At 71.5% G+C, this 57671-nt stretch carries 51 protein-coding genes and 1 pseudogene (1 of these 52 cut by a window edge); 13 read left to right on the top strand and 39 right to left on the bottom strand.

Translation table 11 applies throughout. The features are described 5' to 3' along the window. Nucleotides 1-143: 143 nt before the first annotated feature. From nusB to ACPA54_RS27075, 4 genes are all read right to left on the bottom strand, one after another. Nucleotides 144-572, bottom strand: a complete 429-nt coding sequence (gene nusB, locus ACPA54_RS27060) for a transcription antitermination factor NusB (protein WP_423533999.1) — start codon at nucleotides 570-572, stop codon at nucleotides 144-146. Beyond that, nucleotides 572-1138 (bottom strand): elongation factor P, encoded by a 567-nt coding sequence (efp, locus tag ACPA54_RS27065; RefSeq protein WP_345677898.1) that lies wholly within the window; start codon nucleotides 1136-1138, stop codon nucleotides 572-574. The genes nusB and efp overlap by 1 nt, the downstream gene beginning before the upstream one ends. A 58-nt stretch (nucleotides 1139-1196) precedes the next feature. After that, nucleotides 1197-2312 (bottom strand): aminopeptidase P family protein, encoded by a 1116-nt coding sequence (locus ACPA54_RS27070; protein WP_423534000.1) that lies wholly within the window; start codon nucleotides 2310-2312, stop codon nucleotides 1197-1199. A gap of 162 nt (nucleotides 2313-2474) precedes the next feature. After that, complete coding sequence (locus tag ACPA54_RS27075) at nucleotides 2475-3554, bottom strand: alpha/beta hydrolase (RefSeq protein WP_423534001.1); 1080 nt, start codon at nucleotides 3552-3554, stop codon at nucleotides 2475-2477. Between the two features lie 513 nt (nucleotides 3555-4067). On the opposite strand from ACPA54_RS27075, the gene ACPA54_RS27080 reads away from it, so the two are divergent. Further along, a complete protein-coding gene (locus ACPA54_RS27080) occupies nucleotides 4068-6179 on the top strand; it encodes a trypsin-like peptidase domain-containing protein (protein ID WP_423534002.1) in 2112 nt (703 codons plus the stop codon). A gap of 73 nt (nucleotides 6180-6252) precedes the next feature. On the opposite strand, the gene ACPA54_RS27085 is transcribed toward ACPA54_RS27080, so the two are convergent. The 6 genes from ACPA54_RS27085 to aroC form a co-directional block, all read right to left on the bottom strand. Then, nucleotides 6253-7002: a CbtA family protein gene (locus tag ACPA54_RS27085; protein ID WP_423534003.1), complete on the bottom strand. Its 750-nt coding sequence runs from the start codon at nucleotides 7000-7002 to the stop codon at nucleotides 6253-6255. A 20-nt stretch (nucleotides 7003-7022) separates the two neighbouring features. Next, nucleotides 7023-7241, bottom strand: coding sequence for a CbtB domain-containing protein (locus tag ACPA54_RS27090; protein ID WP_345677893.1), 219 nt, complete (start codon nucleotides 7239-7241; stop codon nucleotides 7023-7025). A 261-nt stretch (nucleotides 7242-7502) separates the two neighbouring features. After that, nucleotides 7503-7952, bottom strand: coding sequence for a type II 3-dehydroquinate dehydratase (gene aroQ, locus ACPA54_RS27095; RefSeq protein ID WP_423534004.1), 450 nt, complete (start codon nucleotides 7950-7952; stop codon nucleotides 7503-7505). Then, nucleotides 7949-9055, bottom strand: coding sequence for a 3-dehydroquinate synthase (gene aroB / locus ACPA54_RS27100; protein WP_423534005.1), 1107 nt, complete (start codon nucleotides 9053-9055; stop codon nucleotides 7949-7951). Before aroB ends, aroQ begins: the two co-directional genes overlap by 4 nt. Next, entirely contained in the window at nucleotides 9052-9666 is a 615-nt protein-coding gene (locus tag ACPA54_RS27105) for a shikimate kinase (protein ID WP_423534006.1), read from the bottom strand. Before ACPA54_RS27105 ends, aroB begins: the two co-directional genes overlap by 4 nt. Nucleotides 9667-9736: 70 nt before the next feature. Next, nucleotides 9737-10921, bottom strand: coding sequence for a chorismate synthase (gene aroC, locus ACPA54_RS27110; protein WP_423534007.1), 1185 nt, complete (start codon nucleotides 10919-10921; stop codon nucleotides 9737-9739). 341 nt (nucleotides 10922-11262) lie between these two features. Here aroC and ACPA54_RS27115 point away from each other — a divergent pair, with 341 nt between their 5' ends. Next, entirely contained in the window at nucleotides 11263-11940 is a 678-nt protein-coding gene (locus tag ACPA54_RS27115) for a prepilin peptidase (RefSeq protein ID WP_423534008.1), read from the top strand. A gap of 43 nt (nucleotides 11941-11983) precedes the next feature. Here ACPA54_RS27115 and ACPA54_RS27120 read toward each other — a convergent pair whose 3' ends face one another. The 7 genes and pseudogenes from ACPA54_RS27120 to rpsD all read right to left on the bottom strand — a co-directional run bounded on the left by ACPA54_RS27120 (nucleotide 11984) and on the right by rpsD (nucleotide 19402). Next, the gene (locus ACPA54_RS27120; RefSeq protein ID WP_423534009.1) at nucleotides 11984-12820 is read right to left on the bottom strand and encodes a shikimate dehydrogenase; all 837 of its coding nucleotides are present in this window, start codon (nucleotides 12818-12820) and stop codon (nucleotides 11984-11986) included. A gap of 5 nt (nucleotides 12821-12825) precedes the next feature. Then, nucleotides 12826-13971 (bottom strand): endolytic transglycosylase MltG, encoded by a 1146-nt coding sequence (gene mltG, locus ACPA54_RS27125; protein WP_423534010.1) that lies wholly within the window; start codon nucleotides 13969-13971, stop codon nucleotides 12826-12828. Nucleotides 13972-14221: 250 nt separating this feature from the next. Then, a pseudogene (gene ruvX, locus ACPA54_RS27130) lies at nucleotides 14222-14671 on the bottom strand (Holliday junction resolvase RuvX); the annotation flags it as partial. 88 nt (nucleotides 14672-14759) lie between these two features. Continuing rightward, nucleotides 14760-17429 carry an alanine--tRNA ligase gene (alaS, locus tag ACPA54_RS27135; RefSeq protein WP_423534011.1) on the bottom strand — a complete coding sequence of 890 codons (2670 nt, stop codon included), beginning with the start codon at nucleotides 17427-17429 and terminating at the stop codon, nucleotides 14760-14762. Continuing rightward, nucleotides 17429-17956, bottom strand: coding sequence for a DUF6167 family protein (locus ACPA54_RS27140; protein ID WP_423534012.1), 528 nt, complete (start codon nucleotides 17954-17956; stop codon nucleotides 17429-17431). Before ACPA54_RS27140 ends, alaS begins: the two co-directional genes overlap by 1 nt. A gap of 1 nt (nucleotide 17957) precedes the next feature. Continuing rightward, on the bottom strand, nucleotides 17958-18386 hold the full coding sequence (locus ACPA54_RS27145; RefSeq protein ID WP_423534013.1) for a DUF948 domain-containing protein: 429 nt from the start codon (nucleotides 18384-18386) through the stop codon (nucleotides 17958-17960). A 407-nt stretch (nucleotides 18387-18793) separates the two neighbouring features. Next, nucleotides 18794-19402: a 30S ribosomal protein S4 gene (rpsD, locus tag ACPA54_RS27150; protein WP_423534014.1), complete on the bottom strand. Its 609-nt coding sequence runs from the start codon at nucleotides 19400-19402 to the stop codon at nucleotides 18794-18796. Nucleotides 19403-19564: 162 nt separating this feature from the next. Between rpsD and ACPA54_RS27155 the strand changes: the two genes are divergently transcribed. The 3 genes from ACPA54_RS27155 (at nucleotide 19565) to ACPA54_RS27165 (ending at nucleotide 23263) form a co-directional block, all read left to right on the top strand. Beyond that, a complete protein-coding gene (locus ACPA54_RS27155) occupies nucleotides 19565-20416 on the top strand; it encodes a DUF2470 domain-containing protein (protein ID WP_423534015.1) in 852 nt (283 codons plus the stop codon). Nucleotides 20417-20595: 179 nt separating this feature from the next. After that, the gene (locus ACPA54_RS27160) at nucleotides 20596-22140 is read left to right on the top strand and encodes a threonine/serine exporter family protein (protein WP_423534016.1); all 1545 of its coding nucleotides are present in this window, start codon (nucleotides 20596-20598) and stop codon (nucleotides 22138-22140) included. A 250-nt stretch (nucleotides 22141-22390) separates the two neighbouring features. Then, nucleotides 22391-23263: an MBL fold metallo-hydrolase gene (locus ACPA54_RS27165; protein ID WP_423534017.1), complete on the top strand. Its 873-nt coding sequence runs from the start codon at nucleotides 22391-22393 to the stop codon at nucleotides 23261-23263. A 49-nt stretch (nucleotides 23264-23312) separates the two neighbouring features. Here the strand turns inward: ACPA54_RS27165 and ACPA54_RS27170 are convergent, their stop codons facing one another. Continuing rightward, a complete protein-coding gene (locus tag ACPA54_RS27170; RefSeq protein WP_423534018.1) occupies nucleotides 23313-24677 on the bottom strand; it encodes a replication-associated recombination protein A in 1365 nt (454 codons plus the stop codon). Between the two features lie 222 nt (nucleotides 24678-24899). On the opposite strand from ACPA54_RS27170, the gene ACPA54_RS27175 reads away from it, so the two are divergent. Then, nucleotides 24900-26300, top strand: coding sequence for a hypothetical protein (locus tag ACPA54_RS27175; RefSeq protein WP_423534019.1), 1401 nt, complete (start codon nucleotides 24900-24902; stop codon nucleotides 26298-26300). 42 nt (nucleotides 26301-26342) lie between these two features. Here the strand turns inward: ACPA54_RS27175 and ACPA54_RS27180 are convergent, their stop codons facing one another. Further along, nucleotides 26343-27029 (bottom strand): VWA domain-containing protein, encoded by a 687-nt coding sequence (locus ACPA54_RS27180; RefSeq protein WP_423534020.1) that lies wholly within the window; start codon nucleotides 27027-27029, stop codon nucleotides 26343-26345. A 586-nt stretch (nucleotides 27030-27615) separates the two neighbouring features. Here ACPA54_RS27180 and ACPA54_RS27185 point away from each other — a divergent pair. Continuing rightward, nucleotides 27616-28203 (top strand): hypothetical protein, encoded by a 588-nt coding sequence (locus ACPA54_RS27185; protein ID WP_423534021.1) that lies wholly within the window; start codon nucleotides 27616-27618, stop codon nucleotides 28201-28203. Nucleotides 28204-28235: 32 nt separating this feature from the next. Here ACPA54_RS27185 and ACPA54_RS27190 read toward each other — a convergent pair whose 3' ends face one another. The 4 genes from ACPA54_RS27190 to ACPA54_RS27205 all read right to left on the bottom strand — a co-directional run bounded on the left by ACPA54_RS27190 (nucleotide 28236) and on the right by ACPA54_RS27205 (nucleotide 33155). Continuing rightward, on the bottom strand, nucleotides 28236-28979 hold the full coding sequence (locus tag ACPA54_RS27190; RefSeq protein ID WP_423534022.1) for a hypothetical protein: 744 nt from the start codon (nucleotides 28977-28979) through the stop codon (nucleotides 28236-28238). Nucleotides 28980-29336: 357 nt separating this feature from the next. Next, the gene (gene aspS / locus ACPA54_RS27195; RefSeq protein WP_423534023.1) at nucleotides 29337-31190 is read right to left on the bottom strand and encodes an aspartate--tRNA ligase; all 1854 of its coding nucleotides are present in this window, start codon (nucleotides 31188-31190) and stop codon (nucleotides 29337-29339) included. After that, nucleotides 31187-32446 carry a histidine--tRNA ligase gene (gene hisS, locus ACPA54_RS27200; protein ID WP_345677871.1) on the bottom strand — a complete coding sequence of 420 codons (1260 nt, stop codon included), beginning with the start codon at nucleotides 32444-32446 and terminating at the stop codon, nucleotides 31187-31189. Before hisS ends, aspS begins: the two co-directional genes overlap by 4 nt. A gap of 13 nt (nucleotides 32447-32459) precedes the next feature. Beyond that, on the bottom strand, nucleotides 32460-33155 hold the full coding sequence (locus ACPA54_RS27205; protein WP_423534024.1) for an MBL fold metallo-hydrolase: 696 nt from the start codon (nucleotides 33153-33155) through the stop codon (nucleotides 32460-32462). A gap of 325 nt (nucleotides 33156-33480) precedes the next feature. Between ACPA54_RS27205 and ACPA54_RS27210 the strand changes: the two genes are divergently transcribed. Together ACPA54_RS27210 and ACPA54_RS27215 are read left to right on the top strand one after the other, a co-directional pair. Next, complete coding sequence (locus ACPA54_RS27210; RefSeq protein ID WP_423534025.1) at nucleotides 33481-34308, top strand: peptidylprolyl isomerase; 828 nt, start codon at nucleotides 33481-33483, stop codon at nucleotides 34306-34308. Nucleotides 34309-34428: 120 nt separating this feature from the next. Continuing rightward, nucleotides 34429-35658: a DUF349 domain-containing protein gene (locus ACPA54_RS27215; RefSeq protein ID WP_345677868.1), complete on the top strand. Its 1230-nt coding sequence runs from the start codon at nucleotides 34429-34431 to the stop codon at nucleotides 35656-35658. 112 nt (nucleotides 35659-35770) lie between these two features. Here ACPA54_RS27215 and ACPA54_RS27220 read toward each other — a convergent pair whose 3' ends face one another. The 8 genes from ACPA54_RS27220 to ruvC form a co-directional block, all read right to left on the bottom strand. Then, nucleotides 35771-38386: a RelA/SpoT family protein gene (locus tag ACPA54_RS27220; protein WP_423534026.1), complete on the bottom strand. Its 2616-nt coding sequence runs from the start codon at nucleotides 38384-38386 to the stop codon at nucleotides 35771-35773. 404 nt (nucleotides 38387-38790) lie between these two features. Next, nucleotides 38791-39327, bottom strand: coding sequence for an adenine phosphoribosyltransferase (locus tag ACPA54_RS27225; protein ID WP_423534027.1), 537 nt, complete (start codon nucleotides 39325-39327; stop codon nucleotides 38791-38793). A gap of 137 nt (nucleotides 39328-39464) precedes the next feature. Beyond that, nucleotides 39465-40652 (bottom strand): protein translocase subunit SecF, encoded by a 1188-nt coding sequence (gene secF, locus ACPA54_RS27230; protein ID WP_423534028.1) that lies wholly within the window; start codon nucleotides 40650-40652, stop codon nucleotides 39465-39467. Next, nucleotides 40652-42550 carry a protein translocase subunit SecD gene (secD, locus tag ACPA54_RS27235; RefSeq protein WP_423534029.1) on the bottom strand — a complete coding sequence of 633 codons (1899 nt, stop codon included), beginning with the start codon at nucleotides 42548-42550 and terminating at the stop codon, nucleotides 40652-40654. Before secD ends, secF begins: the two co-directional genes overlap by 1 nt. A gap of 177 nt (nucleotides 42551-42727) precedes the next feature. Further along, the gene (gene yajC / locus ACPA54_RS27240; RefSeq protein ID WP_423534030.1) at nucleotides 42728-43165 is read right to left on the bottom strand and encodes a preprotein translocase subunit YajC; all 438 of its coding nucleotides are present in this window, start codon (nucleotides 43163-43165) and stop codon (nucleotides 42728-42730) included. Nucleotides 43166-43305: 140 nt separating this feature from the next. Next, a complete protein-coding gene (gene ruvB, locus ACPA54_RS27245; RefSeq protein WP_423534031.1) occupies nucleotides 43306-44409 on the bottom strand; it encodes a Holliday junction branch migration DNA helicase RuvB in 1104 nt (367 codons plus the stop codon). Nucleotides 44410-44610: 201 nt separating this feature from the next. Further along, nucleotides 44611-45210: a Holliday junction branch migration protein RuvA gene (ruvA, locus tag ACPA54_RS27250; protein WP_423534032.1), complete on the bottom strand. Its 600-nt coding sequence runs from the start codon at nucleotides 45208-45210 to the stop codon at nucleotides 44611-44613. A 4-nt stretch (nucleotides 45211-45214) separates the two neighbouring features. Beyond that, a complete protein-coding gene (ruvC, locus tag ACPA54_RS27255) occupies nucleotides 45215-45763 on the bottom strand; it encodes a crossover junction endodeoxyribonuclease RuvC (protein ID WP_345677862.1) in 549 nt (182 codons plus the stop codon). 179 nt (nucleotides 45764-45942) lie between these two features. On the opposite strand from ruvC, the gene ACPA54_RS27260 reads away from it, so the two are divergent. Beyond that, nucleotides 45943-46389, top strand: a complete 447-nt coding sequence (locus tag ACPA54_RS27260) for a group III truncated hemoglobin (RefSeq protein WP_423534033.1) — start codon at nucleotides 45943-45945, stop codon at nucleotides 46387-46389. Between the two features lie 168 nt (nucleotides 46390-46557). Next, entirely contained in the window at nucleotides 46558-47826 is a 1269-nt protein-coding gene (locus ACPA54_RS27265; protein WP_423534034.1) for a mannosyltransferase family protein, read from the top strand. A 39-nt stretch (nucleotides 47827-47865) separates the two neighbouring features. Here ACPA54_RS27265 and ACPA54_RS27270 read toward each other — a convergent pair whose 3' ends face one another. The 7 genes from ACPA54_RS27270 to pgsA all read right to left on the bottom strand — a co-directional run bounded on the left by ACPA54_RS27270 (nucleotide 47866) and on the right by pgsA (nucleotide 53739). Next, entirely contained in the window at nucleotides 47866-48618 is a 753-nt protein-coding gene (locus tag ACPA54_RS27270) for a YebC/PmpR family DNA-binding transcriptional regulator (RefSeq protein WP_345677859.1), read from the bottom strand. A gap of 78 nt (nucleotides 48619-48696) precedes the next feature. Then, nucleotides 48697-49302, bottom strand: a complete 606-nt coding sequence (gene pdxT, locus ACPA54_RS27275) for a pyridoxal 5'-phosphate synthase glutaminase subunit PdxT (protein ID WP_423534035.1) — start codon at nucleotides 49300-49302, stop codon at nucleotides 48697-48699. 110 nt (nucleotides 49303-49412) lie between these two features. Beyond that, nucleotides 49413-50336: a pyridoxal 5'-phosphate synthase lyase subunit PdxS gene (gene pdxS / locus ACPA54_RS27280; protein WP_345677857.1), complete on the bottom strand. Its 924-nt coding sequence runs from the start codon at nucleotides 50334-50336 to the stop codon at nucleotides 49413-49415. A gap of 111 nt (nucleotides 50337-50447) precedes the next feature. Then, nucleotides 50448-50993 carry a LemA family protein gene (locus tag ACPA54_RS27285; RefSeq protein ID WP_423534036.1) on the bottom strand — a complete coding sequence of 182 codons (546 nt, stop codon included), beginning with the start codon at nucleotides 50991-50993 and terminating at the stop codon, nucleotides 50448-50450. Between the two features lie 3 nt (nucleotides 50994-50996). Beyond that, nucleotides 50997-52169 carry a glycosyltransferase family 4 protein gene (locus ACPA54_RS27290; RefSeq protein WP_423534037.1) on the bottom strand — a complete coding sequence of 391 codons (1173 nt, stop codon included), beginning with the start codon at nucleotides 52167-52169 and terminating at the stop codon, nucleotides 50997-50999. Continuing rightward, nucleotides 52166-53089, bottom strand: a complete 924-nt coding sequence (locus tag ACPA54_RS27295) for a phosphatidylinositol mannoside acyltransferase (RefSeq protein WP_423534038.1) — start codon at nucleotides 53087-53089, stop codon at nucleotides 52166-52168. The genes ACPA54_RS27290 and ACPA54_RS27295 overlap by 4 nt, the downstream gene beginning before the upstream one ends. Next, entirely contained in the window at nucleotides 53086-53739 is a 654-nt protein-coding gene (pgsA, locus tag ACPA54_RS27300) for a phosphatidylinositol phosphate synthase (RefSeq protein WP_345677853.1), read from the bottom strand. Before pgsA ends, ACPA54_RS27295 begins: the two co-directional genes overlap by 4 nt. 404 nt (nucleotides 53740-54143) lie before the next feature. On the opposite strand from pgsA, the gene ACPA54_RS27305 reads away from it, so the two are divergent. After that, nucleotides 54144-56309 (top strand): elongation factor G-like protein EF-G2, encoded by a 2166-nt coding sequence (locus ACPA54_RS27305; protein WP_423534039.1) that lies wholly within the window; start codon nucleotides 54144-54146, stop codon nucleotides 56307-56309. 61 nt (nucleotides 56310-56370) lie between these two features. Here the strand turns inward: ACPA54_RS27305 and ACPA54_RS27310 are convergent, their stop codons facing one another. Next, complete coding sequence (locus tag ACPA54_RS27310) at nucleotides 56371-57261, bottom strand: polysaccharide deacetylase family protein (protein ID WP_423534040.1); 891 nt, start codon at nucleotides 57259-57261, stop codon at nucleotides 56371-56373. A gap of 179 nt (nucleotides 57262-57440) precedes the next feature. Between ACPA54_RS27310 and ACPA54_RS27315 the strand changes: the two genes are divergently transcribed. Continuing rightward, on the top strand, nucleotides 57441-57671 hold the 5' end (the start) of the coding sequence (locus ACPA54_RS27315) for a glycoside hydrolase family 15 protein (protein WP_423534041.1). It continues 1068 nt past the right edge of the window; only the first 231 of its 1299 coding nucleotides appear in the window; its start codon is at nucleotides 57441-57443; its stop codon lies off the right edge, out of view.

Below are 57671 nucleotides of genomic sequence, written 5' to 3' on the forward strand. Positions count from 1 at the left end.
CCCAAGGTTTTGCATCGGCACCCCTGCAACTGGGTTTTGCGGGGTTGCCGACCCCTAAAACACGGCGGCGCCCGCGGGGACCGACCCCCGGCGGGCGCCGGAAGCCGTCTCCGCCCCTCGCGGCGGTCCGGGTGACCCGGAGGTCAGCGGTGCAGGGTCGGCTTGAGGTCCTTCAGCCGCGCCAGCAGGCCGTTCACGAACTGCGGTGAATCGTCGGTCGAGAACTCCTTGGCGAGTTCGACGGCCTCGTCGATCGCGACCGCGTCCGGCACGTCGTCTTCCCACAGCAGCTCGTACACGCCGAGGCGCAGCACGTTGCGGTCCACCGTCGGCATGCGGTCCATCGTCCACCCGACCGCGTACGTCGCGATCAGGTCGTCGATCCGCGCCCGGTGCCCCTGCACGCCCTCGACGAGCTGCATCGTGTACTCGGCGACCGGCGGCATGTCCGGGTCGGTCCGCGAACGGCCCACCCAGTCGGCCAGAACCGTGACCGGGTCGCCCCCGCGCTGATCCGCCTCGAAGAGGATCTGCAGCGCCCGGCGGCGGGTCTTGGAACGGGCACCAGCCACTAGTTGTTCACGCGGCCCAGGTAGTCGCCGGAACGGGTGTCGACCTTGACCTTCTCACCCGTCGTGATGAACAGCGGGACGCCGATCTCGTAGCCGGTCTCCAGCTTCGCCGGCTTGGTGCCGCCGGTGGAGCGGTCGCCCTGCACGCCCGGCTCGGTGTACTCGATGACCAGCTCGACGGACGCGGGAAGCTCGACGTACAGCGCCGACCCCTCGTACATCGCGACGGTGGCCTCGAAGCCCTCGAGCAGGAAGCGCGCGGCGTCGCCGACGACGGCCGGGGTGACCGGCAGCTGCTCGTAGGTCTCCGTGTCCATGAACACGAAGTCCTCGCCGTCCTTGTACGAGAACTGCATGCCGCGCCGGTCCACGTTGGCCGTGTCGACCTTGATGCCCGCGTTGAAGGTCTTGTCCACGACCTTGCCGGAGAGCACGTTCTTGAGCTTGGTACGGACGAAGGCGGGGCCCTTGCCCGGCTTGACGTGCTGGAACTCCACGACGGACCAGAGCTGTCCACCGTCGAGCTTGAGCACCATGCCGTTCTTCAGGTCGTTGGTCGTGGCCACGGGTGCGGGATCTCCTGCGTTGCTTCGGACCGGCTCCCCACCCTGATCGCGCACAGCGCTACAGGACGAGCAGCTCCTTGGTCGTGATGGTGAGTAGCTCGGGCCCGCCGTCCTCGGGCGGACGGACCACGAGAGTGTCTTCGATGCGGACGCCGCCGCGCCCCGGGAGGTAGATCCCCGGCTCGACGGTGACCGGCATGCAAGCGTCCAGCTTACCGTCCGTCGTCGGCCCCATGCGCGGGTCCTCGTGGATCTCCAGCCCGACCCCGTGCCCTACGCCATGGGGGAAGTACTCTCCGTAACCGGATGCCTCGATGACGGCCTGCGCGGCCCGGTGCACCGCGGACGTCTCGACCCCCGGGGCAAGCGCTTCCCGCCCGGCTTTCTGCGCGGCGAAGACGATGTCGTAGATCTCCACCTGCCAGTCGGCGGGCTCGTTGCCGATCACGAAAGTGCGCGTCATGTCCGCGTGGTAGCCGCGGTAGCACGCCCCGAAGTCGATCTTCAGGAAGTCGCCGTCCTCGACCCGCCGGTCCCCCGGGCTGTGGTGCGGGATCGCGGAATGCGGGCCGGACGCGACGATCGTCGGGAACGCGGGAGAGTCGGCGCCGTGGTCGGCCATGCGGCGTTCCAGTTCGAGCGCGATGTGCCGCTCGGTGCGGCCGACCAGGATCGACTCGATCATCTCGGCGATCGCCTGGTCGCCGATCTCACACGCGATACGCAGCGTGGCGATCTCGTCGGCGTCCTTGACCCGGCGCAGCTCTTCGACGGCACGGCCCAGGGTGACGCGCTCGGCGCCTTCCGCGGCCTCGCCGAGCGTCCGGTACAGCTCGACGGTGACCGCGTGCTCTTCGAGTGCGAGCCGCCGGGCGCCGTCCCGCACCGCCCGCTTCGCGAGCTCGGGGGCGGTTTGGCGGTCGACGAGGACCTCGACGTCCGGGGCTTCCTCGGCCGCCTGCGTGGTGTAGCGGCCGTCCGTGCACAGGACCGTGCCCGGGCGGCCTTGGGCCCCGTCGGCGACGGGGGCGTGGACGAGGAGGGCGGCGTTGGAACCGGTGAAGCCGGTCAGGTACCGCACGTTGACGAGGTTCGTGATCAGTGCGGCGTCCGCCCCGGCGGCGGCCACACGGGCACGCAGCCGATCACGACGGACGGCGTGGGCCTCGGGCATGACGTCAGGGTAACCCCGGGCGCGGGGGGAGCAGGGGAGGCGACGGGTCGGGGGTGTCGGGCCGGACGCGCCCGGCCCCGGGCCGGGGAGGCCGGGGCCGGACGGTCTTGTCTGTGCTGCTGCCGAGCTACATGCCGCGCTGGTGCCGAGCTAAGTGCCGCGCTAGATGCCGAAGGACTGCTGGAGGCGCGGGATGTAGTCGGTGAAGTCGTGGTTCCAGCACTTCCGGCTGTGGCTGCCGCCGCAGTCGGCCCAGGGGGTGCCCGTTCCGTCGCCGTAGTTCACGTAGTGGTAGGGCACGCCCGCCGCGGCCAAGGCGTCCGTGAAGTGCCCGGCCGCGCCCGGCAGCCACCACTCGAAGAAGTTCGCGATGTCGGTGGGCGGCGGCGGGACCGCGCCGCCGCCGCCGTTGCCGACGTAGATCGACACACCGATGCCCTGCAAGGCGGCGGCGTGCGCGCCCGGGCTGGCGTCGTTCCACAGCACGTCGGAGTACGGCGGGTTGACGGAGAACGGGTAGGGGGTGCCCCACAAATCGTCACTGCCGACCGCGGGCGGGTAGGTGGTCAGCGACGCGACGACGGCGGTGCGCAGGTCCGCCGACATGCGGGACATGTCCAGGTCGCCGGAGAACGAGGCGACCTGCGAGAACAGGTCGGGGTGGCGCTCGGCGTAGCGGACGGCGCCGAAGCCGCCCATCGAGATCCCGGCGATCGCGCGGTGCTGCTTGTCGGCCATGGTGCGCAGGTTCGCGTCGATGAACGGGATGACCTGGTTGATGTGGAAGTTCTCCCACCGCTGGGCGCTGGCGGGGCTGTTCTGGTTGAGCCAGTTGGAGTACCAGCTGCGTGTGCCGCCGTCGGGGATGACGTAGATCATCCCGGCGTTGCTGTCGACTTTGTCGTAGCCGTTGAAGTACGTGGCGGCGTCGGCGTTCTGGTCGGAGCCGTTGAGCAGGTAGAGCACGGGGTAGCGCTTGGTCGGGTTGCTGTAGTAGTCCGACGGCAGCACGATCCGGATGTGGTGTCCGCCGTCGTTCATCGCGGTCCCGGCGACCTCGGAGGTCGACACGGTGAACACGAAGTCGAAGGGCGTGTTGGCGACTTCGCCAGGCCGGGCGGCGGTTCCCATCGGCCCGAGCCCGTAGCCGTAGACGAACGACGAGCGGACGTCCGGCGGGGGTTGGTCGTCGGCGACGGCGGGCGATCCGACAAGGGCGGTGGCGATAGCGCCCACAGCCATGGCTATTGCGGCGGCTGACGCGGCGAGACTGCGTTTCACAGGCGGATTCCTCGTGGTCGTCGGCCCGGGATTGGCGGGCCTCAAGGGATGTGCGCGTGCGGTGATTGGCGGGCCTCAAGGGATGTGCGCGTGCGGTGATGAATGACCGACCGGTCGGGCATAGGTTCTGGGGTGGGGGGTGAGAAGTCAAGCAACGGGCTCTGGAGGCAACTGACTTCGCCGAGTTTCAGCCACCCCTGTCGGGCCCTCCCTCTCCCGCCGCCTCGCGCCCGGAGCTTGCGGGTGCCCTCCCCCACCCCCGCCGCCGTCGGATCACTCCGACGCGGCGAGTCTTGCGACTCTCGACTCCCTTCGTCGAGGGCAAAAAGCCCGGTCTGTGGACAACCCGGCGCCTATCCACAGCCCCCGCACTCGTCCGGATGAAATCCCTGCTGACCGCGGGCATTTCGGGCACTCCCGGTTCTAAACTGCCCAGCGAAGCACCGACTCCGGACGACGGCGGGGGTGGTCGGCATGCATATCGACGACGACGCGGGCGCAGGCTGGTCCGAGCGCTTGGCACGGCAGACCGCCGCCGCCGGAGCGCGCTACCGGGCGGCATCGGGCCTGCTCGAACGCATCGAGCAGCGCCGCCGGGACGGCATGCGGTTTCCGGACGATCCAGACCGCCTCGCCCGCCGCGCCCGGCGGCTGGTCCAAGCGGGCGCGGTGCCCGACGAGCGCCTCTCGGCCATAGCGGCCGAACCGAATCCGACGGTCGCCGACGAGCGCATCATCGGCGCCTCCAACGACCTGCAGTCGTCGGCGTTCCTGCCGCGCGGTGTGCGGGCCGCCGCCACCGTGGGCCGGATCTGGTCCACCGCGGACGGGCGCACCCAAGCCTGCGCGACCGGGTTTCTGGTCGCCCCGCGGCTCCTCCTCACCAACCACCACGTCTTCCCGGACGCCGCCACGGCCGGCGAAGCGTTCGTCGAATTCGGTGCCGACACCGGCCTGGACGGCATGCCGCTGGCGGGCACTCGGTTCTCCTTCGCCGCCGACGTGTTCTTCACCGCGGACGAAAACCTCGACTACGCACTGGTCGCGGTCGCCCCCGGCCCGGACGGCCGCGCGGCAGGCGACGTGTTCGGCTGGAACCGGCTCGACGCCTCCGAAGGCAAACTCGTCGTCGGCGACCCGGTGAACATCATCGGCCACCCGTCCGGGCGGCTGAAGGAAATCGCCATCCGCGACAACCGGCTGCTGCTGCGCCTCGACGAGTTCCTGCACTACCAGACCGACACCGAGCCGGGGAACTCCGGATCCCCGGTGTTCAACGACCAGTGGGAGGTCGTCGCGCTGCACCACCGCGGCGTACCGAACAGTGACGACCAGGGCCGCACGCTCAACGTCGACGGCGGCGTCTGGACGGCGGAGCAGGGCGACGCCGCGGTGTCCTGGGTCGCCAACGAGGGCGCCCGTATCAGCGTCGTGGTCCGCCACCTGGCCGCCCGGGCATCCACCGACGCTGTCCGCGGCATCCTCGCCGAACTGGGCCCGGCCGCGGCCGCTCCCCCGGCGGCTCCAGCGGCTCCGGCGGCCGACCCCGGCACACCCCCCGAAGGCGTGCCCCCGGCCGCCCCGCCCGCACCGGGGGTCCCGCCGCCGCCCGCGCCACCCACGCTCCCTTCCCCCCGTGCCGCCGAAGCCGCCCCGGTCCTCTCCGGCATCTCCGGCCGCCCCGCCGCGTTCGGCCCCGACCGGCAGCTGGTGTTCCTGCACGGCCGCAGCCAGCAAGGGCACCGGCCGGAAGACCTGCGCCGCGAGTGGACCGCGGGCCTGAATGCCGGTCTGACCCGCCTCGGCTTCCCCACCGTCGACCCGGCCGACGTCTTCTTCCCCTTCTACGGCGACCTTCTGGCCGCCGCGCTGCGCACGCAGGAGTCGGCCCCGGCCGGTTTCGACCTGGTCGCCGACGACCCCGCGGCCGCGGCCGCCCCCGCGTCGCCGTCGGCGCGCGACCTCTACGAGCGCATGCTCGGCCAAGCCGCCGAGCAGGCGGGCATGCCCGCGCAGAGCGGCACCGCGGAAGACGAGGGCTTCGCGCTCGGCACGGTCGTCCGGGTGACCCGCAAGCCCCTGGACTGGCTGGCCCGTCATTCCGGCGTCGACCGCTTGCTGGTCGCGGCCGCATTCCGCGACGTCGCGATGTTCCTCGACGACGCCCGCACCCGCGACCAAGTCCTGGCCTGCGTACGCGACACCGTGCCCGCCTCCGGAGGCATCGTCCTGGTGGCGCACAGCCTGGGCACCGTGGTCGGCATGGATCTCCTCGCCGGGCTCGGCAACGGACCGACGGTGACCGGCCTGGTCACGGTGGGCGCCCCGCTGGGCCTGGACACCGTGTACGCGCGGCTGGCCACCGCGGGGCCGCACCTGCCGTCCCGTGTGCCGCGGTGGTTCAACGGCTGGGCGCCCGCCGACGGCGTCGCGATCGGCTGTCCGCTGCGCGGCACGTGGAGCGGGCTGAGCACGGAATGCTCGGTGGACAATCCCCGCGACCGGGCGCACGACATCGATGCCTACTTGTCGCAGCCCGAAGTCGCGGGCGCCATCGCCGCGTTGCTGGGGCTCACACCCCGCTGAGGGCCTACTGAGCGTTCACCGAACGCCCGAGGGGCGCCAGGCCGGCTGCCTGGCGCCCCTCGCACGACCGATGTCAGGCAGCCAAAGCCACCCGCGGCCGTTCGACGACCTTGCCCGCGAGAACGCCGAACAGGACGCCAAACGTGGTCCACAGCACCGCCTGGACGCCCAGGGCGGCCATGCGGAACCGCCACAGCACACTGGCGGAGAATCCCTCCGGGACGGCGTCCGCGGCGGGCAGGGCGAGAGCGATCAACGCCATGGCGACGACGTAGGCCGCGATCGCCGCGAGGACGGCGTTGGCCGTCCCCCACCGCGGTGCGAACTGCCGTGCCAGGTAAGCCGCGCCGACGGCGACGGCGATGCTGATCGCGATGATCCCGAAGTAGGAGACCGTGCGTTCCGTGAGCGTGTCGGGGTCGCCGACCGCGGGCGGTTGCGCGGGGTACTTCAGGAAGGGCACGAGGACGACGGCGACGAAGCCGACGGCGGCGATGGTCCCGGCGGTGGCGCGGGCGCCGTAGGGTCCGAGTCGGCCGTAGGCGAGCGCGAACACGAGGGCGAAGAGCCCGCCGATCGCGATCCCGTACACGGTGACCCCGGTGAGCAGGCCGGCGGTGCTTTGCACGGCGCGGCTGACCGGTTCGGATTCGTCGTGTCCGCCGGCATGCCCCTGGGCGGCGTGGTCGTGGGCGGACTGGTGCTCTTCGAAAGCGATGGCGTGGCGGACTTCGGGTTCTCCGAAGATCCACGCGAACACCCAGGCGAGGAGGCCGGCCGCGACACCAGTGAGCATGCCGCGGACCAGCAGGTTGCGCATCATCAGGCGGTTCCCCAGGGCCGTCAGTGGCAGGGGAACGCGAGCAGGTGCCGGCCGTCGTGCACGAACTCGTGCACGCCGTTTCCGGAGAAGATCGCCAGTGCGCCCTGCTCGGCGCCGACGAAGTAGATGAGGAAGAGCATCACCGCCCCCATGAAGGCTGCCCAGGGCAGCACTTCGCGCACCGGAATGCGCACGGGGACGGGTTCGGCATGGGGAGTGGGGATGGCAGCCGTGGCCATGGTTCCTCCTTCGGGGCACGCGCCCGCTGGTGGTGCGCGACGTGGAGGGTCTGACTGACGGCTGGCCACGGTGCCCGCGTTGCCGGGGCTCGTGCCGTACCGATCACAGTGGCGCGTCCGCGCCGGATTCTCACCGGCTTCCCCACAGCATCGCGATGTCGTTCGCACCGTAGGGGTTCGGGCTATATGTCGTCAATAACAGCGCGTGCTCGACGACGTGCGGCCCGACGCCCCCCTACCGGCGCGGCGACGGAAGTTGCCTCAGGATTGCGCGAGTTGGTCGGCGAGGGCACGCAACGCCAGTTGGTACGAGCCGATGCCGAAGCCGGCGATCGTGCCGGTGGCGACGGCGGCGACGACGCTGGTGTGCCGGAACTCCTCGCGGGCGTACGGGTTGGAGATGTGCACCTCGATGAGCGGCGCGGTGCGTTGCGCGATGGCGTCGCGCAGGCCGTACGAGTAGTGCGTGAAGGCGCCGGGGTTGATCACGACGGGGGTACGCGCGTCGGCGGCGTCGTGGATCCAGCGGATCATTTCGCCTTCGTCGTTGGTCTCCCGGACCTCGACGGCGAACCCGAGTTCGGCGCCGGTCTTCTCGCAGGCGGCGACGAGGCCGGCGTACGAGGTGGAGCCGTACACGTCGGGCTCGCGGCTGCCGAGGCGGCCGAGGTTGGGGCCGTTGAGGACGAGGACGCGGGTGGGGGCGGTCACGAGCGCGCCACCTCGCCGTACGCGGCGGCCAGCATGGCCGGGTCGGGCGCTTCGAGGATGGCGGGCTTGGCCAGGCCGTCGAGGACGACGAAGCGGAGCCGGTCGGCGCGCGACTTCTTGTCGATGCGCATGCTGTCGAGGAGCTTGGGCCAGGCGTCGCCGCGGTAGGTGAGCGGCAGGCCCAGGGCCTCCAGGACGGTCTTGTGCCGGTCGGCGGTGGCATCGTCGAGTCGGCCGGCGAGGCGGCCGAGTTCGGCGGCGTAGACCATGCCGACGCTGACGGCGGCGCCGTGCCGCCATTTGTAGCGCTCGGCCTTCTCGATGGCGTGGCCGAGGGTGTGGCCGTAGTTGAGGAACTCGCGGGTGCCGGATTCCTTGAGGTCGTTGGTGACGACGTCGGCCTTGACCCGGATGGCGCGTTCGATGAGTTCGGCGGTGTGGGGGCCCGCATGGGTGCGCGCGCCGGCCGGGTCGGACTCGATGAGGTCGAGGATCACCGGGTCGACGATGAAACCGGCCTTGACGACCTCGGCGAGCCCGCTGATGTAGTCGTTGGCGGGCAGCGTTTCCAGCGTGGCGAGGTCGGCGAGGACGCCGGCCGGGGGGTGGAACGCGCCGACGAGGTTCTTGCCTTCGGCAGTGTTGATGCCGGTCTTGCCGCCGACGGCGGCGTCGACCATGCCCAGGAGCGTGGTCGGGATGGCGATCCAGCGGACCCCGCGCAGCCAGGACGCGGCGACGAAGCCGGCCAGGTCGGTGGTGGCACCGCCGCCGATGCCGACGATCGCGTCGGAGCGGGTGAAGCCGGTCTGGCCGAGCACCGACCAGCAGTACGCGGCGACCTGGACGTCCTTGGCTTCTTCGGCGTTGGGGACCTGGATGGCGATGGCGTCGTAGCCCTGCGCGGCGAGGTCTTCGCGGACGGCTTCGCCGGCGACGCTGAGCGCTTCCGGGTGGATCACGGCGACGCGGCGAACGCGCGGGCCGAGCATCGCGGCGAGTTCGCCGAGGAGGCCGGTGCCGACGACGACTTCGTACCGCTCGCTGTCGGGTGCGGTTTCGGCTCCGACCGCGATGCGGACGGGTTCGCTGGTTGCGCTCATCGCTCCTGGTCCTTGTGGTCCGCGGGGGCTGCCCCGGGGCGGTCGTTCTGCTGCGGGGTGCCCGGCTCCGCGGAGGCGGCTTCGCCGAGGGCCGCGGCGACGGCGTCGGCGACCTGGGCGGGGGTGCGCCCGGCGGTGGGCACGATCACCGTGGCGACTTCTTCGTACAGCGGGCGGCGCTGGCCCATGAGTTCCCGCCAGCGGGCGCGCGGGTTGCCGATGAGCAGCGGGCGGGGCGCGTCGAGGCCGACGCGGCGTACCGCGTCGGCGAGTTCGACGTCGAGGAAGGCGACGGGGTGGTCGGCGAGGAGTTTCCGGGTCGCCGGGTCCATGACGGCGCCGCCGCCGAGGGCGAGGACGCCGGGGTGGCCGGCGAGGGCGTCGGCGACGGCCTGGTGCTCGAGGGCGCGGAAGTGCGGCTCGCCTTCGTCGACGAAGATGTCGGGGATGGGCTTGCCGGCGGTCTGCTCGATGTCCGCGTCGGTGTCCCGGAAGGCGACGCCGTAGTGCTCGGCGAGCAGTATCCCGACCGTGGTCTTGCCGGCGCCGGGCGGGCCGACGAGGACGACGACGGGCCCCGGGCCGGGGTGTGCGGCGGGGCGTGCGTCCATCGGAACTCCCCTGATTCTGCGATTCTGCGGTTCCGCGGCAGGCCCGGGCGGGTGCCCGGGCCCGGGGCGGCTACTTGATGGCGAGCGTGTCGAGGTACGCCGTGAGGTTGCGGCGGGTCTCGGGTACCGAGTCGCCGCCGAACTTCTCCGTGACGGCGTCGGCGAGCACGAGCGCGACCATGGCCTCGGCGACGATGCCGGCCGCGGGGACCGCGGCGACGTCGGAGCGCTGGTGGTGGGCCTGCGCGACCTCGCCGGTGCGGACGTCGAAGGTGGCCAGCGCGCGCGGCACCGTCGCGATCGGCTTCATCGCGGCGCGGACGCGCAGCACCTCGCCGGTCGACATGCCGCCCTCGGTGCCGCCGGAACGGCCCGAGGTGCGGCGGGCGCCGTCGGGGGTGTTGACGATCTCGTCGTGCGCCTGCGAGCCGCGGACCCGGGCCAGGTCGAAGCCGTCGCCGACCTCGACGCCCTTGATGGCCTGGATGCCCATGAGCGCGGCGGCGAGCCGCGCGTCGAGGCGCCGGTCCCAGTGGACGTGGCTGCCGAGACCCGGCGGGAGGCCGTACGCGAGGACCTCGACGACACCGCCGAGCGTGTCGCCGGCCTCGTGCGCGGCGTCGACCTCGGCGACCATCGCCGCGCTGGCCTCGGCGTCGAGGCAACGCACCGGGTCGGCGTCGAGGCGCTCGGTGTCGTCGGGCGTGGGGACGACGCCGCTCGGCGCCTTCGCGGCACCGAACTCGACGACGTGGCTCACGATGCGGATGCCGGCCGCGGCTTCCAGGAACGACGACGCGACCGCGCCGAGCGCGACGCGGGCCGCGGTCTCGCGGGCGCTCGCGCGCTCCAGGATCGGGCGGGCCTCGTCGAAGCCGTACTTCTGCATGCCCGCGAGGTCGGCGTGCCCGGGACGGGGCCGGGTCAGCGGCGCGTTGCGCGCGAGACCCGCGAGGATGTCCTCGTCGACCGGGTCGGCCGACATGACCTGCTCCCACTTCGGCCACTCGGTGTTGCCGACCATGATCGCGACCGGGCTGCCGAGCGACAGCCCGTGCCGCACGCCGCCGAGGAACGTCACCTCGTCCCGCTCGAACTTCATGCGCGCGCCGCGGCCATAACCGAGCCGCCGGCGCGCAAGCGCGTCCGCCACGGCCTCGGTGGTCACGGGGACCCCGGCGGGGAGGCCCTCCAGGGTTGCGACGAGGGCGGGACCGTGCGATTCGCCCGCGGTCAGCCAGCGCAAGTTGCCCAACGGTGTTCCTCCAGTGCGGCCCGGCGACTGCCGGGGAGCCCGCTCGGTGGCGGGGGTTCCTGGGGAGATCCTTTCATGCCGGGGGGTGGGGGTTGTGACGACGTCCGAGGGATGGACGAAGAACACGGGCGCGGTCTGCCGCACACGACAAAGGGCCCTCCCTCCTCCCACCATCTCCGGGAGTCGGTCTCGCGTCGAAAGCCCCTCCCCCGCCCCCGCCGCCGTCGGAGATTTCCGACACGGCCAGTCTTGCGGCGGCGGTTCGCAAGTGTCGAACACGAAACCCGACCCTGTGGATAACTCACCGCATCCTGCTGCTCATCCACCGTAATCTCTGACCCGTGCTTCACGGACCGTCTCTCCTGTGCGCCGTCTTAGGCTTCGCCGTCGGCTGCGCTCTCCGCTCCCCCGCCGACCGTCTCGCCTCCCCGGGCCCGTCGGCCCCAGCGGCGCGCAGCCACGCCCCCGCCGCCCTCACCCTCGGCGCGATCACCGCCGCGCTCTTCACCACCCTCGCCTGGCGCCTGGGCCCCGGCCTCGACCTCGTCGCCTTCTTCGCCCTCGCCGCAGGCGGCGTCGTCCTGGCCCTCGTCGACCTGCGCACGCTCCGCCTGCCCGACATCGTCACCGCTGCGATACTCCTCGCGGGCCTCAGCCTGCTCGGCATTGAAGCACTCGCCGTCGACGAAATCGGCTCGTACCTACGCGCCCTCGCAGGCGCCGTCGTGCTGGCCGCGTACCACTTCGCGCTGGCCGTCTTCCGTCGCGGCGCGCTGGGCTTCGGCGACGTCAAGCTCGCCGCCGTCCTCGGCCTGCACCTCTCCTGGCTCGGCTGGGGCGAGTTGATCGCCGGAGCCGCCCTGTCCTTCGTCGGAGCAGGCACGGCGGCGGCCTTCATGCTGGTCTCCGGCCGAGCACGGCTCGACACCCCGCTGGCCTTCGGGCCGTGGATGCTGCTCGGCGCCCTCGGCGGAATCCTCTTCGGCACCGAACTCACCGAGGCCTACCGGACATGGTGACGGCCGACGGCACAACGCCGTCGGCCGTCACCACAAGGAAAACTCAGCCCGCGGACCGCGCCCGCAAAGCCGCCTCCCCGGCCGCCCGCATCTCCGCGAGCGGCCCGGGCCGGCCGGTCATCAGCTCGACCTGCAGCACCGCCTGGTGCACCAGCAGATCCAGTCCGCCGACGACCTTCCCGCCGGCCGCGGACCACGCCGCCGCCAAAGGCGTCGGCCACGGGTCGTAGACCACGTCGAAAAGCACACCGGCCGAGCCGGGAACATCGCCGACCAAGTGATCGGTCGCCCCCTTGGGGGTCGTCGACACCACCAGCGGATAGTCGAACGCCTTCCGGGCGTCCTCCCACGGCCGGATCTGGATCTCGACACCGAGCCGTTCCCCGGCCTCGAACATCTCCTGCGCCCGCAGCGCGCCGCGCACGTAGGCCCGCACAGGGCCCGTGCACACCGACCGGAGCGCGGCCAGTGTCGAGGTCGCGGTCGCACCGGCACCGAAGACCGCCGCCGAGTCGACCTTCTCCACGCCGCGTTCGCGGAGCGCGGCGACCAGGCCGGGGACGTCGGTGTTGTCCCCGGTCCGCCGCCCGTCCGTACCGAACAGCACCGTGTTGACGGCTTCGACGTCCGTCGCGACCGCCGACACCTCGTCGAGCAGCGGGAGTATCGCGCGCTTGAGGGGCATGGTGAGGGACAAGCCCGCCCACGACCCGTCGAGGCCGGCGACGAAAGCCGGGAGCCCGGCTTCGTCGACCTCGTGCGCTTCGTACGTCCACCCGTCGAGCCCGAGCGCCCGGTACGCCGCCCGGTGCAGGACCGGGGACAGCGAGTGGGCGATCGGAGAGCCGAGCACTGCGGCCCGGTGGTGCTGGTCGGTCACGTGCGTCAGCCGCCGTTCTTCTGGCTCTTGAGGTAGTCCTGGAATTCCTTCTGGTTCTTCTCGTGCTGGGCGGCGGTCTCCGCGTACTTCGTCTCGCCGGTCTGAAGGTTGACGGTGACGAAGTACAGCCACTTGCCTTCCGTCGGCGCCAGCGCGGCGTCGATGGCCTGCTTGCCGGGGTTGTCGATGGGCGTCTGCGGCAGGCCGCCGTGCATGTAGGTGTTCCAGGGGGTGTCCTGCGACAGCTCCTTCTGGGTCACCACGATGTTGTTGCGGTCGAGGCCGTAGTTGACCGTCGAGTCGAAGCCCAGGTTCATCTTGGCCGACAGACGGTTGTAGACGACGCGCGAGATCTTGCCGAAGTCGTCGTCGTGCTTGGCCTCGGCCTGCACGAGGCTGGCGATCGTGATGATGTCGTACGGCGACTTGCCGAGGGCGGCGGCACGTTCCTCGAGCTTCCACGCGGTGAACTTGTTCTTCGCGTTGGTCACCATGTCGCGCAGCACGTCGACCGGGTTCATGCCGGGCGCGACGGGATACTGCGTCGGGAACAGGAAGCCTTCGATCTGGCCGTTCGCCCACGCGGGAAGGCCGATCGACGGGTCGGCGGCGGCCTTCTCGATGTCCGCGGGCTGCAGCTGCATCTGCTTGGCGAGGATCTCGTAGACCCGCTTCTTGCGCGTGCCTTCGGGGATCGTCACCTTGGACTGGTTCTTGCGGTCGACCATGAACTCGAAGGCGGACTTCGCGGACATGTGCTTCTTCATCACATAGGCCGCGGCTTCGATGTTCCGCTGCTGCTTGTCGCCGGTGTAAGCCTTGGTGAACGCGTCGACGCTCTTGACGACGCCCGCGCGCTTCAGCTCGTTGCCGATGTTGGAGGCGACCCAGCCGGGCTTGACGACGACGACGATCGTGCTGCCGCTGTCCCCGGCGCCGCTGTAGTCCGGCGGCGGGCCGAAACGGTCCTTCACGAATCCGTAGGCGTACCACCCGCCCATGCCGAGCAAGCTGATGACGACGGCGAACGCGATGAACACCGCGCAACCGCTGCGGCCGCGCTTGTCCTTCTTGCGGCCGCGGGACCGGCCGTTCTTGGCCCGGCGCCGACTGCGCGGCTCCGTGTCCATCGTCAGTCCGAGGTCACTCATCTGGGGTGGTCTCCGCCTGGGTCGGGGCTGGGGCCGGGGACGGGGCATGCGGGTGGTGCGCGGCGTCCTCGCGGGGCGCTTCCGGGGCGGAGGCGTCGCTCGGGGCCTTCTTGCGGCGGGGCTTCTTCGCAGGTCGGCCGGGTGGCGCGGCTTGCGGGTCGGCGTCCGGGTGGCGCTGTCCTGCGGGTGGCGCCTCCGAGTGCGGAGTCGCTCCGCCGGCGGTTCCGGTTCCCGTTGCTGCCACGCCGGGAACCTCGACCGCCAGGCCGGGCGGCCGGCCGGAGGACCGTTCGGTCTCCAGCGCGGAGTTGAGGATGACCACGGCCGCGGCCTGATCGACCACCGTGCGGGCCTTGCGGCCCCGTACGCCCGAGGCGCGCAGGTCGCGGGTCGCGGTGACCGTGGTCAGCCGTTCGTCGACCAGGCGTACGCCGACCGGGGCAATCGCCGAGGCGAGCCGGGCGGCGAAGTCGCGGGCTTTGCCGGCCGCGGCGCCTTCGTGTCCGGACAGGCTGCGGGGCAGCCCGACGACGACCTCGACGGCGTCGCGTTCGGCGACCAGGTCGGCGATGCGCCGGACGGCGCCGCGCCCGGCGGGCACGGTTTCGACCGGTGTGGCGACCAAGCCGTCGGGGTCGCAGGCAGCGACGCCCACGCGGACGTCGCCGACGTCGACCGCGACGCGGACTCCTCTCCTCATCGGTACCTCCCCACAGGTACCGGTGTCCCACCCCGACCCAAAGGGCGGCGGCGCGCTATCCGCGTGCCCTGCGCCGGTGTTCGCAAAGTTAGGCCGTCCGCTCGGCGACCAGGCGGGCGACGGCGGCGAGGGCCTCTTCGACGGCGCCGGGGTTGGCGCCGCCGCCCTGCGCGACGTCGTCCTTGCCGCCGCCTCCGCCGCCGAGGGTCTGGGCGGCGGTGCGGACGAGTTCGCCGGCCTTGATGCCGCGTTCGCGGGCGGCTTCGTTGGTGGCGACGACGACCATGGGCTTGTTGTTGACGACCGAGACGACCGCGACGGTGGCGGCGCGCGCGTTGAGGCGCTGCCGGACGTCGAGGGCGAGCTTGCGGAGGTCGTCGGTGGTGGTGCCGTCGGCGACCCGGTGGGCGACGAGGGCGGTGCCGTTGACGTCGGCGGCGTCGGCGGCGAGCTGTCCGGAGGCCTGGAGGACCTGGGCGGCGCGCATCCGGTCGATTTCCTTCTCCGCTTCGCGGAGCTTGGCGACGATGCCGGCGACGCGCTCGGGGAGTTCCTCGGGGCGGCCCTTCACCACGTCGGTGAGCTGGTTGACGATGGTGTGCTCGCGGGCGAGGAAGCGGTAGGCGTCCTGGCCGACGAGGGCTTCGACGCGGCGGACGCCGGCGCCGATGGAGGACTCGCCGAGGAGCTTGACGAGGCCGAGCTGGGCGGTGTTGTGGACGTGCGTGCCGCCGCACAGCTCCTTGCTGTAGTCGCCGATGGTGACGACGCGGACCCGGTCGCCGTACTTCTCGCCGAACATCGCGGTGGCACCCTGCTTGCGGGCTTCGTCCATGCTCATGACCTGGGCTTGCACGTCGAGGTCGCGGGCGAGGACTTCGTTGATCTTCTGTTCGACGTCGGTGAGGACGGTGCCGGGGACGGCGGACGGCGCGCCGAAGTCGAACCGGAAACGGCCGGGCGCGTTCTCCGAGCCGGCCTGGGCGGCGGTGGGGCCGAGGGCGTCGCGGAGCGCCTGGTGGGTGAGGTGGGTGGCGCTGTGCGCGCGGGCGATGGCGCGGCGCCGGTCGGTGTCGATGACGGCGTACGCGGGTGCGCCGACGGTGACTTCGCCGACCTGGACGGTGCCGCGGTGGACGCTGACGCCGGGGACGGGCTGCTGGACGTCGCGGATCTCGACGACGGCGCCGCCTTCGACGCGGATGCGGCCGGTGTCGGCGAGCTGGCCGCCGCCTTCGGCGTAGAAGGGGGTGCGGTCGAGGACGATCTCGACGTCGTCGCCTTCGTGGGCGGCGGGTGCGGGCACGCCGTCGACGAGGATGCCGACGATCGTGGCCTCGCCTTCGTCGGCGGTGTAGCCGGTGAACTCGGTGGCGCCGGAGGTGTCGGCGACCTCGCGGTAGGCGGAGACGTCGGCGTGGCCGTGCTTCTTGGCGCGGGCGTCTTCCTTGGCGCGCTGCTTCTGCTCGGCCATGAGGCGGCGGAAGCCGTCCTCGTCGACGGCGAGGCCTTGTTCGGCGGCCATCTCGAGGGTGAGGTCGATCGGGAAGCCGTGCGTGTCGTGCAGGGTGAACGCGGCGGCGCCGGGGAGGACGTCGCTGCCGGCGGCCTTGGTCTTGCCGATCTCGGTGTCGAGGATCGAGGTGCCGGTGACGATCTTGTCGAGGAAGCGGGCTTCCTCGGCGACGGCGATCGTGTCGATGCGCTTGGCGTCGGTGACGAGTTCGGGGTACTGCGGGCCCATCGCGTCGATGGTGGTTTCGACGAGTTCGCGGATGGTGGGGCCCTGGGCGCCGAGGAGGCGCATGTTGCGGATGGCGCGGCGCATCATGCGGCGCAGCACGTAGCCGCGGCCTTCGTTGCCGGGGACGACGCCGTCGCCGATGAGCATGACGGCGGTGCGGACGTGGTCGGCGACGACGCGCAGGGAGACGTCGGACTTGAGGTCGGCGCCGTAGCGGTGGCCGGTGAGTTCGGCGGCGCGGTCGAGGATCATCCGCGACGTGTCGATCTCGTAGAGGTTGTCGACGCCCTGCAGGATGGTGGCGAGGCGTTCGAGGCCGAGGCCGGTGTCGACGCTCTTCGCGGGGAGGTCGCCGAGGATCTCGAAGTCGTCCTTGCCGATGCCCGCGCCGCGGACGAACTGCATGAAGACGAGGTTCCAGATCTCCAGGTAGCGCTCGCCGTTGACGGCGGGGCCGCCTTCTTCGCCGTAGGCGGGGCCGCGGTCGTAGTTGATCTCCGAGCACGGGCCGCAGGGGCCGGGGACGCCCATGGACCAGAAGTTGTCCTTCTTGCCGAGGCGTTGGATGCGCTCGGCGGGGACGCCGATCTTGTCGCGCCAGATCGTCTCGGCCTCGTCGTCGTCGAGGTAGACGGTGATCCAGAGCCGTTCGGGGTCGAGGCCGTAGCCGCCGTCGCCGACCGGGGAGGTGAGGAGTTCCCAGGCGAGGGTGATGGCGCGTTCTTTGAAGTAGTCGCCGAAGGAGAAGTTGCCGCACATCTGGAAGAACGACCCGTGGCGGGTGGTCTTGCCGACCTCGTCGATGTCGAGGGTGCGGACGCACTTCTGGACGCTGGTGGCGCGCGGGAACGGCGGCTTCACTTCGCCGAGGAAGTACGGCTTGAAGGGCACCATGCCGGCGTTGACGAGGAGCAGCGTCGGGTCGTCGGCGACGAGGGACGCCGAGGGGACGACGGTGTGTCCGCGCTCCTCGAAGAAGCGCAGCCAGCGGCTACGGATCTCTGCGGAATCCATCAGCGTCGGTCCTTCCGGTCGTACCTGCCGCCTCGCCGGCGGACATGCTGCGTGGGTGCGGGGGGTGTTGCGGCCCCGGGGATGCCGAGGCGGAAGCCTTGCTGGTTGTCGTACCGGTCGTACTCGCGCGCCTGGTCGGCTGTGGTGGGGGCCGGGTGTGCTGCGTAGCCGTCGTACCGGTCGTACGGGTCGGCATCGTACGGGTCGCCGTAGGGGTGGGCCGCGTGCCGGTCCGGTCCACGGTACGGGGTGCGGGCGCCGGGGAGGGCGCGGACGCCGGGTCCGCCGGGGAGTGCGGGCGGGGCCGCGGCGGCGGTGACGTCGGCGCCGATGGCCCGGTACAGCTCGGCTTCGCGTTCGGCCATGCCGGCGCGGACTTCGTCGGCGAAGTAGCGGATGGCGTCGCCGATGCCGGTGACGTTGTCGGCGACGCCTTCGGGCGTGTACTTGTGTGCCTTGTCCTTGACCTTGCGGGCGGCCCACATGCCGGCGCCGGCGCCGACGGCCATCCAGAAGATGCGGGCCATGTCAGCTCCTTCCGCGGGCGGCGCGCTGGCGGGCGACGCGTTCGGCGCGGGCGGTGGAGCGGACGCGCTTGGCGAGTTCGGCGCGCTGCTGCGCGGAGAGGGCGCGGCGGACGCCGTAGGAGAACGCGGCGGTCTTCACCAGCGGGCCGCCGAGGGTGGCGGCGACGGTGGAGGACAGCGCGGTCGCGTTGGTCGACATGGTCTGGACGTTGCCGGCGATCTGGTCGACGCGGGCCAGCTGGGCGTTCGTGGCCCGGACGGCATCGGTCATCTCGTCCAGCAGGGGCGGGGTGCGGTCGGCGATGTCGGAGACCAGGCGGGTGGCCTCCTTGAGCACCTTCACGAGCTTGACCAGCACCAGCGCGAGGAAGGCGACGAGAATCGCCCAGAACGTCGCGATGATCATCAGCGCGACTTCGCCACCCGACACCTTGTTGCGCTCCTTCGACGGCCGAAAAGCAACGGCGGACTGCCTGTTTGAGAGGGCGTCACCGGGACCATGCGGGGCACTGCCGCACCGGCGGGCCCGGGAACCCGACCCTACCGCGACACGGCGGCAGGGTCGCCTGACACTACCGGCCGGGCGGGGTGCGGCGCACTTGCCGCGCGCGGCCCCGGGGGCGGGGAATCGCTGCATATGGCGAGGGTTGTCCGTGCCGTGCGGGGAGACGGCGCGGGGCCCGCTCCGGGTGCGGAGCGGGCCCCGCGGGTGCGTCGCCATGCGGCGCGGGCGGCCTGCCGGGCGGTGTTTCGGGCCGCCTCCCGGGCCTTCTTCGGCCGCTGTTCGGGCTGCTGTTCGGGCTCCTGTTCGGGCTGTCGTCGGGGCAGCCGTTCGGGTCAGCGCGAGTAGTACTCGACGACGAGTTGTTCGTCGCAGATCACCGGGATTTCGCGGCGCTGCGGGAGCCGGTCGAGGCGGGCTGCGAGCGCGGGCAGGTTGGCCTGGACGTACTTGGGGGTGTTCTCGGCGGCGAATCCGCCGGCCCGGACGGCCTGGAAGAGCGGCTTGTCGCGGCTGCGTTCGCGGACGGAGACGACGTCCTCGGGGCGGAGCCGGTAGCTGGGCCGGTCGACTTTGCCGCCGTTGACCTCGAAGTGGCCGTGGCCGACCATCTGCCGGGCCTGGTAGATGGTGCGGGCGAAGCCCGCGCGGAGCACGAACGCGTCGAGGCGGCGTTCGAGCGAGACGACCATTTCCTCGCCGGTCTTGCCCTGGTGCTTGTGGGCGGCGTCGAACGCGGCGCGCATCTGGGTCTCGTTGATGTCGTACTGGGCGCGCAGCTTCTGCTTCTCCAGGAGCCGGACCTTGTAGTCGGAGGACTGCTTGCGGCCGCGGCCGTGTTCGCCGGGCGGGTAGGGCCGGTTCTCGAGGTACTTCTGCGCCTTGGGGGTGAGCGCAATGCCGAGCGCACGGCTGCGCTTGACCTTGGGGCGGGCCTGGTTCAACGGGTCCTCCGGTTCGGTGGGTACTTGCCAGCCGCGGCCTTCTTAGGTAAGCCTAACCTTAATGCCACGGCGTCTCGGGGGGAAGCCCGCCCGGATCCCCGGATCCCGGCACCGACCCGCCGGACGCGCCGCCCCTCGCCAGGAGCCCCCAGGAGCCGCCGTATGAGCCCGTCCACGCCGCCGTCCCGCACCGCCGACACGACCGCCGCCGCCACCGCCGGCTGCCCCGACGACGACACCGCCTCCGTCCGGCCCGGCGCCGCCGCGCGCTGCCGCACGCTCGCCGCGCACGCCGCGTCCGCGATCCTCGACCTCCCCGGCAGCATCGGCGAAGAGCAGGTTGTTCCCGCCGCCCGCCTGGTCGAGCCCGACGGGTCGGTGCTGCTGCTCCTGCCGCCGGAGATCGGCGCCGCCGTGCTGACCGCGCGGGACGACATCGCCGCGGTGCTGCACCTGGTGGACGTGGCGCCGGTCGCCGTGCCGCACCGGGTGCGCGCGCACTGCTGGATCGCGGGCTGGCTGAGCGTCCCGGTCGGCGCGGACCTCGGGCAGGCCGCCGCACGGCTCGCCGCGGTCGTGCCCGACCCGGCGATGCTGGCGTTCGGCGCGGGGCGCAGCGGCGCGGTCGTCCGCCTGGAACCGGGCGAGGTCCTCGTCGACGACCTGTGGGGCGCCGAACACGTCGAACCGGACGAGTACGCCGCCGCGGCGCCCGACCCGCTCGCCGCACACGAGTCCGAACTCCTCCAGCACCTGGCCGGCGCGCACGCCGACGAACTGCTGCGGCTGTGCGTGCGGGTCGGCGCGTGCGGGCCCGACGCGCAGGCCGTGCCGGTGGCCCTCGACCGGGACGGCATCCGCCTGCGGTGCAGCACCGCGGACGCCACCCGCGACGTCCGCTTCGAGTTCCGCGCCCCGGTCGCCGAACCCGCGGCGCTGGGCGAGGCGTTGCGCGCCCTGGTCCGCGGTCCGGAAGGCCCGGGCGGCTGCGCTCGGGCGGCCGGGGAGCACTAGACACGGCCCAGGCCGCCCACCGGTCTTCCGCAGGGACGGCACAGCCATGCCGCGCCGGTGCCGTGGCGCGTTTTGGATTCGGCCTGTCGTCGTGTTCCGATTGATCGGAAGCTGTCTCCGCAGATCATCCGCGGTGCGGCGCAACTCCCGGCAACGATCGATGCGGAAGGACGGAAGCGGTGTTCGAGCGCCCGCGGCGGCCCGGCACCGCCGACGGCACGGACGACCCTCGCGGGCGGACCCGGCCCTCGGCGGGCACGGCACCCTCGGCGAACCGGCGCGGCACGGACGACCGGGAGGACCAGTCCGTCCGGACCGGCGAAATCCCGGTGCGGATGCCGTGGCATCCGACGCCCATGTCGACGCTGCCGTGGCAGGACCGGCTGCGTGCCCGGCTGCGCGCCGGGTCGCCCGCACTCGCCCCGGAGAAGGCCGAGCCGGGCGTGTCGGTGCCGCGCGTGCTCGACTTGGCGCTGCGCACCGGGGAACTGCTGCTGGCGTCGGGCGAGGGCGGCGAGGACGTCGAGGCGGCGATGCTCGGCATCACCGACGCCTACGGGCTCGAGCGGTGCACGCCGAACGTGACGTTCACCAACCTCACGCTCTCCTACCAGCCGTCGCTGGTCGACCCGCCGATGACCAGCGAGCGCGTGGTGCGGCGGCGGGCGACGGACTTCAACCGGCTCGCGGAGGCGCACCGGCTGGTCGAGGACATCACGACCGGCGAGCTGACGCTGGAGGACGCGTACCACCGGCTGGCGGAGATCCGCCGCAACCGGCACCCCTATCCGGTGTGGCTGGTGCTGGTCGCGACGGGCGGGATCGCGGCGACGGCGAGCGTGCTGGTCGGCGGTGGCCCGATCGTGGCGTGTGCGGCGTTCTTCGCGGCGATGCTCGGCGAGAAGCTGGCGCAGGGGCTGGCCAGGCGCGGGGTGCCGGAGTTCTACCAGTTCGTGCTGGCCGCGATGCCCGCGGCGGCGACGGCGGTGGGGCTGATCAAGGCCGATATCGGGGTGCAGCCCTATGCGGTGGTCACCGGTGGCCTGTTCGCGCTGCTGCCGGGACGTGCCCTCGTCGCGGCGGTGCAGGACGGCCTGACGGGCTTTTACATCACCGCGTCCGCCCGGCTCCTGGAAGTCTTCTACCTGATCATCGGCATCATCTGCGGCGTCTCGATCATGCTGTACGCCGGCAACCAGCTCGGCGTGAACCTGACCATCGAGGGCTCGTTCTACCCGACGTCGCGCCCGCTCGTGCAGCTGCTGGCCGCGGCGGGGGTGTCGCTCACGTTCGCGGTCCTGGTGCAGGTGCGGCCGCGGGCGCTCGTGATCGCGCTGATCGGCGGGGCGTGCAGCTGGTCGATTTTCGAGGTGCTGCGGATCGCGGGCGCTTCGCCGATCCTCGCCACCGTCACCGCCACCGGCGTCGTCGGCCTGCTCGGGCAGCTGCTGGCACGGGCCGGGCGGACGTCCGCGCTGCCGTACATCATCCCGTCGATCGGGCCGCTGCTGCCCGGTAGCGCCATATACCAAGGCCTGCTCGGCCTCGCGCTCGGCCACACCGATCGCGGCTGGATCGGCCTGACCAACGCGGCGGGCCTGGCCCTGGCCCTCGCGGTCGGGGTGAACCTGGGAAGCGAAGTGGCCCGCTTCGTCCTGCCCGCCCCGCAGCGCGGCGTCGGCAGCACCAAGCGCGCGGCGGCCAAGCGGACCCGCGGGTTCTGACGGCCCGGCCCACGCATGGCCCGCGCATGGCACGCGCGCGGGCGGCAAGGCGGGCGCCGTCCGCCTCCGGCCGTCCCCGGATGTGCACCCGTGAGCGGATGCGGACAGCGCCCGGTTCTTGTGTTGTACCGCGCGCCTACCCTGCGTTTCAACCCATGTTCAAACAGTTGCTTGAGTGAGAAGGTGTGCGCGTGACGCCGCCGGGGCGAGGTCGCGGCGGCCGGTTCCGAACCCTCGGAGGATTTCGGTCATGGCAACGTGGCGCATCGGCTCGACAGTGCTCCGCAAAGTCGTCGAAGCGGAGTTCCCGCTTCCCGTGACGGGCGCGCTGCGGACCGCCGACAGCGGGCTGCTCGACGCCTACCCCTGGCTGGCGCCGCACTTCGCCGGACCGGACGGCGTCTTCACGATGTCCTTCCACTCCGTGCTCGTGGACACCGGGACCCGCCGCATACTCGTCGACACCTGCATCGGCAACGACCGCACCACCATCCCGCAGCTGCCGCCGCTGCACACCGGATGGCTCGACACCCTCAGGGAACTCGGCCATCCGCCTGAGTCGATCGACACCGTGGTGTGCACCCACCTGCATTTCGACCACGTCGGCTGGAACACCCGCCTGGTCGACGGCGCGTGGGTGCCGACGTTCCCGAACGCCCGCTACCTGGTCCCGCGCGCCGAGTGGGAGTTCTGGCGCACCGCGCCCGCCTCGGTCGGCAGCACGGAACTGTCCGACACCCTGGTGCCGCTGATCGACGCCGACCTCGTCGACTTCGTCGAACCGGGACACGAAGTGGCGTTCGGCGTGCGCCTGGAGGGCGCGCCGGGGCACACGCCCGGGCAGGTCGCCGTGGTCGTCGAATCCGAAGGGGAACGCGCGGTCGTCACCGGCGACCTCGTCCACCACCCCGTGCAGTTCGCGGCACCCGAGATCGCGAGCGCCGCGGACGAGGACCCGGCTCTGGCCACCGAGACCCGGAAGGCGTTCGTCGAGCGCTATGCGGACACGGGGACGCTGGTGATCGGCACCCACTTCCCGGCACCGACGGCGGGGTGGCTGACGCGGAAGAGCGAGGACGGGTCCGAAGCCGGGGCGCTGCGGTTCGTGGTGGACCGGGGGTAGGGCCGAGCTCTCCCGGCCGACTTCCCCCCGTCGGCCGTCGCCGGGCGGCTCAGCTGTCCGGGGTGGTGTCCGGGTGGCCGAGTTTGCCGCGGACGCGGTCGAGGACGTCGGCGTAGCGGGCCTCGTTGCCGTAGCGCGTGGGGCGGTAGTACCGCTTGCCGTGGACGGTGTCGGGGGCGTACTGCTGCTCGGCGACACCGCCCGGCACGTCGTGCGGATAGATGTAGCCCTGCGCGTGCCCGAGCTTCGCGGCGCCCTTGTAGTGGCCGTCGCGCAGATGCGGCGGCACCGGGCCGGCGAGTCCGGCCCGGACGTCGGCCAGCGCGGCCTCGATCGCCAGCGTCGCCGCATTCGACTTCGGCGCGAGCGCCAGCGCGATCGCCGCATGCGCGAGAGTGAGCTTCGCCTCCGGGAAACCGATCAGCGCGACCGCCTGCGCGGCGGCGACGGCGGTCTGCAGCGCGGTCGGATCGGCGAGGCCGATGTCCTCCGACGCGGAGATCATCAGCCGCCGGGCGATGAACCGCGGGTCCTCCCCCGCGTCGATCATGCGCGCCAGGTAATGGAGCGTGGCATCGACGTCCGACCCGCGGATCGACTTGATGAGCGCGCTCGCGACGTCGTAGTGCTGGTCGCCGTCCCGGTCGTACCGCACCGCGGCCCGGTCGACGGCGGCCTCCAGCGTGGCCAAGGTGATCGTCTTCTCGCCCCGGTCCATCGCCGAACCGGCCCCGGCCTCCAACGCGGTCAGGACCCGGCGGGCATCGCCCCCGGCGATCCGGACCAGATGGTCCTCGGCGTCCGCGTCCAGCCCCACCGCACCGCCGAGCCCGCGCTCCTCGGCGAGGGCCCGGTGCAGCAGCGCACGGATGTCGTCCTCGGTCAGCGACTCCAGAGTGAGCAGGAGCGACCGGGACAGCAGCGGACTGATGATCGAGAAATACGGGTTCTCCGTCGTCGCCGCGATCAGCGTCACCCAGCGGTTCTCCACAGCCGGGAGCAGCGAGTCCTGCTGCGCCTTCGAGAACCGGTGGATCTCGTCCAGGAACAACACCGTCTCGCGCCCGTGCGCACCGGCCTCCCGCCGGGCCGCCTCGATCACGGTGCGGACTTCCTTGACGCCCGCCGTGATCGCCGACAGCTCGACGAACCGGCGCTTGGTCGCGTGGCTGACGACATACGCCAACGTCGTCTTCCCGGTCCCCGGAGGCCCGAAGAGGATCACCGACGACGGCGCCGTCACCCCGTCCCCGACCCGCACCAGCCGCCGCAGCGGCGAACCGTCGCCCAGCAGATGCGCCTGCCCGACCACCTCGTCGAGGTCACGCGGGCGCATCCGCACCGCCAACGGCGCCAGTGCGGGGTTCTTGGCCTGCCGCTCCTCGGCGGCGGCCAGAAAAAGATCGGGTTCCACAAGGAACGACCCTAACGCGGTGGGGGGACATGGTCGGGGTGGCGGGGGCGGGGGGCCGGGAGCGAGACCCGCGGCTCCCCGGCAAGCGCAGCACTTCGCCGCTCGACGGACCGCCCGACTGGCAGGTTGGCCAGAACGCGCGACAGCACCCGCACCCTCTGGCGGCCGCTCTCCGGGACCGCGATCATGGCTGCCCCATCCCTTGTGTCGGAGGTGCCGAACGTGGCCCGCGAACCGGACTCCTTCGACGTCGACGTGCCCCGGCTGCTGGGGAGCGGGACGAGCAACCAGACCTGGACGATTCCCGGCAGCGACACGGTCCAGCGCCGGCCCTTCGGAGTGCCGAACGCCCTGGACCTGCGGGTGATCAACGACACCGACGCACGACGCGCGTTGCGGGAGGCCTACCCGCAGATCTACACGTCCGCGCCGACGCCGGACGGCGAGCCGCTCGGCCTCCTGGCCGGACTTCCGCGGCTGGACCCGCACGAGGGGAACCCGGCCGCGAGCGAGGCGGACTTCGACTGGCACATCGGGTATCTCGTCGAGGAGCTGGGCGTCCTCAGCCGGAACAGCGAACGCGCCGCCGTCGCGGTTGCCCCGAAGGCACGGGAGACCGTGCGGATCCTGACGTCGCTGCCGGAATCGGAGGTGCCGCTGCGCTGCTCCCCCGACGCGGGCGACAGCGCGGTGCTGCGGGCCTTCACGGTCCGGGTGGCGGAGGTCGTCACGCGGATCGTCGGCGAACCGCTCGTGCGCGAGTTCGGGCTGCCCAGCCCGGCGCGGTTCGCGCGCGGCCTGCCTCCGGCGCCGGACGACCGGAGCGGTCCGGTGCTGGCCCACGGGGACCCGACCGTGGACAACTTCATGTGGTCGTTCGGCGAAGCGGTCCTGACCGACTGGGAACTCGCCCGTCCCACGGGACGCGTGTCTGCGGCGGCCCACACCCTCGCGGCCTTGGTCACGCGGGCCCCCTACCCGGTGCGGCCCGCCAGGATCGAGCAGTTCGTCGACCGGGTCGACGGCGCACGCGAAGCGATGTCCTCGGGTGTGCACGCGACGTACTACGCTTACGAGTGCGCCCGGGCGCCCTGGGTCGACATGCTGCGCGGCCTGCGCAACGAAGTAGACCCGGACTTGGTCCACCGCAACGTGCGGCGCTTCCTCGGCGACGACGCGCCGTCCCGAAGACGGGTGAACGCGTTGATCGCCACACACGCCGACGCGTTCGCCCTCCCCGCTCTGCCGCGCCCTGCCGCGCTGCACATCGCCGAGCCGCCACCCCGCGGACCGCACCCCGAGGAACAACGAGGCGCGGTTGTCGCGCTGTACGACGAAGTCCTAGGTACGGCGGCGCAGGTGCTGCCGCCGCATCTGTACGAGCGCTATCGCAGGGCGTTCGACGCCATCGCCCAAACGCTTCCGCCCGCGTCCGACTCCGTCGTCGAAGTGGGTAGACGCCTGCGCGAGGCCGGTATGACGCACGTGTCCCACCAAGCGCATCCCGACCGGGATACGTACCGCTTCGGCAAGCAACCAGCAGCCGGTCGCACAGGGCGCCGGGGCTCCGGCCGAGACAGCCCGTCCCTGTCCACGGACGAACACCACGCCCACGGCAAGTGACCCGCGGGCAATGCCGCCCGGCCCCGGAGGTCGTCGGGCGGGTCAGCCCAGGACACCCGCACGGCGGGCCGACTGCAGCCACTCGGGGAATTCGATCATCAGCTGGTCGTACAGCTTCTCGTCGCTCATCCGGCTCGGGTTGGCGCCCGCTTCGAAGAAGCCGGCGTTGTCGACGACGCGGTAGCGGGGCGCGGGCAGTTCGTCGAGACGGTGGAGGAACTTGAACTGGTCCTTGCCGAAGCCGACGAACTGCCAGAAGATCGGCAGCTCGGCCGCCTTGCACAGGGTCTGCTCGGCGCGCTTCTCGTTGTCCGGCGAACCGTCGGTCTGGAAGATGACGTACGCCGGGTCCGTCGCACCACAGGACTGGTAGTGGCGGATGACGGCTTCCATTGCGGACACGTAGTTCGTCGTGCCCATCGAGCCGAGCTTCTTGTGCAGCTTGTCGACGCGGCCGCGGTAGTCCGCCAGCGAAATCTCCTCGACGTTGTACGCCTTGCTGTCGAAGAACACCACGGGCACGACACCGTCGTCGTCGAAGTGCGCCGCCGCGGCCAGCACGCGCTCGGCGAGCGCCTGGACGCTGCCGTCGCGGTAGAAGCCGGACATGCTGCCGGACCGGTCGAGCACCAGATAGACGGCGGCCCGGACACCGGCCAGCCGGTGCTTGTCGAGACTGACCCCGGCGGCCTTGTAGAGGCTCACCAGCCCCGGCGCGGTCTGCTCCATTTTGTCGAGGCTCACCGCCGACCCCGACCCGGTCCGCACCGAAGCCCGCGGTCCTGAAGCAGGCGGCGCCCACGAACCACCCGCCGTGTTCTGCGCACTCGGCTGACCACCACGACGACGGAACCACGGGAAGGGCATAGGGGCCTCCTTGGGGAGGGGGGAACGGGGCTGTGCTGCGGTGGGGTTGTCGCGTCTACCGTGGCAGATCTGCGGGGAGGGCGGCAGGGGGTTCTCCCTCAGGGCTGCCGAGGGGCGGGGGGTCGGCGCCGCAACAGACATGACTCGCCACTTTGCTGGGGCCCTCCCCCCACCCCCTCCACCAGCCTGCAGCTCGTGACGTCGGCAGCGCGGCAGCGCGGCAGCTCGTGACGTCGGCAGCGCGGCAGTACAGCTGTCGGCGTCCGACCGTCGACACCCCGACACGTCCCCACCCGACGCCCCGTCAGCGCGTGTCAGTGCCATGTCGGATCATGGTTCGGGGATTTCTCGGGACGGAGGACGGCATGGGCGAGTATCGCGCCGACGGTGCTACGGCGCGCACCAACGCGGCATCGGCCGGGTGCGGTGCGGCGGACGGGGCCGCGTCGTGAGCCCCGCCGACCCCCGTACCGTGCACGTGAACTCGCTGCGCTGGTTTGCCTCCGCCGCGGGCGGCACCGAGTTCGTGCGGGCGCACGACGACGGGCTCGACGACGCGACGGTCGCCCTCGCGTTGACCACCCCCTATCCCGGCGCGCAGCACGTGCTGCGCGCCCTCGAAGCCGCCGGTGTCGCGGCGGACTGCTGGTTCGTCGTCGACGGCTCTCCCGACGCGGTACCCGCCGACGGCGCATCCGGCGGAACGGCGAACGGGTCGCTCACCCGCGCCCTGCCCCCGGTGTCGGACGACGCGCCCCTCGGCGGACTGACGTTGGTGGTCGGCGACGACGCCGACCGTGACGGCGGCTCGGACCGCAGCCGCGTCGCACCCGACGCCGCCATCGCCGGCCTGATCTGCGACGCCCCCGCCCCCGACGCGATACCCCGCACGGCACAGGCACTCGCGGACGCGTTCGGGCCGCAGGTCGTGTGGGCCGACGACCTCACCGAAGTCATGCTCGTCCGACCGGGCATGACGGTGGATCAGGTCCGTGCGCGGTGGACACGCGGCCGAGCCGACGACGGCTCCGCCTGACACTCGCCCGACACCGGGGCCTCCTCACCCGATCATTCGTCCCCCGTTCGCAACCGCGCCCGCAGCGACGCTCGGCGGGCCGCCGACTCGGCGCGCCAGACCTGCCACGCCGGAGTGGATTCGGCGGCGAGCGCGCGGTCGAGGGCGTACAGCCGCATCGCCGGAGCGGTGCGCACCACCGGGTTCGGCGCGAGCGCGTCCGGGCCGTCGAGGAACTGCCTGATCCCGGACTCCGTCCAACCGCGCTGCCGCAGCACGCCCTTGGGCACCAGCATCGGCGGACGGTCGTACGGCGGCGGATACACCGGCGGCACGGGAATCGGCACGCGCACGGACCCGGGCAAGGACCCGGGCAGCGGCCCGGGCACAACCTCGGGCGCCGGCACGGAACCCGGCAACACCCCCGCCGGCTCACCCCGACGCGGCCACCACGCCGCCGCCAGGTAGTCCGCGAACGACGTCGGCGGCGACGACCGCGGCGGCGGATCGGATGCGTACCCGGGACCCGGCCTCACCTCCGAACCACGCGCCACGCTCCGGGAGTCCACAGCGACCGGCTCCCGCGCCGACGGTCGCGGCAACACCGCCGAGTCCTCCCCCGCCCCGGGCCCGGTTGCCGCCACCCTGCCGGGCCGCCGCGTTCTCCCCAGGCGCTCCACCTCGGCCGCCTTCGCCGCCCGAACCGCCTTCTTCCCGTCCTTCCCGACCTTCTCGTTCTTCTCGTTCTTCGCGACCTTCTCGTTCTTCTCGTTCTTCGCGACCTTCTCGTTCTTCATCCTCACTCCACCCCAATCGGTTTGTCGTCCACCGTCTTTCGCCTGGTCTGCCAGGCACGGGAAGGACGCTACGAGGTCCCGCAAGCACGCACCGCGCCCCCGCCCCAAACCAGTGGAAAAACGATTCACCACCAACCTCCGAACCAGAGCTTTTCCACAAGTCCGACCACGACCGCCGACACCCACCCCGCAAAAACCGAAGGCCCGGGCTCCGAAGAGCCCGGGCCTTCACCCTCACCCGCTGTCTCAACAGCGGGCAAAGGCCAAACCACACGATCAGGAAAACCCAGCCGACCGCGACGTCACCCGACCATCACAGCCGATCACGGCCGACCGACGCCCGACCACCAACCGACCTCACGCCACCTCGACACCCTCACCCGACGAATCAGCCGCAGACGAATCAGCCGCGGACGATCCGTCACCCGCCGAAGCGGACTGACCGGCCCCAGCCCCCTTCGCCACCGGCACCGCGTCGATCCCCGCTTCCTTACGCTGCGCCGCCGTGATCGGCGCCGGCGCGCCGGTCAGCGGGTCGCCGCCGGTGGCGGTCTTCGGGAAGGCCATGACATCGCGGATCGAGTCGGCGCCCGCGAGCATCGCCACCAGGCGGTCGAGGCCGAGGGCGATGCCGCCGTGCGGCGGCGGGCCGTACTGGAAGGCGTCCAGCAGAAAGCCGAACTGCGACTGCGCTTCCTCGTCCGACAGGCCGATCGCCTCGAAGGCGCGCTTCTGCACGTCGGCCTGGTGGATACGGATCGAGCCGCCGCCGATCTCCATGCCGTTCAGCACCAGGTCGTAGGCGTTCGACAGCGCCGCGCCCGGGTCCTTGTCGAACGAGTCGAGCGACTCGGCCGTCGGGGCCGTGAACGGGTGGTGGATCGCGTGCCAGCCCAGGAAGTTGCCCTTGTCGTCCTCGATCGGCTCGAACATCGGGAAGTCGACGACCCAGAGCAGGTTCCACGCCGACTCGTCGATCAGGCCGCAGCGGCGGCCGATCTCCAGGCGGGCCGCGCCGAGGAGTTCCAGCGACCCGGTGCGGCGGCCCGCGGCGAAGAACACCGCGTCGCCGGGCTTCGCGCCGACCGCGGCGGGCAGGCCCGCGAGGTGCTCGGCGGACAGGTTCTTGGCGACCGGGCCGCGCAGCTCGCCGCTGTCGGCATCGACGAGGACGTAGGCGAGGCCGCGGGCGCCGCGCGCCTTGGCCCAGTCCTGCCAGCCGTCGAGTTCCTTCCGGGTCTGCGACGCGCCGCCGGGCATGACGACGGCGCCGACGAACTCGGCCTGGAAGACGCGGAAGTCGGTGCCCGCGAAGTACTCGGTCAGGTCGGTGAGTTCCTGGCCGAACCGGAGGTCGGGCTTGTCCGAGCCGTACTTCGCCATCGCCTCGGCGTAGGGCAGGCGCGGCAGCGGCAGGGTGACCTCGATGCCGTGGACCTCGCGCCAGACGCGGGCGATGAGAGCCTCGGTGAGGCCGATGATGTCGTCCTGGTCGGCGAACGACATCTCGACGTCGAGCTGGGTGAACTCGGGCTGCCGGTCGGCGCGGAAGTCCTCGTCGCGGAAGCAGCGGGCGATCTGGTAGTAGCGCTCCATGCCGGCGACCATGAGCAGCTGCTTGAACAGCTGGGGCGACTGCGGGAGGGCGTACCAGGTGCCGGGCTGGAGGCGGACCGGGACGACGAAGTCGCGGGCGCCTTCCGGGGTGGAGCGGGTCAGGTACGGCGTCTCGATGTCGAGGAAGCGGTGCTCTTCCATGACGTCGCGGATGATCCGCGTGACCTGGGAGCGGAGCCGCAGGTTGCGGGCCATCTGGGAGCGGCGCAGGTCGAGGTAGCGGTGCTTGAGGCGGACTTCCTCGTTGACCGTGCCGGGGGTGTATTCCTCGATGGGGAACGGCAGCGGGGCGGCTTCGGAGAGGACCTCGAAGTCGGTGACGAGGATCTCGACGGCGCCGGTGGGGATCTCGGTGTTCTCGTTGCCGTCGGGGCGGATCCGCACGTCGCCGGTGACCTTGACGCAGTATTCGCTGCGGAGTCCGTGGACGGCCTCGAGGTCGCGGAAGACGACCTGGACGGTCCCGGAGGCGTCCCGGATGTCCACGAACGCCACGCCGCCGTGATCGCGGCGCCGGGCGACCCAGCCGGCGAGCGTCACGGTCGTCCCGGCGTGCTCGGCGCGGAGCGTTCCGGCGTCATGGGTGCGGATCACTGGAGCTTCTCCTTCAGAGTGTCGACCACGGCGTCGAGGGCGACGGGGGTCTGTTCGCCGGTGGCGAGGTCTTTGAGTTGGGCGACGCCTTCGGCGAGGTCGCGTTCGCCGAGCACGATGGCGTAGCGGGCGCCGGATTGTGCGGCGGCCTTCATGGCGCCCTTGAGTTTCTTGTGGTCGAAGGCCATGTCGGCGGGGATGTCCGCGAGGCGGAGCGCGGTGACGAATTTGAAGATCTCGCGGCGCGCGGATTCGCCGAGGGCGACGCCGTAGACGTCGCAGTCGGCGGGCATCTCGATGTCGAGGCCTTCGGCTTCCATGGCGAGCATGGTGCGGCCGATGCCGACGGCCCAGCCGACGGACGGGAGTTCGGGGCCGCCGAGGTCCTGGGCGAGGCCGTCGTAGCGGCCGCCGCCGCCGATGGCGGACTGGGCGCCGAGGCCGTCGTGGACGAATTCGAAGATGGTGCGGACGTAGTAGTCGAGGCCGCGGACGAGCTTGGGCGCGGGCTCGTAGGCGATCTTGAGTTCGTCGAGCATGCCGGTGACGAAGGCGTGGTGTTCGGCGCACGCTTCGCACAGGTTGTCGGTGATGAGGGGCGCGTCGTCGAGTTGGGCCTGGACTTCGGGGCGCTTGTCGTCGAGGACGCGCAGGGGGTTGATCTCGACGCGGCGGCGGGTTTCCTCGTCGAGGTCGAGGCCGCGCAGGAACTCCTGGAGTTTGGCGCGGTAGACCGGGCGGCATTCCTTGCAGCCGAGCGAGTTGAGGAGGAGCCGGAAGTCGCTGACGCCGAGCTTCTGGAAGCCTTCGACGGCGAGGGCGATCATCTCGACGTCGACGAGGGGGTCGGCGCTGCCGATGGCCTCGGCGCCGATCTGGTGGAACTGGCGGGTGCGGCCGGCTTGGACGGCTTCGTAGCGGAAGTACGGGCCGAAGTACCAGAGCTTGACGGGGTGCCGCTGGGCCTGGAGGTTGTGCTGGAGGACGGCGCGGACGACGGCTGCGGTGCCTTCGGGGCGCAGCGTCAGGGAGCGGCCGGACCGGTCCTGGAAGGTGTACATCTCCTTGCTGACGACGTCGGTGGATTCGCCGACGCCGCGCACGAAGAGGCCGGTGTCCTCGAAGGCGGGCGTTTCGATGTACTGGTAGCCGGCGTCCCGCAGTTCGAGGCCGAACTGGATTCGGATGCGGTTGAACGTCTCCGAATAGGGCGGGAGCATGTCGAAGGTGCCCCGGGGGGCGGAGAAAGTACTCACGTCGTGCGTTCCGTCACATTCCTCGGCGAGGTCCCGACCGCGGCGCCAGCTCCTGGAGGTAGGGGTTGGTGGCGCGCTCGCGGCCGATGGTGGTTTGGGGGCCGTGTCCGGACAGGACGACGGTCTCGTCCGGCAGCGGCAGGACCACCCGGGTCAGCGATTCGAGCATTTGGCCGTGGTCGCCGCCGGGGAGGTCGGTGCGTCCGATGGAGCCGGCGAACAGCAGGTCGCCCGAGTAGAGGATCGGCGGGATGTCCGCGTCCTGCCCGGTGCCGAAGGTCACCGACCCCTTGGTATGGCCGGGGGCGTGGCGGACGGCGAATTCGAGTCCGGCCAGGTCGAGGACGGCGCCGTCGGTGAGTTCGCGGACCTCGTCGGGTTCGGTGAACGTCATGTCGCCGAAGATCTGCTGTCCGAGCGCGCGGGAGATGCCCTTGCCGGGGTCGGCGAGCAGGTCGCGGTCGTCGGGGTGGATCCAGGCGGGCACCTTGTGCTCGTCGCAGACCGGGACGACGGACCACATGTGGTCGAGGTGGCCGTGGGTCAGGAGGACCGCGACGGGGCGGAGGTTGTGTTCGCGGACGATGTCCTGGACACCGTCGAACGCGTCCTGCCCGGGGTCGACGATCACGCATTCCTCGCCGGCGGCGGGCGCCACTACGTAGCAGTTGGTACCCCATGCCCCGGCGGGGAACCCGGCGATGATCACGTTGGTCCTCGACTGTTCTCGTTGGCGGCGCGCTGCGGATCGAGCGGTGGTGCGGGTCGTCGATCGACACGCCCGGGTCTTCCCGGGCGGGCGATCAGACGGCAGTATGCGGCGGACGTTGGGAATCCTCGTCCGAGGGTACCGGCGCACGGGGGCGGTTTGCGAACCGGTTCGCGGGTGGCGCGCCTACACTGTGCGCCAGTCGCCCCGGTCCGTGCGCGGGTGCATTGCCGCAGGTGGTGCCGTGCGTACCGGCTGGGCTGCGGGCGGTGTCCCGGCGTGGTCCAGGCCGGCTGTCAGCGAACCGAATCCAGGAGAACACGCGGTGGTCACCAAGGAGCAGCGCCAGCGTGCGCTTGCGCGCGCGAAGCTCGAGCGTCAGGAGAAGCGTCGGGCTGAGGCCTCGGCGCGGCGGCGGCAGCGCAACCAGCTCATCGGCGCGGTTGTGGCGGTGCTGGTGGTCGCGGGCGGCGGGACGTGGATCGCCACGGCGTTGAACGACGACGACGGCAAGGACTCGGCGAAGCCGGCGGCGGCGGATTCGCCGACCCCGGCGCCGACGCCGTCGGTGAACAACAAGCCGAAGACGTGTGCGGCGCCGGCGCCGGGTGATCCGACAAAGCAGACGTGGCCGAACGAGCCGGCGATGTCGATCGACACCAAGGCGCCGTACGAGATGGTGCTGAAGTCGACGTGCGGCGACATCACGGTGGCGTTGGATGCGGCGAAGGCCCCGCACACCGTGAACTCGTTCAACTTCCTGGCGTCGCAGAAGTACTTCGATCACACGAAGTGCCACCGGTTGACCACGGAGGGCATGAACGTGCTGCAGTGCGGTGACCCGACGGGCACCGGATCGGGGGGTCCGGGCTACAAGCTGCCGGACGAGAACCTGACGGGTGCGACGTACCCGGCGGGCACGATCGCGATGGCGAACGGCGGCCCGAACACCGGCGGCAGCCAGTTCTTCCTGTGTATCAACGACACCCAGCTGGGGCCGAACTACACGCCGTTCGGCAAGGTGACGGTGGGTATGGACGTGTTGAAGAAGATCCTCGACGGGGGGATCGACCAGGAGTTGATGGGCCCTGGTGACGGGACACCGCACGAGAATGTGGTGTTCAACTCGGTGACGGTGACCAAGAAGGCGTGACGCGGGCGGCGGGGCGGCGGACGCTGTCCGGCCGAATCGCGGGGATTCGGGGCGGCGGGCCGCCCGCCGCCGCCGGGTCCTGTGTAAAGTGCGCCGCATTCAGCATCGAAGGAGGCCGCTGTGAGCAGCGACCCGTGGGGCCGCGTCGACGAGCAGGGAAACGTCTTTGTCAAGACCGCGGACGGTGAGCGTTCCGTCGGTTCGTGGCAGGCGGGTTCCCCGGACGAGGCCCTCGCCTACTTCCGGCGCAAGTACGAGGGGCTCGTCGTCGAGGTCGAGCTTCTCGAACGGCGTGTGCGGACCACCGATCTTGCGCCGAAGGACGCGGCGACGGCGATCGAGCACTTGCGTGCGCACATCGTCGACGCGCACGCGGTCGGCGATCTGGACGCGCTGGTGAAGCGCTTGGACGCGCTCGGCGGCGTGGTGGATTCGCGCCGCGAGGAGCGCAAGCAGGCGCGTGCGAAGGCCCAGGAGGAGGCGCACGCCGCGAAGGAGCGGATCGTCACCGAGGCCGAGCAGCTCGCGGAGAGCACGGATTGGCGGCAGGCGGGCGAGCGGCTTCGGGCGCTGGTGGATTCGTGGAAGGCCGTGCCGCGGCTGGACCGGAAGACCGACGACGAGCTGTGGCACCGCTTCTCGCAGGCGCGGTCGCATTTCGCGAAGCGCCGCAAGGCGCATTTCGCGGAGCTGGACCAGCAGCGCGAGGGTGTGCGGCGGACGAAGGAGCGGCTGGTCGCGGAGGCCGAGGCGCTGTCGTCGTCGACGGACTGGAACGACACGTCGGCGCGCTACCGCGACCTGATGCGTGACTGGAAGGCCGCGGGCCGGGCGCAGCGGGACGTCGAGGAGCAACTGTGGCAGCGGTTCCGGGCCGCGCAGGACGTGTTCTTCGCGGCGCGCGGCGAGGTGTATGCGGAGCGTGACTCCGAGCAGCGGGAGAACCAGCAGCTCAAGGAGCAGCTGTTGGTCGAGGCCGAGGCGATTCTGCCGGTCGGGGACGTGAAGGCGGCCCGGTCGGCGCTGCGTTCGGTGAACGAGCGCTGGGAGGGCATCGGGCACGTGCCGCGGGATGCGCGTCCGAAGATGGAGGCGCGGCTGCACGCGGTGGAGCGGGCGATCCGGGACGCCGAGGAAGAGCTGTGGCGGCGGACGAACCCGGAGGCGCGGGCTCGGGCGCAGGCGACGGTCGACCAGTTGCAGGCGTCGATCGACAAGCTGCGGACGCAGGGCGAGAAGGCGAAGGCGGCCGGGAACGAGCGCAAGGTCCGCGAGGCCGAAGAGGCGATCGCGGCGCGTGAGGAGTGGCTGGCCGAGGCGCGCAAGGCGCTGGAGGAGTTCAGCGGCTGACCGCCGTCGAGGAGTGACACGAAGGGCGGGTCCGAGGCGCGCACAGCGCCTGGGGCCCGCCCTTCGTGTGTGTCTCTGTGTCGGAGCCGGGGAGCGGCCCCTGGACGCCCGGTCAGCCGTGCTGGCGTCCGCTGGTGACCCGGTAGGCGTCGAAGACGCCTTCGACGCTGCGGACCGCCTTGAGGACGTGTCCCAGGTGCTTGGGGTCGCCCATTTCGAAGGTGAAGCGGCTGAGCGCGACCCGGTCCCGGCTGGTGGTGACGGATGCGGACAGGATGTTGACGTGCTGGTCGGACAGTACGCGCGTGATGTCGGACAGCAGCCGTGACCGGTCGAGGGCTTGGACCTCTATGGCGACGAGGAACACCGACGACGCGGTGGGCGCCCATTCGACCTCGACGATGCGCTCCGGCTGCTGGGAGAGCGATTCGACGTTGCCGCAGTCCTTGCGGTGCACGGACACGCCGCTGCCGCGGGTGACGAACCCGATGATGGGGTCGCCGGGCACGGGTGTGCAGCAGCGGGACAGCTTGACCCAGATGTCCTCGACGCCCTTGACGATGACGCCGGGGTCGCCGCCGGAGCGGCGGGCCCGCCGGGTGGCGCTGGGCGTGGTGACTTCGGCGAGGTCTTCGGTGGCGCCTTCTTCGCCGCCGAGGGAGGCGACGAGCCGCTGCACGATGTGCTGTGCGGAGACCTGCTGTTCGCCGATGGCGGCGTACAGCGAGGAGATGTCCGGGTAGCGGAGTTCGTGGGCGAGGGTCACCAGGGCGTCGCCGCTGGTCATGAGTCGTTGGAGTGGGAGGCCTTGCTTGCGCATGGCGCGCGTGAGGGCTTCCTTGCCGTGCTCGATGGCCTCTTCGCGGCGCTCCTTGGAGAACCACTGCCGGATCTTGTTGCGGGCGCGCGGTGACTTGACGAAGCCGAGCCAGTCGCGGCTGGGTGCGGCCGATTCCGCCTTGGAGGTGAAGACTTCGACCAAGTCGCCGTTGTCGAGCCGGGATTCGAGCGGCACGAGGCGGCCGTTGACGCGGGCGCCGATGGTGCGGTGGCCGACGTCGGTGTGGACGGCGTAGGCGAAGTCGACGGGCGTGGAGCCGGCGGGCAGCGCGATGACGTCGCCCTTGGGCGTGAACACGAAGACTTCCTGCGACGACAGGTCGAACCGCAGCGACTCGAGGAACTCCCCCGGGTCGTCGGTTTCGCGCTGCCAGTCGAGGAGTTGCCGCAGCCACGCCATGTCGCCGACCTGGGCGTTGTCCTTCTTGGACGCCTTCCCGTCGGTGACGGCGCGGTTCCCGCCGACCGCTTCGGCCTTGTACTTCCAGTGCGCGGCGATGCCATACTCGGCGCGGCGGTGCATGTCGAAGGTGCGGATCTGGAGTTCGACCGGCTTGCCTTCGGGGCCGATGACCGTCGTGTGGAGCGACTGGTACATGTTGAACTTCGGCATCGCGACGTAGTCCTTGAACCGTCCCGGCACCGGGTTCCAGCGCGCGTGGATGGTGCCGAGGGCGGCGTAGCAGTCGCGGACCGAGTCGACGAGGACGCGGATGCCGACCAGGTCGTAGATCTCGGCGAAGTCCCGGCCGCGGACGATCATCTTCTGGTAGACGGAGTAGTAGTGCTTGGGTCGGCCGGTGACGGTCGCCTTGAGGCGGGCGCCGCGCAGGTCCTGCTGGACCTGGTCGATGACGACGGCGAGGTACTCGTCGCGCTTGGGGGCGCGTTCGGCGACCAGGCGCACGATCTCGTCGTACATCTTCGGGTAGAGGATCGCGAAGGCGAGGTCTTCCAGCTCCCACTTGATGGTGTTCATGCCCAGGCGGTGGGCGAGCGGGGCGTAGATCTCGAGCGTTTCGCGGGCCTTGCGCTCCTGCTTTTCGCGCTTGAGGTAGCGCATGGTGCGCATGTTGTGCAGGCGGTCGGCGAGCTTGATGACCAGGACGCGCGGGTCCTTGGCCATGGCGATGACCATCTTGCGGACGGTCTCGGCCTGTGCGGCCTCGCCGAACTTGACCTTGTCGAGCTTGGTGACGCCGTCGACGAGCATGGCGACGGTGTCGCCGAAGTCGCGGCGGAGGGTCTCCAGGCCGTAGTCGGTGTCCTCGACGGTGTCGTGCAGGAGCCCGGCCATGAGGGTCGGCGGGTCCATGCCGAGTTCGGCGAGGATCGTGGCGACGGCGAGCGGGTGCGTGATGTACGGGTCGCCGCTCTTGCGGCGCTGCCCGCGGTGCCAGCGTTCCGCGGTCGTGTATGCGCGTTCGATCTCGCGGAGGTCGGCCTTGGGGTCGTTGGCGCGGACGATCCGCAGCAGCGGTTCCAGGACCGGGTTGTAGACGCTGGAGCGCTGCACGCCGAGCCGGGCGAGGCGCGCGCGGACGCGGCCGCCGGTGTCGCCGCGGAGGCTGCGCACGCGGTCGCCGGACGTCGTGCCGCGGCGGACGACCGCGGGGCGGCTGTTCGCGACGCGGGATTCGGGCCCGGCGGCGCCGGCCGCGGCCGCGCCGTGGTCGGTGCCGGTGCGTTCCGCCGTCTCTGCCGCGGCTGCGGCGTCGGGGGCGGGCTCGTCGGCCGCGGGGGCGGGCGGCGGCGTGTCCGGCGCGCCGGTACGCCCCGGCGCCGGGTCGTCGGGGGTTTGCCGGTGGTCCCGTTCCGACGTGCCCGGGTCGGGGTCCGATGCGGACCCGCCCGGTGTCGGTGCCACGGGCACGACCTCGTCCGGCAACGGCTCTCCTCCCGCCGATTCGGTGATCACGGCATCCGGAGGGCGGTCCCCCGGTTTCGGGCCCTGCCGGTCCGTGCGTGAACGCTTTCGAGCCCCGGGGAAATTTCCGGACGGTCCGGCCGACGGATTTCCCGGGGCCTCCATCGTAACGAGAGCGGCCCTGCGGGGGTTCGGGTCGGCGCGGGGAATGTCGATCGGAAGGGTTGCCCGGCCTGCCCGACCGGGGCGCGCCGGGGCTTCGGGGCCGCCGCGGCGCTCCTTCCGGGTCTGCCGCCGTTCTCCCGGGGCGAGGTGTCGCCCCGGGGTCCGGCGGCGGCCGGATTCCGCCCCGGGCGCGGCCGGGACCGCGCGAAGCGTCCTGCCCGGCCGCGGCCGGGCGGGAACCTCGGATCCGGGCCGGAGCCTCAGATGGTGAGGAACGACCGGATCGGCAGATCCGGGTAGCGGTCGGCGAGCTTGGCGGCCGCGCCGAGGAACCCGAGTTCCATGAGGACCGAGACGCCGACCACGTCGGCGCCCGAGCGGCGCACGAGTTCGACGGTCGCGGCGACGGTGCCGCCGGTGGCGAGCACGTCGTCGATGACCAGTACGCGGTCGCCGGGCGCGAAGGCGTCCTGGTGGACCTCCAGGGTCGCCGACCCGTATTCGAGGTCGTAGCTCTCCGCGAAGGTCGCACGCGGCAGCTTGCCCTGCTTGCGGACCGGCACGAAGCCCGCGCCCGCCCGGTAGGCGACCGGCGCGGCCAGGATGAAGCCGCGCGCTTCGATGCCCGCGACCTTGTCGACGCGGGCTTCGCCGCACTGCCCCGCGAACGCGTCGACGAGCGCGGTGAACGCGTCGTGGTCGGCGAGCAGCGGCGAGATGTCCTTGAACACGACTCCGGCCTTGGGCCAGTCGGGGACGTCCCGGATACGGCTTACCAGCAGGTCGTGCAGGTCCACGAAGGTCTCCTCCTGCGGGATCCCGGCGGGACCCCCGGTCGGGGCGGAACGGCGGCTGCCGGCGCCCCGCGGGCTGGAAAACCCGCGGAACGCCGGCCGCCGGTGCTGCGTGCCGTGGCCGGAGCCGCGGCGGTGCGTCAGTGCTTGCGCTTGCCGCCGGGGCGGTTGCGCGCCGCCCGGCTGCGGTTGGACACCGGCTGGCGCCGGGGTCCCGGGGCGCGGGTGCCGGAGCCCGCGCCGGCGGGCTCGCCGTCCTCGTCCTCGTCCTGGGCGTCGTCCGCGTCGCGGTCCGCAGCGGTGTCCGCGGCGGGCTCGCCGGCCGCCGCCGCCTTCGCGGCAGCCTTGGCCTGCGCGGCCTGGTGCTGCTCGACGCGCTTCTTGAGGGCACGCATCTCGGGCGTGCGCTCCTTCATGTCCGCGTAGAGCGGCGTCGCGATGAAGATCGACGAGAAGGCGCCGGCCGCGAGGCCGACGAACAGCGACAGCGCGATGTCCTTGAGCATGCCCGCGCCGAGCAGGCCGCCGCCGACGAACAGCAGCGAGCCGACCGGCAGCAGGGCCACGACCGAGGTGTTGATCGACCGGACCAGGGTCTGGTTCAGGCCCCGGTTGGCGGCCGCGCTGAACGTCATCTTGTTCTGCTTGGTGATCGAACGGGTGTTCTCGCGCACCGTGTCGAACACGACGACGGTGTCGTAGAGCGAATAACCGAGGATCGTGAGCAGACCGATGACCGTGCCGGGTGTGACCTCGAACCCGACGAGCGCGTACACGCCGACGGTGATGACGATGTCGTGGACCAGCGCGACGAACGCGGCCAGCGCCATTCGCCATTCGAAGGCGACGGTGAGGTAGATCACCACCAGGATCATGAAGATCACCAGGCCTTGCATGGCCTTGTTGGAGATCTCCTTGCCCCAACTGGGGCCGACCAGCTCGCTCTCGATGCTGTTCTGCGAGACGCCGAGCTTGTTGCTCAGCGCGTTCTTGATGTCGTTGAACTTGGCGGTGTCTTTGCTGGCGATCTGGATGCGGACCTTGTCGCCGCCGACCTTCTGCACGATCGGCTCGTGGTCGCCGGTGTACTCGTTGATCGCCTCGTGCGCCTGGGACACCGTGATGCCGGGCTTGGACACGGTGTAGACCGCGCCGCCCTCGAACTCGATGCCCTTGGACAGGCCGCGGCCCAGGAGCCCGCCCACGGCCAGGATGAGGATGAGCGCCGACACGGCGTACCAGCGCTTCTGCCGGCCGACGAAGTCGTACTCCATCTCGCCGGAGTACAGCTTGTGGCCGACGCTCCGCAGGTTGGAGAGGCGTGACATCAGGCCTCCTTGGGTTCGGCGGAGCCGGGGCGGGGGCGGGGGCGCCGAGTCGCGCGGTACGCGAGCTTCGGCGTCTTGGCGCCGAGCCGCTTCGGGTCCAGACCGGACCACGGGTGGCCGGACGCGAAGAACTTCTTGCGCGCCAGGATCACCATCAGCGGCTTGGTGAACAGGAACACCACGACGATGTCGAGGAGCGTGGTGAGGCCGAGCGTGAACGCGAAGCCCTTGACCTTGCCGACGGACACCCAGTAGAGGACCGCGGCGGCGAGGAACGACACGAAGTCGGACACCAGGATGGTGCGCCGGGCGCGCGGCCAGGCCTTGAAGACCGCGGGCTGCAGCGAGCGGCCTTCGCGGACTTCGTCGCGGATGCGTTCGAAGTAGACGATGAACGAGTCCGCGGTGATGCCGATGGCCGCGATGGCGCCGCAGACCGCGGGCAGGTTCAGCGCGAACCCGATGCCGCGGCCGAGGACGCTCATCACGCCGAAGGTCAGGATCGCGGAGACCAGCAGGCTGACGAGGCTGACCACGCCGAGGCCGCGGTAGTAGGCGATCGAGTAGACCATCACCAGGAACATGCCGATGGCGCCGGCGATCAGGCCGCCGCGCAGCTGGTCGCTGCCGAGCGCCGCGGAGACCGTGGTGACCTCGCTCTGCTCGAAGGACAGCGGCAGGGCGCCGAACTTGAGGACGTTCGCGAGGTTCTTGGCTTCCTTCTGGCTGAAGCTGCCGGTGATGACGGCCTGGCCGCCCGGCAGCTCCTGCTGCACGCTCGGCGCCACGACGACGGTGCCGTCCAGCTCGACCGCGAAGCGGTTGGTCGGGAACTTGCCGCCCGCCAGGTCACCGGTGATCTGGGTGAACTTGTTGGTGCCGGAGCCGTCGAACTTGAGCGCGACCTCCCAGCCGCCGGCCTGGCCCTGCGGCGGGAGCTGCGCGTTCGAGGACTTCACGTCGGTGCCGTCGATGGCGGCGGGCCCGAGGATGTACTTCTCGATCGAGCCGTCCTGCGGCTTGGTCTCGCATGCGACCGTCGCCTGCTGCGGGTTGGTCACGTTGCCGATGCCGCGGTTGGCCGGGTTCGAGCAGTCCAGCGCGTTGTACTTGGCCTGCAGCTCGGGGGTGACCCCGAAGGCGCTGAGGTCCTGCGTGGTGGGCTGCTGCTGCTGCTGCGTCGGGTCGGTCGCGGCGCCGCCCGGCGACGACATGTCGAACGGCGGCGGCGTGGTCGCCCCGCCGGACGGGTTCGGGGCCGGGGTCTCGTCCTTGAGGTTCGGGATGACCCGGCTCTGCGGCTTCGCGGTCGTGGACGACGTCGCAGTGGCCTTCGCCGAGCCGGTGGCCGTCGGCGTCGTGTTGCCGGACGGCGGCGCGGACGTGGCCTGGCCCTGCGGCTGGTTGCCGGCCGGGCTACCCGTCGGGCTCGGGGAGCCGCTCGGGCTCTGCGACGCGTTGGGGCTCGGCGACGCGGTGGCCTGCTGGGGGGTGACCGGCATCCGCTCGGCGGCGAGCACCGGCCGGAAGTAGAGCTTGGCGGTCTGGCCGACCTGCGCGGCGGCTTCCTTCTCGCCCTTCCCCTTGGGGATGTTGATGACGATGTGGTCGCTGCCCTGGGTCTGCACCTCGGCCTCGGACACGCCGAACGCATTGACGCGGTCCCGGATGATCTGGACCGCGGTGTTCATGCTGTCGGCGTTGACCGCGTTCTTGCCGGAGCCCTGGTCGGGCTTCGCCTGGAGCGTCACGCTGGTGCCGCCCGCGAGGTCGATGCCGAGCCGCGGCGTGGTGTCACCGGTCGCGAACATCAGCCCGTAGAGGGCCACGATGATCGCCGCGATGAGGGCCAACGCCCGGCCGGGGTGCCCTCGCGTGCTGGATTTCGGTGCTGCCACCTTCGCCCATCTCCCTGTTGGTGCCGTGCCGGCGTCGATCGCCGGATCTCGGCACAGCTCCCGAGTCTGTGCCCGGGTGCATCCGTGGCCTGGACATGACTGTATTGCCGGCGGCGGCCGCGCGGGCCGCCGCCCACCTCCCGCGTACGGGAGGCCACTGTCGGTGAACCGGCCCTACTACTTGCTGGGCTGTTCGCCGCGGTCGCCGTTCGCCGAGCCGTTCTCCGGCTTCTTGTCCAGGTCGACGCTGTCCCCGTGGTCGTCGGACGCCGCGGCGTGGTCGCCGGCGTCCGCGGAGGCCCCGTCGTGGTCCCCGTCGTGCTCGCCCTCGTGCTCGTGCTCGTCGTCGGCGTCGTCGCCGGTGGTCAGCACGGCGGCGATCGCGCTCTTGAGGTAGCGGCAGTGCACGTCCGGCGCGATCTCCAGGACCACCGTGTCGTCCTCGACCTCGGTGACGGTCGCGAAGAGACCGGCGATCGTGCGGACCTCGGATCCCGGGCGCAGCGACTGCTGCGTCTGGGCCGCCTCCTGCTGACGCTTCTTCGCGGGCTTGATCATGAACAGATAGACCACGACGAAGATGAGCAGAAGTGGCAGAAGGCTGACGATGTTCACGGCGGGAAACGGTTCCTTTCCGGTGCCGCGCGGCGGCTCGGATCATGACGTGCGATCAAGGCCGACGTGTGGCCTCGGCGGAGTCTAGACGGACGGATACACAAGGAACAACGATCGCGCCGCGTATGCGTTCCCGGACGTCACTCGTTCGCGGAGGGGGCCGGGTGCCCGCCGTCTTCCGGCCCGATACCGAAGAGTCCCGGCTGTCCGGTACGCCCCGACTGGCCGCTTGCGGCGTTCTGCGGGGGTACGAGCCCCAGGTGTTTCCAGGCCGCCGCGGTGGCGACCCGGCCGCGGGGTGTGCGGGCGAGCAGTCCGCTGCGCACCAGGAACGGCTCGGCGACTTCCTCGACGGTCTCGGTCTCCTCGCCGACCGCGACCGCGAGCGTCGACAGCCCGACCGGTCCCCCGCCGAACAGGGTAACCAGAGCGTGCAGCACCGAGCGGTCGAGCCGGTCCAGGCCGGAGGCGTCGACCTCGTACACGTCCAGCGCGAGGGAGGCGATCTCCCGGCTGACCCGGCCGTCCGCGCGGACCTGCGCGTAGTCGCGGACCCGGCGCAGCAGCCGGTTGGCGATGCGGGGCGTGCCGCGGGACCGGCCGGCGATTTCGAGGGCGCCGTCGTCGTCGACGGGCACGTCGAGGAGGCGGGCGGAGCGGTGAATCACCCGTTCGAGTTCGGCGGGGCCGTAGAAGTCCATGTGGCCGGTGAAGCCGAAGCGGTCGCGGAGCGGGGGCGGCAGCAGGCCGGCCCGGGTGGTGGCGCCGACCAGGGTGAACGGCGGGAGTTCGAGGGGGATGGCGGTGGCGCCGGGGCCTTTGCCGACGATGATGTCGACGCGGAAGTCCTCCATGGCCATGTAGAGCATTTCCTCGGCGGGCCGCGACATGCGGTGGATCTCGTCGAGGAAGAGGACTTCGCCTTCGGAGAGCGAGGACAGGATCGCCGCGAGGTCGCCGGCGTGCTGGATGGCGGGGCCCGAGGTGATGCGGATCGGGACGCCCATCTCGGCGGCGATGATCATCGACAGGGTGGTCTTGCCGAGTCCGGGCGGGCCGGACAGCAGGACGTGATCGGGGGTGCCGCCGCGGGCGCGGGCCGCGTGCAGGACGAGGGAGAGCTGCTCGCGGACGCGTTCCTGGCCGATGAACTCGTCCAGGCTGCGCGGGCGCAGGGCGGCTTCGACGGCCTGGTCGTCCCCGTCGGCCTCGGCTGTGACCAGGCGGTCACCGTCGTGCGTCATCCGTAGTCGCCCTTTGCGCGGTCGTGTCGGCGGCGGTCGTGTCGGCAGGCCCGCCGCGGCGTGTGCGGTCGTTGCGGCGGCTGCGGCGCCCGCGGGTCATCCTTCCGCACCCGGCCGACATGCGGAAACGGCCGGGTGCGGGGGCGCACGCGGATCGCCGGGGTCGCCGGGGTCGCCTGGGTCGCCTGGGTCAACCTGGGCTCACCGGCGGTTGAGGGTGCGCAGCGCGGAGCGGAGAAGCAGGCCGACGTCGGGGGTGGCGGCGGCTTCGGCTTCGGGGGCGACCGCGGCGACGGCGTCGTCGGCTTCGCGGGCGGCGTAGCCGAGGCCGACGAGGGCGGCGTGCAGCTGGTCGCGCCAGGACGCGGAGACGGGGGCGCCGACGCGGGCGGTGCCGGTGGGGGCGCCGAGCCGGTCCTTGAGTTCGATGAGGAGTTTCTGGGCGCCCTTTTTGCCGATGCCGGGGACGGCCGTGAGGGCTTTCTCGTCGCCGCCGGCGACCGCGGCGCGCAGTGCGTCGGGGCTGTGCACGGCGAGCATGGCCTGGGCGAGGCGGGGGCCGACGCCGCTGGCGGTCTGCAGGAGTTCGAAGACGGTGCGCTCGTCGTCGTCGGCGAAGCCGTAGAGGGTGAGCGAGTCTTCGCGGACGACGAGGCTGGTGGCGAGGCGGGCGGGTTCGCCGACCCGGAGGGTGGCGAGCGTGCCGGGGGTGCACAGGACGGCCATGCCGACGCCGCCGACCTCGACGACGGCGAGTTCGGGGGCGAGGGCGGCGACGGTGCCGCTGACGAAGGCAATCACGGGGTCATCCTCGCGTACCGCGCGGCAGGCGCGGGGTCGGTGTGCGGGCGGCGGCGACGGCCGCGGCGAGGCGTCCGGAGGCGCCGCCGCGCCAGATGTGGCAGATGGCGAGCGCGACGGCGTCGGCCGCGTCGGCGGGTTTGGGGGGTGCGTCGAGCCGCAGGATGCGCGCGACCATGGCGCCGATCTGGGCTTTCTCGGCGCGGCCGCTGCCGGTGACGGCGGCTTTGACTTCGCTGGGGGTGTGCAGGGTGACGGGGAGTCCGCGGCGGGCGGCGCACACGATGGCGACCGCGGAGGCTTGCGCGGTGCCCATGACGGTGCGGACGTTGTGCTGGGCGAAGACGCGTTCGACGGCGACGCAGTCCGGTCGGTGCCGGTCGAGCCATTCCTCGATGCCTTGTTCGACGGCGAGGAGTCGGGCGTCGATGGGGGCGTCGGCGGGGGTGCGGACGACCCCGGCTTCGACCATGCGCAGGGGTTTGCCGACCCCGCCGTCGACGACGCCGAGCCCGCAGCGGGTCAGCCCGGGGTCGACTCCGAAGACGCGCATGAGGGCCCCCTTGGCTCGGTACGAACACGCATGCGAACACTTGTTCGCCTGCGGGATGACCTTAGCGGACCGGAATGACCCGCACCGCCCGACGCGCCGCGCCCGCTCCCCGTGAGCGGCGCCACTCCCCGCGTCCACCCGGCCTGGGCCGCGGGGCGCCGTCCGTAGACTCGGAAGCCATGGGTCAGGAACGCCGGGACATCGCCACTCGCTCCGATATCGTCGTGCTGCTCGAGGACTTCTATGCGGCCGCCTTCGCCGATCCGCTGCTCGGCCCCGTCTTCGTGGACGTGGCGCGCATGGACTTGGCGGCGCATCTGCCGCGGCTGGCGGACTTCTGGGAGGTCACGCTGCTCAAGCGCGGCACCTACCAGGGCAACGCGCTGGCGCCGCACCGTGCGCTGCACGCCCTCCACCCGTTGACCGCGGAGCACTTCGATACGTGGCTCGCGTTGTGGACCGCGGCCGTCGAGAACCGTTTCGCCGGTCCGGCGGCGACGCGCGCGATCGTGCAGGCGGGGCGGGTGGCCGCGGCGATGCGCAAGCGGCTGGACGTGCCGAACCCGTCGTGGACGGCCGCTCCGGAGGGCCGCCGCATGCTGCCGCTGTCGGGCCACGCAGAGTGACCGTGTCGCGGGGCGCGGCGGGCACGCGCAGTTAAGCTGTGCTCGGCCGGTCAGCCGAGCGGCCGCCGGGCGAGCACCGGGAACGCACCGAGCGGGCCGCTCCGGGCCCCGCGCGCCGTCGCCGCGGGGCACCGCCGAGCACCGATGAGTACCCAGAAGGACCCACATATGGCGTCACCGTCCACCCCGGTCGCTCCCGAGCGCCCGGATTCCGGCGGCCCGGTGCCCGCGGACCGCGCGGCCCGGCTGCGGGCGCGGGCGGCGGCCGCGCGCGGGAGCTTCGTGACCGCGCTGCGCCCCGCGCTGCCGGCGATCTCCGGGTACCTCGCCGCGCGCGTGGTGAACCTGGTGGTGCTGGCGCTGATGGCGCACGCCGCGCACAAGCCGTTCTGGTCGATGGTGGGCTCGTGGGACGGCAAGTGGTTCCGCGACATCGCCGACTACGGCTACGTCGACAAGCTGCCGGTCTCCCCCGCGGGCAAGCCGTACTGGGTCAACGTCGAGTTCTTCCCCGGCTACCCGTACCTCGTGCGGGTGGTGTCGTGGGTGACCGGGCTCGGCAGCCTGAACGCCGGGATGGTGGTCACGTTCGCGTCGGGCGCGGTGGCCGCGTGGGGCGTGTACGCGCTGGGCCGGGAGCTGACCAAGAGCCACCGCACGGCGACGCTGTTCGCGGTGCTGTGGGGTGTGGCACCGGGCGCGATGGTGCTGACGATGGTGTACTCCGAGGCGCTGTTCATGGCGTTCGCCTCGTGGGGCCTGCTGGCGATCGTGCGGCGGCAGTGGACCGCGGCGACGGTGCTGTGCATTCTGGCCGGGCTGACCCGCAACACCGCGGTGGCGCTGGTCGCCGCGCTGGGCATCGCCGCGCTTCAGGTGGTGCTGGCGAAGCGCGAGGACGGCACCCGGGTGGGGCTGCTCGCTCCGGAGGCTCGGCGTCCGGTGGTGGCGACGCTGCTGGCGCCCCTGGGCGTGCTCGGGTTCCTGTTCTGGGTGGCCGTGATCGGCCGGCGGTGGGACGCCTGGATGTGGATCCAGGACAAGGCGTTCAACCTGCGCTTCGACTTCGGCGTGAGCACCGTCCAGATGATGAACAAGTACCTCACCCATCTGGGCAAGCCGATCTATGTGGTGACCACGTTCGTGATCATCCTGTCGGTGGCGCTGATGATCTGGTCGTTCCGGGACCGCCGGGTGCCGCTGCCGGTGCACGTGTACGGCGGGCTGGTGATGGTCCTGGCTCTGACCACGAGCAACGGGTGGTTCTTCCAGTCGAAGCCGCGGTTCATGCTGCCGGCGTTCACGATCGTGCTGCCGCTGGCGGTGCTGATGGCGAAGTGGCCGCGTGCGGTGGCCGCGTCGGTGGTGGCCGCGGGCGCGGCGTTCTCCGGCTGGTACGTCGGCTACCTGGTCTACGTCGTCAACACGAACCCGTAGCCCCGCGGGTCATGCGGGACTACGGGTTCGCATGCGCGCTCAGGCGTCGATCTTCTCCATGACCTCGTCGGACACGTCGAAGTTCGCGTAGACGTTCTGCACGTCGTCGGAGTCTTCGAGGGCCTCGATGAGGCGGAAGATCTTGCGGGCGCCGTCCTCGTCGAGTTCGACGGTGACGCTCGGCAGGAAGTTGGCCTCGGCCGAGTCGTAGTCGATGCCCGCCTCCTGGAGCGCGGTGCGCACCGGGATGAGGTCGCCGGCCTCGCTGACCACCTCGAACGCCTCGCCGAGGTCGTTGACCTCTTCGGCGCCCGCGTCGAGCACCGCACCGAGGACGTCGTCCTCGCTGAGGTCGTTCTTCGGGACGATCACGACACCCTTGCGGGTGAACATGTACGACACGGAACCCGGGTCGGCCATCGAGCCGCCGTTGCGGGTCATCGCCACCCGCACGTCGGACGCGGCGCGGTTGCGGTTGTCGGTGAGGCACTCGATGAGCACCGCGACGCCGCTCGGGCCGTAGCCCTCGTACGTGATGTTCTGGTAGTCCGCGCCGCCGGCCTCGGCTCCGGAGCCGCGCTTGACCGCGCGGTCGATGTTGTCGTTGGGGACCGAGCTTTTCTTCGCCTTCTGGATGGCGTCGTACAGCGTCGGGTTGCCCGAGATGTCACCGCCGCCGGTCCGCGCCGCCACCTCGATGTTCTTGATGAGCTTGGCGAAGAGCTTTCCGCGCTTGGCGTCGATGACGGCCTTTTTGTGCTTGGTGGTCGCCCACTTTGAGTGGCCGGACATCCGCCTCTACTCCTTCGGGTCACCTACTGATGCGCGCGGCCCGGAGGCCACGGCAAAGATCCTACCGAGCCCGGTGCGTCACACCGCGTCGCGGACCAGGTCCACGAAGTACTCGTGGACACGGCCGTCGCCGGTCAGCTCGGGGTGGAAGGACGTGGCGACCAGGTTGCCCTGCCGGACGGCCACGACGCGGCCCTCGTGGGGCGCGGACTCCAGGGTGGCGAGCACCTCGACGCCGGCGCCGACGGACTCGACCCAGGGGGCGCGGATGAACACGCCGTGCAGCGGACGGTCAGGCGAAGGAGTGAACGCGATGTCCGCCTCGAACGACTGGTTCTGGCGGCCGAACGCGTTGCGGCGCACCGTCATGTCGATGCCGCCGACCGTCTCCTGGTCGTCGCGGCCGTCGAGGATCTTGTCGGCGAGCATGATCATGCCCGCGCACGACCCGTACACCGGCATGCCGGCCGCGACGCGCTCGCGCAGCGGGCCGAAGAGGCCGAAGGAGACGGCGAGTTTCGACATCGTGGTGGACTCGCCGCCGGGGATGACCAGGGCGTCGAGGTCGGCGATCTCCTCGGGGCGGCGCACCGGGCGGGCCAGGGCGCCGACTTCGGCGAGCGCGACGGCGTGCTCGCGGACGTCGCCTTGCAGGGCGAGGACGCCGATGGTGGGTGAGGACACGTGAAGACCTTTTCGGTGGTGGCACGGGGCCGGGCCCGGCAGCCGTGCGGCGGCCGGGCCCGGGGGGTCCTGCGGGAACTGCGCGTACTGCGGTGCTGCCTGGCGGGTGGTTACCAGCCGCGGCCGGCGTAGCGCTCGGTCTCCGGCAGCGTGTCGATGTTGATGCCGACCATGGCCTCGCCCAGGCCGCGGGAGACCTTGGCGACGATCGCCGGGTCGTCGAAGTGCAGGGTGGCGTCGACGATGGCCTTGGCGCGCTTGGCCGGGTCGCCGGACTTGAAGATGCCGGAGCCGACGAAGACGCCCTCGGCGCCGAGCTGCATCATCATCGCGGCGTCGGCGGGGGTGGCGATGCCGCCCGCGGTGAACATGACGACGGGCAGCTTGCCGAGCGCGGCGACCTCCTTGACCAGCGCGTACGGGGCCTGGAGGTTCTTGGCGGCGACGAACAGCTCGTCCTCGTCCATCGCGCCGAGCTTCTTGATGTCGCCGGAGATGGTGCGCATGTGGCGGGTCGCCTCGACGACGTTGCCGGTGCCGGCCTCGCCCTTCGAGCGGATCATGGCCGCGCCCTCGGCGATGCGGCGCAGCGCCTCGCCCAGGTTGGTGGCACCGCACACGAAGGGGGTGGTGAACTTCCACTTGTTGATGTGGTTGGCCTCGTCGGCCGGGGTCAGGACCTCGGACTCGTCGATGTAGTCGACGCCGAGGGCCTGGAGGACCTGGGCCTCGACGAAGTGGCCGATGCGGGCCTTGGCCATGACCGGGATCGAGACGGCCTCGATGATGCCGTCGATCATGTCGGGGTCGGACATGCGCGAGACGCCGCCGTCCCGACGGATGTCGGCGGGGACGCGCTCGAGGGCCATGACGGCGACGGCGCCCGCGTCCTCGGCGATCTTGGCCTGCTCCGGCGTGACCACGTCCATGATCACACCGCCCTTGAGCTGCTCGGCCATGCCGCGCTTGACCAGGTCGGTGCCGGTCTGGGGGGCGGTGCCGTTCGACTCGGGGTTTGCAGGGGTGCTGGACACGTGAGACCTCACACGACGGGAAACGAGGGTACTTGTCCATCGTACGGGTGACATGTACCGGCATTCCGCACCAATCGAGGGGCGAAAAACCGGACCACTTCGCCCGGTCCCTCAGGCGACCGGGCCGCCGGGCAGCAGCGCGGGGGGTTCCTCGTCGTCCATCTCGAAGGTCACCGGGTAGGGCGCGTGGCCGGCGAGGCGCAGGTAGCGCACCAGGCGGTGGCGGCGGACGGCGCGGGCCGCCCGGACCGCGTCGTTGTGGAAGCGCCGCGCCATGGGCACTCGGCGGACGGCGGTGCGGAGTTCCCCGACGAGTTCCTCGCCGCCCAGCCGGCCGCGCAAGTCCTCGACCTGGCCGGGGTCTTCGAACACGAGGCGGAGGGCCCGGGTGAGTTCGCTCTCGGCCATCTCGCGGTCTTCCTCGGCGGCGCCGCGGGCGTCGTGTGCGGCGCCGGCGAGGACGAGCGAGCTGGCCGGGTCGAGCAAGCCGGATGTGGCGACTTCCAGGGCGATCGAGGCGCGCCGGACGAGCTGGGCGTCGAGGGCGGCGCGGGTGGAGTCGACGCGGGCGTGCAGCCGGTCCAGGCGTCCGGCGGTCCAGCTGAGGTAGACGCCGATCGCCACGACGGCGATGACGATCCAGACGATGGTCATCATGGGCTACTCCGCGGGCGGCACGGTTCGGGCGGGGCCGCGTTCGGCGGCCGGCGCGGTGTAGCCGGCGGCGCCGTCGGTGACGGTCTCGTAGACGCCGAGGATGTCCGCGCCGACGGTGGCCCAGTCGTAGCGGCGCACGTGGCGGGTGCCGATCTCGCGGAGCCGGGCGCGGCTCTCCGGGTCGCGCAGCAGCGCGATCGCGGCGTCGGCGAGGGCTCCGGCGTCCTCGACGGGGAACAGTTCGCCGGCCCGGCCGCCGTCCAGGACCTGGCGGAAGGCGTCGAGGTCGGCGGCGAGCACGGGCGCCCCGGCGGACATGGCCTCGACGAGGATGATGCCGAAGCTCTCGCCGCCGGTGTTGGGGGCGGCGTACACGTCGACGCTGCGCAGCAGCCGGGCTTTGTCGTGGTCGCTGACCATGCCGAGGAATTCGACTTGGCCGCGGACGTCGGCGGGGAGTCCTTCGGCGGCTTCCTCGGCGTCGCCGCGGCCGGCGACCAGGAGGCGGACGCCGGGGAAGGCGGCGGCGATGCGCGGGAAGGCTTCGAGGAGGACGGGCAGGCCTTTGCGGGGCTCGTCGATGCGGCCGATGAAGCCGAGCGTGGGCGCCTCGGGGGTGCCCTGCCAGTCCGGATGGGGTTCGGTGTCGGCGAAGAACCCGACGTCGACGCCGTTGGGGATGACGACGGCGTCGCCGCCGAGGTGTTCGACGAGGGTGCGGCGGGCGTATTCGCTGACCGCGATCCGGGCGCTGATCTTCTCCAGCGCGGTCTGCAGGATCGGGTACGCGGCGATCATCGCGCGCGAGCGCGGGTTCGACGTGTGGAAGGTCGCGACGACCGGCCCGGATGCCGACCAGCAGGCGAGCAGCGACAGGCTGGGGGTGGCGGGCTCGTGGATGTGCAGGACGTCGAACTCGCCGTCGTGGATCCAGCGGCGGACCCGGGCCGCGGACAGGAAGCCGAAGTTGAGGCGGGCGACGGAGCCGTTGTAGCGGATGGGGACGGCGCGGCCGGCGCTGACCACGTACGGGGGCAGCGGGGTGTCGTCGTCGGCGGGGGCGAGCACGGATACGTCGTGGCCGCGGTCGATGAGCCAGTTCGCGAGGTCGCGGACGTGGTACTGGACACCGCCGGGGACGTCCCACGAGTAGGGGCAGACGATGCCGATCCTCACTCGGCGCCGCCTTCGATGCGGGCGCGGCGGGCGGCGTCGAGGTCGGACAGCCACAGCCGCTGGAGCATGTGCCAGTCCTCGGGGTTGCCGCGGATCCCGTCGGCGAACGCGTCGGCGACGCCTTGCGTCATGGCGGCGATCTTGGCCTTGCGGTCGCCGTCGGCGGGGATCTCCACGACCGGGTGCAGCGTCGCGTGGATGCCGGACTTCTTGCGGTACGCGAGGGTGACCGGGATGAGCGCGGCGCCGGTCTGCAGCGACAGGGCGGCGGGCCCGGCGGGCATGCGGGTCTCTTCGCCGAAGAAGTCGACGGGGATGCCGCTGCGGGTCAGGTCGCGGTCGGCGAGCAGGCAGATCAGGCGGCCTTGCCGCAGGCGGCGGGCGAGGGTGCCGAAGGTGTTGCCGTCGCCGCCGGTCAGCGGCAGGACTTCCATGCCGAGCGACTGGCGGTATTCGAGGAACCGCTCGTACAGGGATTCGGGCTTGAGCCGCTCGGCGACCGTGGTGAACGGGTAGCCGCGTACGGTGATGGATGCTCCGGCGAGGTCCCAGTTGCCCATGTGCGGCAGCGCGAAGATGACGCCTTTGCCGAGCGCGGAGGCTTTCTCCAGCCGGTCGTAGTGCGCGATCGACATGCCGTCCTCGATGGCGTCGCGCTTCCACACCGGCAGCCGGAAGGCCTCTTGGAAGTACCGCAGGTACGAGCGCATGCCCTGCCGGGACACCCGCCGGATCGCCGCGTCGTCCGCGTCCGGCAGCACTCTCCGCAGGTTCGCTTCGAGTTGGCGGACCCCGCCGCCGTGGCGCCACCACACGAAGTCGGCGGCGGCGGTGAAGGCGCCTCGGGCGACCGGTTCCGGCAGCCGCTTGACCATCGCCCAGCCCAGGCCGAACCCCGCGTCGACCAGGCGCTGCTTCACGCCGTTCCACCGCCTTCCGGTGCCGGCTCGGGACGGCCCATGGTCAGGCCGTCGGCTTCCTTGCGCACCGCGATCATGCGCTGGAATACGGTGACGAAGCTACCGACTGCGATGGCCCACAAGGCCACTTCCTGGATGTACGGCACGCCGAGTCCGTCCAGTCCGGTGGCGACGAGGACGCCGACCAGGCGTTCGGCGCGTTCCACGAGTCCGGACACGTCGCACTTGAGGCCGAGGCTCTCGGCGCGCGCCTTCGTGTAGGACACGACCTGGCCGGACGCGAGGCAGAACACGCACAGCACGGTCAGCCGCAGGTTGTCGCCGTCGCCCGCGAACCACACCGCCAGCGCACCGAAGATCGCCGCGTCGGCGACCCGGTCGAGGGTGGAGTCGAGGAACGCGCCCCACTTGGTGGAGCGGCCGAGCTGGCGGGCCATGTTGCCGTCCACCAGGTCGGAGAAGATGAACGCGGTGATCACGAGCGTTCCGACGAAAAACCATCCGAACGGGAAGAACGCGATGGCTCCCGCGACCACGCCGAGCGTCCCGATGAGGGTGACCGTGTCGGGACTGACCCCCTTGCGGACGAGAAAGCTCGCGAACGGTGTGAGCACGCTGGTGAAGAAAGCGCGTGCGTATTTGTTGAGCATCGCCTTCCCGAAGGATCGCTGGGGACCGCGGCCGCGATTCTCCCGGGGTCTCCCCCTCGGGACCCCACACCGCGACCGCCCGGTCACGCCATCGTACTGACGCCGCCGGATGGGGGTGTCCCCGCGTCGCGCGGGCGTGCCGGATCGGCCGCGCGGGCAGGGGGACGGAGACTGGCGGAGACTGGAAGAACGTGCCTTGTGCTCTTGTGCTCGGCCCGCTTTGGGCGGAAAGCTGCCGTGAGGAACCGGATGTGCGGACGTGAAGCGCCGAGCGACCGGCCTTTCCCCGCGCCTCCTCCACGCACAGCTCCCCCACTGACGACTCGGATGACTCCGATGACTCGGATGACTCCGATGACTTCGATGACTTCGAGGCAAGACCCGACACAGAGGAGGTGAGGGCATTGGCGGACAAGTCTGGTGGAGCAACCGGGGCCGCCGGTGCAGGTCCGGCGGTGGACGGCCCGGGTAGCGTCCGCAACGTCGTCCTGGTCGGCCACACGGGCGCGGGAAAAACGACGCTCGTCGAGTCCCTGCTCGTCGCGACCGGAACCATCTCGCGCCCCGGTCGCGTCGAGGACGGAACCACGGTGTCGGACTTCGACGACATCGAGCACCGGCAGCACCGCTCGGTGTCGCTGTCCCTCGCCCCCGTCGAGTTCGGCGGCGTCAAGATCAACCTTCTGGACACCCCCGGGTACGCGGACTTCGTCGGCGACCTGCGGGCCGGCCTGCGCGCCGCGGACGCGGCGCTGTTCGTGGTGTCCGCCGCGGACGGCGTCGACGGGTCGACGCGCATGCTGTGGGACGAATGCGCCGCGGTCGGCATGCCGCGCGCGATCGTGGTCACCAAGCTCGACTCGGCACGTGCCGACTTCGACGAGATGACGGCGATCTGCCAGCGCGTGTTCGGCGACGGCGACAGCGACCGGGTGCTCCCGCTGTACCTGCCGCTGCACGACGACGACAGCAGTGTGGCCGGCCTGCTCGGCCTGCTCACCAAACGCGTGTACGACTACAGCTCGGGCAGCCGCGAAACCCGCGACCCCGAGCCCGAGCACCTGCCGCTCATCGACGAGGCCCGCAACCGGCTCATCGAGGCCGTCATCGCGGAAAGCGAAGACGAGACCCTCATGGACCGCTACCTCGGCGGCGAGGAGATCGACGTCGACACGCTCGTCACCGACCTGGAGACCGCCGTCGCGCGCGGCAGCTTCTACCCGGTGCTCGCCTCGTCCACGGCCAACGGCCTCGGCACCGTCGAACTCCTCGAAGGCATCGTGCGTGCCTGCCCCTCCCCGCCGGAGCACGACGTCCCCGCGGTCACCACGCCCGAAGGCAAGCCGCACGCGCCGCTGACCTGCGACCCGGAAGGCCCGCTCGTCGCCGAGGTCGTCAAGACCACCTCCGACCCGTACGTCGGCCGCATCTCGCTGGTCCGGGTCTTCTCCGGCACCCTGCGCCCGGACATGACCGTGCACGTGTCCGGGCACGGCCTGGCCGACCGCGGCCACGAGGACCACGACGTCGACGAGAAGGTCGGCGCGCTGTCGTCGCCGCTCGGCAAGACCCAGCGGCAGCTCGGCAAGGGCATCGCGGGCGACGTCGTCGCCGTCGCGAAGCTCACCCGCGCCGAGACCGGCGACACGCTGTCCGACAAGGACACGCCGCTGCTCATGGAGCCGTGGATCATGCCGGACCCGCTGCTGCCGGTCGCGATCGAGGCACACAGCAAGGCGGACGAGGACAAGCTGTCCCAAGGCCTGTCCCGGCTGGTCGCCGAAGACCCCACGCTCCGACTCGAACACAACCCCGACACGCGGCAGTTGGTGCTGTGGTGCATGGGCGAGGCGCACGTTGACGTGCTCCTCGACCGGCTGCGCAGCCGCTACGGCGTCGCCGTCGACGCGGTGCCGCACAAGGTGTCCCTGCGCGAGACGTTCGCGGCGAAGGCGCCCGGACGCGGCCGGCACGTGAAGCAGTCCGGCGGGCACGGGCAGTTCGCGGTGTGCGAGATCGAAGTGGAGCCGTTGGAGAACGGCGCCGGATTCGAGTTCGTCGACAAGGTGTACGGCGGCTCGGTCCCCCGGCAGTTCATCCCGTCGGTGGAGAAGGGCGTGCGCGCCCAGATGGCCAAGGGCGTGGTGGCCGGCTATCCGGTCGTCGACCTGCGCGTGACGCTGGTGGACGGCAAGGCCCACTCGGTCGACTCGTCCGACATGGCGTTCCAGATGGCCGGCGCACTCGCGCTGCGCGAGGCCGCCGCCGCGGCGGAGGTACATCTGCTGGAACCGGTGTCGGACGTGCAGATCATCGTGTCCGACGAGTACGTGGGCTCCATCATGAGCGACCTGTCGTCCCGCCGCGGCCGCGTGGTCGGCACCGAACCGGTCGGCACCGGGCGGACGCTGGTCCGCGCGGAAGTGCCCGAGATCGAGATCAGCCGGTACGCGATCGACCTGCGTTCGCTGTCGCACGGCACCGGCGAGTTCAGCCGGGCGTACGTGCGCCACGAGCCGATGCCGACGCATATGGCGGCCAAGGTGAAGGCGAACGGCCACGGCGCCTGACCCCCGCTTTGCTCCGCAGGTGCCCGGCCGGGCCCGTCGGCGGTCCGGCCGGGCACCTGCGCTATTTCCGGTTCTCCGCGACGAGTTCGGACACGGTGGTGAACTCGTAGCCCTTGGCGCGCAGCCCGCTGATCATGTCGGGCAGGCCCTTCAGCGCCACCAGGCGGTCCTGGGCGCCGGTGTCGTGGGCCAGGAGGATCGTGCCGGGCACGACCGAGTCGACGATGTAGGTGACGAGGCCCGGAGGGTTGTTCACGTACTCCGACTCGACCATCTGGAGCGACCACAGCGCCACGTCGTAGCCGAGGTCGGCGGCGGCCAGGAGCGTCGTGCCGCCGAGGTGGCCGTAGGGCGGGCGCAATTGCGTGGGCTCGCGGCCGGTGACCTTCTCGATGGCGTCGTGCGCGCGGGCTATGGCGTCGTGCGCGGCGTCGACGCCCATCGTCGCGAGGTTCTTGTGGGCCCACGTGTGGTTGCCGAACTCGTGGCGTGCCGTGCGGCCTTCCAAAATGCGCGCGTTGTCGAGGACGCGGCGGCCGACCAGGAAGAACGTGGCCGGAACGTCGGCCTTCTCCAGGGTGTCGAGGACCATCGGCGTCCACTGCGGCATCGGCCCGTCGTCGAACGTCAGCGCGACGAGCTTCTTCTCGGTGTCGACGTTCCAGTGCACGTCGACGTGGCCGTGCTTGGGCGGGTGGTGCCGGTCCGGATGCGTGGCAGGGCCGTTCGCCGGGAACTTGTCGTCGTCGGCCAGGGCCGTGCGGTCCACCGTGGCGGCCGCCGCGGCACCGACGACGCCGCCCGCGCCGACCATCGACAAGTCCCGCAGGAATCTGCGGCGCGAACGCTGGGCCGCGCCGTCCCCGCGTCCTGCGCCGTCTCCGCCGTCCGCGGCCGACTCGGCCGTGCGATCCGTCGGTTGGTCCTTGGCTCGGTCCTCTGGTCGGTCCACTACCCGTTCCCCTGGTGGTCCGCCGGTCGGTCGTCCCGCGGACCGGCACGCCCGGTTGGGGGCGCGGCCTCAGCGTAGCCGGGTGCGGTCGGCGGCCCGACCACCCAGGCGTCATACTTGGTGATCGTCTGACGATTCGCGGCCCGCCGCCAAACCGCTCCAACGCTGAGGAGGTCGCGATGCGGATCCGCACGCCGCACCGGCCCCTCTGGTTCACGGCCGTGCTGTTCGGGGTCGCGCTGTGCATCACCCTCGTCGCCGCACTCCGCAGCCCCGCCGACCCCCCACGGCCCGGCACCCGCCCGCTGCTCCTCGGCGGCGTCGCCGACGACCGCGCCGCACCGGGCGGCGTCGCCGAACGCCCGCCGAACGCCGCACCACGCCGGCACACCGCCGAGGAACAGGCCTGG

Origin of the sequence: Uniformispora flossi, assembly GCF_049534875.1 — a bacterium.
GTDB lineage: Bacteria > Actinomycetota > Actinomycetes > Streptomycetales > Streptomycetaceae > Yinghuangia > Yinghuangia aomiensis.

Bases quoted from the DNA above. Each gene is read 5' to 3' on its own strand.
- ACPA54_RS27070 (WP_423534000.1), bottom strand. From the start codon at position 2,312: ATGCCCGAGGCCCACGCCGTCCGTCGTGATCGGCTGCGTGCCCGTGTG.
- ACPA54_RS27075 (WP_423534001.1), bottom strand. From the start codon at position 3,554: ATGGCTGTGGGCGCTATCGCCACCGCCCTTGTCGGATCGCCCGCCGTC.
- ACPA54_RS27080 (WP_423534002.1), top strand. From the start codon at position 4,068: ATGCATATCGACGACGACGCGGGCGCAGGCTGGTCCGAGCGCTTGGCA.
- ACPA54_RS27085 (WP_423534003.1), bottom strand. From the start codon at position 7,002: ATGATGCGCAACCTGCTGGTCCGCGGCATGCTCACTGGTGTCGCGGCC.
- ACPA54_RS27090 (WP_345677893.1), bottom strand. From the start codon at position 7,241: ATGGCCACGGCTGCCATCCCCACTCCCCATGCCGAACCCGTCCCCGTG.
- aroB (WP_423534005.1), bottom strand. From the start codon at position 9,055: ATGAGCGCAACCAGCGAACCCGTCCGCATCGCGGTCGGAGCCGAAACC.
- ACPA54_RS27105 (WP_423534006.1), bottom strand. From the start codon at position 9,666: ATGGACGCACGCCCCGCCGCACACCCCGGCCCGGGGCCCGTCGTCGTC.
- mltG (WP_423534010.1), bottom strand. From the start codon at position 13,971: ATGAGTGACCTCGGACTGACGATGGACACGGAGCCGCGCAGTCGGCGC.
- alaS (WP_423534011.1), bottom strand. From the start codon at position 17,429: ATGGATTCCGCAGAGATCCGTAGCCGCTGGCTGCGCTTCTTCGAGGAG.
- ACPA54_RS27140 (WP_423534012.1), bottom strand. From the start codon at position 17,956: ATGGCCCGCATCTTCTGGATGGCCGTCGGCGCCGGCGCCGGCATGTGG.
- ACPA54_RS27155 (WP_423534015.1), top strand. From the start codon at position 19,565: ATGAGCCCGTCCACGCCGCCGTCCCGCACCGCCGACACGACCGCCGCC.
- ACPA54_RS27165 (WP_423534017.1), top strand. From the start codon at position 22,391: ATGGCAACGTGGCGCATCGGCTCGACAGTGCTCCGCAAAGTCGTCGAA.
- ACPA54_RS27180 (WP_423534020.1), bottom strand. From the start codon at position 27,029: ATGGAGCAGACCGCGCCGGGGCTGGTGAGCCTCTACAAGGCCGCCGGG.
- ACPA54_RS27190 (WP_423534022.1), bottom strand. From the start codon at position 28,979: ATGAAGAACGAGAAGGTCGCGAAGAACGAGAAGAACGAGAAGGTCGCG.
- secF (WP_423534028.1), bottom strand. From the start codon at position 40,652: ATGTCACGCCTCTCCAACCTGCGGAGCGTCGGCCACAAGCTGTACTCC.
- ruvB (WP_423534031.1), bottom strand. From the start codon at position 44,409: ATGACGCACGACGGTGACCGCCTGGTCACAGCCGAGGCCGACGGGGAC.
- ruvC (WP_345677862.1), bottom strand. From the start codon at position 45,763: ATGCGCGTCTTCGGAGTCGACCCCGGGCTGACCCGCTGCGGGCTCGGC.
- ACPA54_RS27260 (WP_423534033.1), top strand. From the start codon at position 45,943: ATGGGTCAGGAACGCCGGGACATCGCCACTCGCTCCGATATCGTCGTG.
- ACPA54_RS27265 (WP_423534034.1), top strand. From the start codon at position 46,558: ATGGCGTCACCGTCCACCCCGGTCGCTCCCGAGCGCCCGGATTCCGGC.
- ACPA54_RS27270 (WP_345677859.1), bottom strand. From the start codon at position 48,618: ATGTCCGGCCACTCAAAGTGGGCGACCACCAAGCACAAAAAGGCCGTC.
- ACPA54_RS27285 (WP_423534036.1), bottom strand. From the start codon at position 50,993: ATGATGACCATCGTCTGGATCGTCATCGCCGTCGTGGCGATCGGCGTC.
- pgsA (WP_345677853.1), bottom strand. From the start codon at position 53,739: ATGCTCAACAAATACGCACGCGCTTTCTTCACCAGCGTGCTCACACCG.